The organism is uncultured Stenotrophomonas sp. (assembly GCF_945952405.1).
GTDB lineage: Bacteria > Pseudomonadota > Gammaproteobacteria > Xanthomonadales > Xanthomonadaceae > Stenotrophomonas.
The window spans coordinates 1-54,498 of record NZ_CAMFIA010000011.1 but is presented as its reverse complement, the minus strand read 5'-3'; the positions used below and the strand labels follow the sequence as shown (position 1 = coordinate 54,498).

Genomic DNA, 54,498 nt, shown 5'->3' with positions numbered 1-54,498 from the left:
CTGCTGATCTACCTGATCCCGAACCTGGTGACCGCCTTCACCCTGGTGACGACGCTGGCGACGGTGCTGTTCATCTTCGTCTGGTCGCTGATCCTGGTGGCCTACATGGTCTACCGCCGTCGTTACCCGGAGCGCCACGCTGCCTCGATCTTCAAGATGCCCGGCGGCGTGGCCATGTGCTGGGCCTGCCTGCTGTTCTTCGCGGCCGTGCTGGTGCTGTTGAGCCTGCAGGGCGACACCCGCCAGGCCCTGGTCGCCAGCCCGGTGTGGTTCGTGCTGCTGGGCGTGGGGTACTGGGTGCGGCGGAGGGCTGCGAAGTAACCCAGCGTTTCCGTTCCATCGATTGATCCACTGTCTCCGGGCGTTTCATCCACGCATGGCGTGGATCTACTGCCCGCTGCCGGGAACTGTCGAAGGCGGGGTGGGTCCGGTTGTGGGGGCGTGAGCCGCATGGATGCGGCGACCGAGCAGGTGCAGGGCGCAGCCCTGCCGACCCCCATTCACCCGGCATTAGCAGCCGTCGCCGGATGATCCGCCCGCCATGTCCCGACGCCCCGCCCTGCTCGCGCTGTTGCTGCTGTCCAGCCTGTGGCCCGGGCTGGCTGCTGCGCGCACGGTCTACCGCTGCGTGCAGGGCAATACCGTCAGTCTGGCTACCGCGCCGGAGCCGGGGTCGCGTTGCAGTGCCCGGGAGATCGACGACAACGCCATCCAGACCCCGAATCTGTGGGGCAACATGGGCGTGTTCAGCGGCGTGCTGTATGAGCGCGAGCAGGATGGCGCACTGGTCTATTCCACCCGCAACCTGCCCGGCTCGCGGGTGTTCCTGAAGTTCACCGTGGCCACGCCGCCGGGAGAACCTGCGCATGAAGGCCTGGGCAAGGTCGGCAAGCCGCAGCTCGCGCAGCATGCCCGGCAGTTCAAGGCCGCCGCCAAGGCCACCGGCGTGGATGACGCCTGGTTGCGTGCGATCGCCCACGCGGAAAGCAACTTCGATGCGCTGGCGGTCTCGACCAAGGGCGCGCAGGGCGTGATGCAGCTGATGCCGGATACCGCGCAGGAATACGGCGTGAGCGATCCGTTCTCCGCGCAGCAGTCGATCGAGGGCGGCGCCCGCTACATGCGCGCGCTGCTGCGCCGCTACAACGGCGACCGGCCGCTGGCAGCGGCAGCCTACAACGCCGGCATCGGCGCGGTGACCCGCTACAAGGGCGTACCGCCCTATGCCGAAACCCTCGCCTATGTGGACAAGGTGATGGCGTTGTACGCGCGCTACCGCGAAGCGATGGGCATCCGTACCGAGGTGCCGGCGCGCTAGACCGACGCTGCCGGACGCGCGGCCGCAGGTCCTGGTGCGGGGCCGTGCGCATGCGCGTTCGCGCTGCAGGCAGCCGGGCATGCGCTCGGCTCTACAGGGCGCGAAGCGGTGTGCGCCTGCTCAGCGCGAGGTCGAGCTGCCGAACAGTTCATAGCGCTCGATGCGGCCGAAGCGGGCGATCTCGGCCTGCACATCGGCGCGCTGCTTGAGCGCACGCCAGGCGGCATCGATCTTCACGTCGCCCGGCAGCGACGGATAGGTCCGCATGTCCTGCAGGCTGGCCAGCGCGTCGGCGCGATCGAGGGGTGAGCGCAGCTGTTCGATCAGCACCGCAGCGGCGCCATCCAGGTTGCCTTCGTCCAGCAGCATCTCGCGATGGAACAGGCGGGCGTCGTCGCGCTCGGCCAGGATGGCCTGGCGCGCGACGTCCATCGCCTTGCTGTCGCCCCGCTCGCGGGCGGCGGCGAACTGCACCAGCGCCTGTGCGGCCTTGCCGTAGCCCGCCAGGCCCTGGATGCCATTCACCGCCTGCGCGGCATCCTGCATGCGACCCAGTGAACTGAACACGAAGCCGAGATTCAGCTGGTGCTCGATGCCATCCGGACCGAGCGCACCGATGCGGGCGGCCTGCTGTGCGGCTGTCAGCGCATCGTCGGTGCGGCCGAGCCGGCGCAATGCGGTGATCCGGCTGTTGAGCAGCCATGCGACCCACTCGGCTTCCTGCGCCGAAGGAGATTCGCCCTCTGCGGCCGCACGCGCCATGCCATCGGTCAACGCCAGCACTTCCTCGTTGCGGTCGAGCATCAACAGCGTGCTGCTGAACTGCGCCATGCGTGCATCCAGCTTGCGATCCAGCAGGCCGGATACCCGCAGTTCGTCCAGCAGCTTCTGCGCCGCCTGGACCGGGTCGAAGCGGGCGGCGGTACGGTCGACATAGGGATCGAAGCGCTTGTCGCTGCGCAGCCGGATGATCTCGGCCGGACTGTCGATGCGGGCCAGCGTGGCCGCCACGTCGCCGCCGCGACCGTTGTCGACCTGCAGCGTGGCCAGTACCAGCCACATCGCCGTCGGTTCCAGGCCTGCGCTCTTCCAGCCGTTGTCGAACAGTGCCTGCAGCAGTTCCATGCGGCGCTGCGGCTGGTCGCGCAGGCGATACTGCAGGTAGCCGATGGTCTGGTGTTCGAGCGGCAGCGGTGCCGATGCATGCTTCAGCGCCTGCACCAGAAGCCGGGTCGCCGGTGCGGGTTGGTTCTCGGACAGTTCCAGCGACACCAGGGTCAGCAGAATCTGCGCATCTTCCGGCAACGCCTCCTGCGCGCGCTGCAGGTAGCGACGCGCCAGCTCCGGCTTCTTCTGCACCAGTGCGGTCCAGCCGGCCACCTGGGCGGCGCGGCCGCGATGCTCGGCATCGAAGTCATCCAGCAGCGGATCTTCCATCAGCCGCTCCATGCTGATCAGCGCCCCCAGCGTGTTGCCGCTGCGGGACTGCTCGATCGCTTCGTCCCATCGCGTGGCATAGGCCGTGTGCACCGCATCGGCGGTGACCGACGGTTTCTGTGGTGCCACGGTGATCGAAGCGGAGGCGGGGGTGCTGGCCAGTGCGGCAACCAGCAGGGCGGCGAGGGGAAGAATGCGGGGCATGGAGGATCTCCATCCGTGGGAACCGCATTGAACCCGCTGCAGCCAGCGAGAACAAGCGCGACGCATGGAACGGTGGCATCCGGCAGTACGATTGGCCGTGGCGGATCACCGCTGCAGCGTCTATTGTCGGTGCTTCTTCAGGCAGCAGGCAGGGGCAGTACAGCGCGATGGCACGGTGGCAATGGATGGCGGCAGGGGTGGCAGTGGCAACCGCAGCGGCGTTGGCCGCGACATGGTGGGAAGCGCCGCTGCCGATGCGGGCTGAACCGGCGGGTCCGGTTCCGACACCGTTGGCCTGGACCGCGCAGATCGAGCCGCTGGCCGGCGATGGCCATCCCGGTGATCGCGATGGCACCTCCGCGCAGGCCCGTTTCGCCGATCCGTACGCGGTGCTGCGCGGCGCCGATGGCAGCCTCTACTTCACCGATGCGGGTGACAACAACCGTATCCGCCGCCGCCTGCCTGATGGCCGCATTGAAACAGTGGCCGGGCAAGGCGAGGGGCGCGTGGATGGTCCGGCGCTGCAGGCCAGCTTCAACACGCCGTCGGGCATTGCCGCCGATGCGCAGGGCAACCTGTATGTGGCCGACACTGGCAACCATGCGATCCGCCGCATCGGCACCGATGGCCAGGTCAGCACGCTGGCCGGTGGCGAACAGGGCTATGCAGACGGTCCGGCCGCGCAGGCGCGGTTCGATGCACCGATGGGCATCGCAGTGGACGCGCAGGGCCAGGTCTTCGTGGCTGATACCTTCAATGATCGGATCCGGGTAATCGGCGCCGATGGCAGCGTGCGCACCCTGGCCGGCAGCGAGCGCCCGGGCCTGGCCGATGGCGTGGGCACCGCGGCGCGCTTCGATACGCCTGTGGCACTGGCCTTTGATGCACAGGGCGCGCTGCTGGTCGCCGATCTGTTCAACAACGCCGTGCGCCGCGTCACTGCCGATGGCACGGTCAGCACCGTGATCGCTACCGGTGGTGTGATCAACGGGCCGCTTTCACTGGCGACCACGCACGATGGCGTGCTGTACGTCGGTGATCTGGATGGCCGCATCGTGCAGGTGACCACGCAGGGGCACCAGATCGCGTTGATCGGCAACGGGCGCCTGCCGCGGCTGGCTCGCCCCAGCGGCCTGACGGTGGACGCCGACGGCAGCCTGCTGGTGGCTGACGCCGCCAGCTACCGCCTGCACCGGCTGCGCCCGCTGCCGGTCGGTGAGCTGCCGGCGCCGGCGCTGGTGGGGCCGGCCGCCGACGCCACGCTGCCGCAGACCGATGGCCGCTGGCCGCTGGCGCCGCAGGAGGGCTGGCATGAAGTGGTCGGCACGTTGGGCGAGGTGCGTGGCAACTTCAGTGGCGAAAGCCGCCACCACCTGCACGGTGGCTTCGACGTGCGCGGTGACGTCGGCCAGACCGTGCTGGCGATTGCCGATGGCAAGGTCAGCAGCCCGGTGGCGGCCTGGAGCCTGGGTGAGCAGGCTGAAGGCCTGGCCGTGGACCGCCTCAAGTACATCCACATGCGGGTCGGCCGCACGCCGCGCGATGCGCCCTTCGATGCGCGCTGGCAGGCGCTGTACGACGAGCAGGGCAAGCTGGAACGGATGCGCGTGCGCCGTGGCATGCGCATCCATGCCGGCGAGCGCCTGGGCAGCATCAACAACCAGGCACACGTGCACCTGGCGGTCGGCACCGGCGGCTTCGAGACCAACGCGGTCGCGCTCGGATTCCGCAACTACGCGGACCATTTCGCGCCGCGCATCACCGATGTCGCGCTGCTGGATGACAGCGACCAGCCGATGGCCGCGGGCAGCGATGGCGTGGTGATGGTGGCGCGCCAGGGCCGTGGCGTGCAGATCGTGGTCGAGGCCTGGGACCAGGTCGACAACAACCTGCCACGCCGCCGCCTCGGCATGTACCAGGTGGGGTACCAGATCCTGGATGCCGCTGGGCAAGCGCTGCAGGGGTACGAGCAGCCGCGCTGGAACATCGTGTTCAACCGCATGCCGCCGCAGAAGGAGGCGGTGCGGGTGGCCTATGCACCGGACAGTGGCATCACCGTGCATGGCAGTGCGGTGACCCGCTTCCGCTACCTGGCCACCAACACCGTGCGCGACGGGCTGATGGACATCGGGCGCTGGCAGCCGGCGGCGCTGCCGCCCGGCGAATACATCGTGCGCGCCAGCGTGCGCGACTACAGCGGCAACGAAGGCATCGGCCCGCGCGAGATCAGGGTTCGGCTGCTGCCATAGCGGCAGCCGGGGCGCCGCAGCGTTCGCGTTCGGCGTCCATGTCCTCCAGCGGCCGCACCTCGATGCTGCCGAAGCGTGCCCACGGGAACTGGCGGGCGATGCGCATGGCCTCGTCGCGGTCAGCGGCGACGATCAGGTTGAAGCCGGCCAGCAGTTCGCGGGTTTCGGCGAACGGCCCATCCAGTACCCGGCTGTGGCCGTCGCGCACGCGCAGGGTCTGCGCGGTGTCCACCGGCTGCAGCTTCTGCGCAACCAGCAGGGTGCCTTCGGCCTGCAGCTTGTCGGCGTGCGCCAGGCAGTCGCGCATCAGCGCGTTGAATTCCTCGGTGGGCAGTGCCTGCAGCAGGGCAGGCTCGATATAGATCAGAAGCAGGTACTGCTGCATGGCGGGGTCCTGGCGGGGGCGGGTGCCCATGATGGCGCAGGTTTGCGCGCGCGCATGCTGCAACGCGGGAGGTGCGCCTGCGGCGGGGGGCGGCGAACGGCGGCGCCCCTCCGTGGTGGAGCTACAGCGTGATTCCTGGGCTTGGCCGGGTGGGTAGGCGGGTCGGGGGTGTCCGCGGCATGGAGGGCGCAGCCAAGCCCCCAAGGATGGGTTCACGGCGTCCCCGCCAATCCCACGCGCCCGGCCCACCCCCAGGAAGCCAGCTTTCAGCGACCCACCCCACCCCACCACGGAGGGGCGCCGCCGTTCGCCGCCGCCAGCCGAAGGCGCGCTTTCCACGTAGGAAAAAAATTTCGAGGACGTGTCGATTCCCAGCCCCCTGGTTCGTTGTACCCAATGAAGGGCACGCACCACGCGTCCCCACGGGAGACCGCAATGAAAGTGATGGTGATCGTGAAGGCCAACGCCGACTCCGAAGCCGGGCGCCTGCCCAGCCAGCAGGAGCTGGCCGAAATGGGCGCCTTCAACGAACAGCTGGTGGCAGCCGGCATCATGCTGGCCGGTGAAGGCCTGCACGCCACCCAGCGCGGCCGCCGCATCCACTTCGGCAATGCGGCGCCGCGGGTCGAGGCCGGTCCGTTCGGCCCCCCCCATGATCAGATCGCCGGTTTCTGGCTGTGGGAGGTGCGCTCGCTGGAGGAGGCCGTTGAATGGGCGAGCCGCGCGCCGTTCGGCAGTGGCGGCACGCTGGAACTGCGCCCGCTGATCTCCGCTGAAGACTTCGGTGAAGCCTTCACCCCCGAATTACAGCAGCAGGAACAGCGTCTGCGTGCACAGCTGGAAGAGTGAGCTGCCTATCCCCGCGCCGGGCCCGGCCCGGTGCTTCCACCCTGCATCACCCAACGGAGCACTGCCATGAGACTGATTCCCTTCCTCGGCTTCAGCGGCCAGGCCCACGACGCGATGGCGTTCTACGCCAAAGCGCTCGGTGGCCAGGTCACCTCGGAGATGAAGTACCGCGACATGCCACCTTCCGATGGTTCGCCGGGCTGCAATGAGATGCCGCCGGAAACGCTGGATCATGTCGCGCACAGCCAGCTGGAGATCGGCACTGCCATCCTGATGGCGGCCGACGGCCCCGGCGGCGGCGAGGGTGGCTCGACCACCATCAACGTCGATGTCGACAGCATCGAGGAGGCCGAACGCGTGTTCGCCGCGCTGGCCGAAGGCGGCCAGGTGCAGATGCCGATTGCCGAAACGTTCTGGGCGCACCGCTGGGGCATGCTGATCGACCGCTACGGCAAGCCGTGGATGGTCAACTGCATGAAGCAGCCCTGATCCGCTTTCCTTCCATCCACAAGGAGTTCCACCGATGAGTGCACCGCAACCGCAGATGATCTTCGTCAACCTGCCCGTGCAGGACCTGGACCGGTCGAAGGCGTTCTTCGCCGCGCTGGGCTACAGCTTCAATCCGACCTTCACCAACGACGATGCTGCCTGCATGGTCATCAGCGAGAGCATCTACGTGATGCTGCTGACCCAGCCATTCTTCAAGCAGTTCACCAACAAGGCGATCGCCGATGCGCAGCATCAGACCGAGGTGATCACCTGCCTGTCGGCGGACAGCCGCAAGGCGGTGGACGTGATGGTGGACAAGGCGCTGGCCGCCGGTGCCAGCGAGCCGCAGCCGGCGCGCGACTACGGCTTCATGTACCAGCGCGGCTTCCAGGACCTGGACGGCCATCTGTGGGAGATCGCACACATGGACGGCGAGCCGGGCTGACGGTCGATGGCCACCAGTGGCGCTTGTGCGGGCCGGGCCTGCGTGCTGTGATCGGCGCATGCACGAGCCCGCCCTGACGCAGCGACTTGAAACCCTCTGGCGGATGGAATCGCCGGTGTTGATCGCGCGCCTGGCGCGGCTGCTCGGTGGCGATGTCGGCCGTGCCGAGGAGCTGGCCCAGGACACCTGGCTGGACGCGCTGGAGCGTTGGCCGGAGCAGGGCGTGCCGGACAATCCCGGAGCCTGGCTGATGACCACTGCGCGCAACCGTGCCATCGATGTGCTGCGCCAGCACCAGCGGGTGGCGCAGCAGCACGCGCAATGGGGCGAGGAGCTGCATCCGGCCCCATTGCCGGCGCCGGATGACAGCCAGGCGCTGGAAGATGACCTCGGCGATGACCTGCTGCGGTTGATGTTCGTGGCCTGCCATCCGGTGCTCCCGGCCGATGCACGGGTGGCACTGACCCTGCGCCTGCTCGGAGGCCTGACCACCACCGAGATCGCGCGCGCGTTCCTGCAGCCGGAGCCGACCATCGCCCAGCGCATCGTGCGCGCCAAGCGCACCCTTGCGCAGAAGCAGGTGCCCTATGAGGTGCCGCGCGCGGAGGCGATGCCAGAGCGCTTGGGCTCGGTTCTGGAAGCGATCTACCTGGTATTCAACGAGGGCTACGCGGCCAGCGCCGGTGACGACTGGATGCGTCCGGCGCTGTGCGAGGAAGCGTTGCGGCTGGCGCGGATCCTGGCGCACCGGCTGCCGGTGGCACCGGTGTTGGGCCTGCTGGCGCTGATGGAGCTGCAGGCGTCGCGCGCGGCGGCGCGGACCGATGCACAGGGCGCGCCGGTGTTGCTGGACCAGCAGAACCGTGCGCGCTGGGACTGGTTGCAGATCGACCGCGGGCAGCAGGTGCTGGCGCGTGCGCTGGCGGCCGGTGGCGGCCATGATCCCTATGTACTGCAGGCGCGCATCGCGGCCTGCCATGCGGCGGCACGCCGCGCTGATGCCACTGACTGGCCGCGCATTGCTTCGTTGTATACCCAGCTGCTGCAGGTGCAGCCTTCGCCGGTGGTCGCCCTGAACCGGGTGGTGGCGATCCTGCGCAGCGAGGGTGCGTTCGCCGCGTGGGCGCAGTTGCAGCCGTTGCTGGATGATCCACGCCTGCGCGAGTACGCGCCGCTGCAGGTGGTGCGTGGCGAGGTACTACAGTCGCTGGGCCGCGACCTCGACGCACGTCACGCTTTTGCAGAAGCCGCCAGACTCAGCCAGAACCAGGCGGAGCGCGGTCTGCTGCGGCAGCGGGCCGGCCTGCCGCCCGTGGAGTGACTGCGACCAACGCCGCACTTGTCGGCGGGCGCGAGAGCCGCTATGTTTCGCGCCCAGCGGACGCATGAGTGTCCGCGTTCCGTGCGTATTGACCGAGGAGCGGTTGGATGTATTCAAGGACGAAGAGCGCATCGCGCGCTTTTGCGCGCCTGCTTGCCTGTGCCCTGTGCCTGGCCGCGTGGCCGATCGCCGCGCAGGCTGCGGACAAATCGCAGCAGGCCTACTGGGCCGGATTTGCCTATACCGCTGATGCCGCAGCCGTGCAGGCGACCACGCCGCATGCGCACGCCGTGCTGCAGAAACGCGGACTGATCCCGCTCAACCAGACCCTGGCGCAGGCGCTCAAGCGGCGCCCGCCGGCCAACCTGCAGCTGATCGACCAGCCAGTGGCCATGCTCGACGGCACCACCAGTGCCACCGTGCTGGCTGCGGCGCTGGACCGCGAGCTGGTGTCGGTCGAACCGATCGGCAACCAGTACAAGGTGCTGGTGGAAGTGGCACTGCAGGCGCTGTTCTTCGATTTCCGCGAACGCCAGGTGATCGCCTCCTACCCGCTGACCCTGCAGCGCATCGATGTGCAGGACTATCGACCGGACAACGACGATATCGACGCGATCGTCGCCGATCTGCTGTACGGCAACGCGGCGACGAGCCTGTCGCAGGTGCTGGCCGGCAGCCTCACCCAGGCACGCCTGCCGGATGCGGCGGTGCGCCGCCTGCAGGTGGGCGGCGTGACCCTGTCCGATGCCGCGCGCGGCAAGCTGCCGGACCCGAAGTGGGAAGCACCGCTGCGCGCGACCCTGGCCCATGAGCTGTCGAAGACGCTGTCGTCCAACACCGGTGTCGGCCTGCTGCCGCCGGCGTCGGGTCAGGCGATCGGTGGTGCGATGGCGGCCCGCTTTGCCGACGGCAAGGTCTACCAGCTGAAGATCCCCGAGCCGGACTACGTCATCAGCGTGCAGGTCGATGCGCTGAAGAACGGCGTCATCGAGGAAACCGCGGCGATGAAGACGATGCTGTTCGGCGCGTTCTTCACCGCCAAGGTGACCGAGCCGTTCTCCGGCAAGGTCTATTTCGAACAACCGCTGCGCAAGGGCGCCACCAAGGTGGTGCCGGTCACGCAGTGGCAGGTCGACCAGTGGTCGGCCAGCTACGAAACCCTGCTGGCCGGCTTCGATGCCTTCGCCGGCGCCGCCGCCAAGCGTGCCGATTCGCGCGCGTGGCTGGACGAGCAGAAGCCGGGCGGCCGCCCGTTGCAGCAGCAGACCCAAGCCCTCCAGGAGTTGATCAAGTCATGTCGTTGATGCGTACCATCCTGCTGTTCCTCATCGCGCTGGCGGTGGCCTCGCCGGCCGTCGCGCAGACCGCCAGCTCACGCGGCACCGGTTCGGCCAGCTATGGCCTGCGCCTGAGCGCCGATACCCGTGCCCAGGCCCTGAACAAGGCCAAGGTCAATGCACTGGAGGCGTACATCGCCGAGACCGGTGCGGCCAAGCTGCGCCTGTTCGAAGCCCGTCGCGCCGAGTTCATCGGCGAGATCGACCGCTACGTGCTCAGTGCCGTGCAGCTGTCGGACACCGAAGACAAGAAGGCCAAGACCTACAGCGTCACCGTTCGTGCAGAGATCAACACCACCCTGCTGCAGACCAAGCTGGACGCGGGTTCGGCCGTAGCTGGTGCCACCGCCGCGCAGCGTTCGCTGCTGACCTTCCTGTTCATGGCGCGCTCGCAGGACACCGTGCAGTCGTTCCAGGACAAGGAATACCGCCGCACCGATGTCAGCTCCAGCTACAACGAGAACACCCGCGAAGGCGACAGCTTCCGCGGCAACTCGGTCAGCACCAACGGCAGCATCAACCAGAATGCGTCGATGTCGGTGACCAGCGGCGGCAGCACCACCCAGCGCAGCGACAACATCAGCTGGAAGGTGGCCAATGCGGCCGAGGTCAACACCGCGATGACCGGCGCCTTCAGCGCCGCCGGCTATGAAGTGGTTGAAGCCGAGTACGTGGAAGGCGAGTCGCGTGGCCTGCTGAGCATCGAGCGCATCCGCAAGGATTTCAGCACCGGCAACGACCTGGCTCCGGCCACCCTGCGTGATACCGCCAATGGCATCCGTGCGGCGAACATCCCGTACATCGCCGTCGGCACCCTCGACGTCGGCATGCGCGACCGCGATCCGGCCAGCGGCAACACCCGCGTGTTCGTCACCGTCACCGGCAAGGTGCTGGACGTGACCGGGCGCTTCCCGCGCACCGTATCGTCGGTGGGTCCGGTGCAGTTCTCCGGCACCGGCCCGAATGAAACCGTGGCCCGCACCAATGCCCTGCAGCTGGCGGCCGAGAAGGCCGCGCAGCAGATGATCAATGAGTTGAACGTCAAGGCTGTGCGCTGATCTTCCACCCGATGGGTGCCGAGCCTGCTCGGCATCCGCTTGAGCCACCCGATTTCCCACGCGCCGCATCGCGGCCGTCTCTCCCAAAGGACCTCCCATGATCCGCAATACCGCTCTTGTCGTGGCCATCGCCGCCGCCACCCTGTCGATGCCAGCCCACGCTGGCCTGGGCAAGCTGAAGGACCTGGCCGGTGCCGCCACCGGTACCTCCAGCAGCAGCGCCTCCAGCGCTGCCGCTCCGGACGAAGCCGCGCAGGAAGCGCTGGTGCGTCGTTTCGTTGCCTCGCAGTCGCATTCGCTGCAGGCCCAGACCTCGTTCGCCCGTGCCTTCGGCCTGGCTGAGCAGGTGCAGCTGCTGGAAGCCGAGCGCCAGGCGCTGTCGTCCGGTTCGGTCAGCGTTGATGCCATGAAGAAGTCGGTGTCGGTCAGCGAAGCCGCCCAGGCCGCGATCAACGAACGCCAGGCCGCGCAGCCGGAACTGAGCGCTGAATCCAAGCAGCACTACGCCGAAGGCCTGGTCTCGCTGCTGTCCTCGGCTGCCGAAGCGCAGAAGCTGGGTGGCGAAGCCGGCAACTTCACCGCCGGCATGAAGAACCTGGGTGCGACCCAGCTGGCGACCGTGGGCCGCAAGCTGGCCGCCGGTGCATGGGTGGCCAAGGAATCGCCGGGCTTCATCAAGGGCCTGTACGGCTCCTCCAAGCAGGCGCTGACCTTCGCCAAGCAGAGCAAGGTGAAGGTGCCGTCGAACGCCGATTCGATGCTGGGCCAGCTGGACAAGATGGGCTGATCCGAGGCGAATCTCCATGCGTACGACAACCCGTTTGATCGGCCTGGGCCTGGCCGCCGCGCTGCTCGCAGCCTGCGGCAAGCAGGACACCCCGGCCGCCGCGCCCGCACCCGCCAAGGACAAGGCAACCAGTGCACTGGCCAGCAATGCGCCAGTGGAAGCAGCGCCGCTGCGTGGCACGCCGGATTTCGGTGGCACCACCCAGGTCGCGCGTGAAGCCGACGGCATCGGCAGCACCCCGGAACTGGCGGTGCTGGCCGCGCTGCAGTCGGCCGTGGCGCAGGTCAACGGCGTACGCGTAGCCAGCCAGATGCAGGGCCTGCGCGCAGGCCTGCATGTGGATGTGGATGGCGAACACGTCGGCGATATCCGCGCCGACGCGTTCACCCAGCAGATGATCGCCGGCTCGCAGGGCGCAGTGCTGGGCTATGAAATCCTGTCGCAGGACGAGGTGCGGCAGCTCGATGAGGAAACCATCGCGCGCGTCCGCGCCAGTGATGAAGGCTGGAGCTTCAAGGGCTCGGCGTCGGCCACCGGTTCCGGCGAAGCCTCGGCCAAGAGCGGTTCAGCCTCCGCCAGCGTCAAGCAAAGCTACGACGAGAAGGTCAACGTCGATGCCAAGCGTGGCGCCAGCTCGTTTGATTCCGACGTCACCCATCGCAGCATGCGCAGTTACTGGAAGGTGCGCGTGCGTGCGCAGATCGCCCAGTACCGGGCACCGGATGAGCAGGGCAAGCCGAAGATCGTGGTCGCGCTGCCGCGTACCAAGGCCGGCAGCTATGCCGTCGGTGATGGCCGGGTGGACGCCGATGAGGTGGCCGATGCGATCCGTGCGCGCCTGTCCGACACGCTGACCCAGACCCAGCGCTTCATCGTGCTGGACCGCGAGTTCGGCGACGAGCTGCAGGCCGAGATCGACCACATCAACAGCGGCAACGTGCGCCTGCAGGACACCGCGCGCGTGGGCCAGCAGCTGGCGACCGACCTGATCCTGATCCCGACCATCGAGCGCTTCGAGTACCCGCGCAGCGTGCGCAACCTGCGCATGTCCGATCGCCAGGTGACCTCGTACTCCGGTGGCGGCCGCATTACCCTGCGCCTGATCAACGCCACCACCGGCCAGGTGGTGATGTCCGACAGTTTCGACCACCAGCTGGCCTCGACCGGCCCCAGCACCCTGCCGCGCGTGGTCAATGGTCGCAACATGGCCGCGGCGATGATGGAATCGCTGTCCGGCCAGATCGGTACCACCATTGTCACCACGCTGTTCCCGGTGTCGGTGGTCTCGGTGGACGGCGACCAGGTGGTGCTGAGCCAGGGCGGTGACACTGTGCAGGCCGGCCAGCGCTGGCAGGCCGTGCGCCTGGGTGAGGAACTGAAGGACCCGCAGACCGGCCGTTCGCTGGGCCGCAGCGAACACCCGTGCTGCACCATCCGCATCGACCGCGTGGCCGCACAGACCTCGTACGGCACCATCGAAGACGGCGTCGACGCGATGCGGGGCGGCTTCCGTCCGGGCCAGATCGAGCTGCGCCAGAAGCTCGGCAGCAAGCCGGCTGCCGCCGCTGCGGGCGCAACGGCCTCGGCCGCGCCGGCCGCCACCGCGCGCCCGGCGGCCAAGCCGAAGCCCAAGCCCGCCGCTGCCCCGGCCGAAGACCCGAACTGGTAACACGGCCAGGCAACACACCGATGGGGTCAGAGCCCTTTCCCGCAAGGAAAGGGTTCTGACCCCGTCTACTTCCAGCAGACCCGCTTCTGCTGCTTCGGTCATTGCCGTTATTTCGGGGAGTGCAGGGCGCAGCCCGGCCGAACCTCTTACCGCTTACACTCCGGAAGGATTTCCCTGCTGGAGAGAGCAATGAAACGAGTAGTACTGGGCGTGCTGGCCCTGTCGGTGTCGAGCGCACTGATGGCGGCCACCCCGAAATTCGACGGCGCGCGGATCTCCGCCGACGTCAAGGAACTGGCCTCCGACGCCTACGAAGGCCGTTCGCCGGCCACCGCTGGCGAAGCGAAGACCATCGCCTACCTGAGCAAGCAGTTCGCCGATGCCGGGCTGCAACCGGGTGGCGACCTCAAGGACGGCAAGCGCCTGTGGACCCAGGCCGTGCCGCTGCGCAAGGGCGACATCGTCGGCGCACCGCAGCTGGCGCTGCACCAGGGTGGCAAGACCGTTCCGCTGGAACAGGGCAAGCAGATCGCCGTGCGTGCCGCCATGAACGGCGCCAGCAACGTTGATATCAGCAAGGCGCCGCTGGTGTTCCTCGGCTACGGAGTGAAGGCACCGGAGCGCAACTGGGACGACTTCAAGGGCGTTGACCTGAAGGGCAAGATCGCCGTCGTGCTGATCAACGATCCGGACTTCGAGACCGGCCAGGGGGATTTCGACGGCAAGGGCATGACCTATTACGGCCGTTGGACCTACAAGTACGAGGAAGGCGCACGCCAGGGGGCGCTGGGCGTGCTGATCGTGCACGAGACCGCGCCGGCATCGTATGGCTGGGCCACCGTGGCGGGCTCCAACACCAACACCATGTTCGACGTGGTGCGCGACAACCCGGCCGAGAGCCATCCGCTGCTGGAAGGCTGGATCCAGCGCGACCTGGCGGTGGAGCTGTTCCGTTCGGCCGGGCAGGACTTCGAAGCGCTGAAGAAGAAGGCGCAGCAGCGTGACTTCACGCCGGTGCCGTTGACCGGTGCCAGCCTGGACGCGAAGTATGCGGTGAAGACCGAAGTGATCACCTCGCACAACGTGGCCGCGCGCCTGGAAGGCAGCAACCATCCCGACGAGACGATCATCTACAGCGCGCACTGGGACCACATCGGTGTGGGCGAGCCGGATGCACGTGGCGATCGCATCTTCAACGGCGCGCTGGACAATGCCAGCGGCACCGCCTCGTTGATCGAACTGGCCCGTGGCTTCGCCAAGGCCAAGCGCCCGCAGCGCTCGGTGCTGTTCCTGGCGGTCACCGCCGAGGAGAAGGGCCTGCTGGGTTCGGAGTACTACGCCACCCATCCGCTGTATCCGCTGGAAAAGACCGTGGCGGTGATCAACATGGACGGCATGGCGCCGTTCGGTCCGTCGCGCGACTTCGGCATCTACGGCGCCGCGCGCTTCGAGCTGCTGGACCAGCTGAAGGACGTGGCCAAGGGCTGGGACATCCGCTACACCCCGGACCCGAAGCCGGAAGCCGGCCTGTTCTTCCGCTCCGACCATTTCCCGTTCGCCAAGCGTGGCGTACCGGCGCTGTCGTGGTCGGCTGGGCAGGACTGGGTGGACGGCGGTGTTGCTGCCGGCAAGAAGGCCTCCGAGGACTACACCGCCAAGCGCTACCACCAGCAGGGCGACGAATGGCAGCCGGACTGGGTGTTCGCCGGTGCCGCCCGCGATCTGGAGGTGCTGTACACGTTGGGCAACCAGCTGGCCAACTCGCGCAGCTGGCCGAACTGGAGCAAGGACGAGTCGTTCCGCGCCGTGCGTGACAGCAGCGCGGACCAGCGCAAGTAAGGCGCATGGAGCCCGCCGTAAACGCCCCCTGAGTCAGGGGGCAGTGGCGGTGTGGAGGCGGGTGAGAGGGGCCCACGGCTTGCGCAGGCGAGCCGTGGGAGCGCCAGCGCGAATGCGCAGGCGGCTTGCCCGGCACGACCAGAGGGCCTTCCATCCCCACTTTCACCGCCTTCGTCGCAGCCCGCTTGTTTGCCCGCCGCGCCGCCCTATGCTCGGCTCACCCCCTTCCTCCAAGGCGCCGCCGTGTTCGCCAGCCTCTCTCTCCTGATTCGCCACCTGCTGGCCTGGGCCGCAGCGCTGGTTGTCGCTGGCATGGTCTGGAGCGGCATCTTCAGTGGCATGAACGATGGTCCAGGCTGGATCTTCGGCCTGCTGGCGATGTTCCTGATGATCTCCGCGCTGGGCAGCGCGGTTACCCATGTACGCCGGGTCTGGCTGGTGGCGGGCCGGCTGGACGCGACCACGCTGTCCGGCCGCCAGCGCCGCCAGGTGGAACTGCCGATGGATGCCGGCCACGCCTTCTCGGTGGTGGAAGCGGCGATCGCCGAACTGCCGCGTGTCGAAGACGTGGAAAGCTCGGCCGGCAGCCTGCAGGTGCGAGCCTACGTGCGCCGCGTGGACCCCTGGAACGGGCGCCAGCCGTCGCGCTGGAACCTGCCGGCGCGGCTGGCGATCAAGCGCAACAGCGTGCTGGCCACGGTCACGCCGGGGCAGGGCACCAGCACCGTCACCCTGCTGTTCGAGCCGGACGCCGGCTGGTGGGCCGACCTGCTGGCGCTGGACGAGGGCAGCAACTACGAGAACGCCGAAGCGGTCACCCGCGCGATCAGCCGCCGTGTCGCCGATCAGCGCCGCGACGAGCAGGCCGCAGCCGAGCAGACCCAGGTGGAAAAGGAACTGTCGGTGGCGCGCTTGAACCTGCTGCATGCGCAGGTGGAGCCGCACTTCCTCTACAACACGCTGGCCAACGCACAGGTGCTGACCCGTACCGACCCGGCCCGCGCCGAGCAGATGCTCGGCCACCTGATCCAGTACCTGCGCAGCTCGCTGCCGCAGGTGGATGAGTCGGTGTCGACGCTGGGCGTGGAACTGGAGCGCACCCGCGCCTACCTGGAGATCCTGCGCATCCGCATGGGTGCGCGGTTGGCGGTGGAAGTGCAGGTGCCGAACGAACTGCACGGCGTGCACCTGCCGGCGATGGCACTGCAGACACTGGTCGAGAATGCGATCAAGCACGGTCTGGAACCGAAGCCGGGCGGCGGCACGATCTGGATCCTGGCACGCGGTTTCGATGACCACGTGACCGTGACCGTGGCCGACGATGGCCTCGGCTTCGGCCACGGCACCAGCGGTACCGGCATCGGCCTGAAGAACCTGCGCGAACGCCTGCGCCTGACCTGCGGTGAGCAGGCCGGCGTGGCGATCGTCGCCAATTTTCCCAGCGGCGTGGCCGCAACCATGACCCTGCCGCAGTCGCACAAGGAGCGCAGCCATGCCGCTTGAAGCCCTGATCGCCGAAGACGAAGAACTGCTGCGGCAGTCACTGGTGGAGCAGCTGGGCCGGTTGTGGCCGGAACTAAAGCTGGTCGCCGAGTGCGAGGATGGTGCCAGTGCCCTCGAGCAGCTGGCCGAGAAGCAGCCGGACATCGCCTTCCTCGATATCCGCATGCCTGGCATCAGTGGCATCGAGGTCGCGCGTTCGTTGTCCGAGCTGAGCCCGCGTACGCAGGTGGTGTTCGTTACCGCCTATGACCAGTACGCCATCGATGCGTTCGAGCAGGGGGCGATGGACTACCTGCTGAAGCCGGTCAGCGATGAACGCCTGCTGGCGACCCGCGAACGCATCCTGTCGCGGCTGCCATCGACGCGGCAGGACGATGCCGTGCTGGAACGCCTGCTGCAGCGGCTGGGGCCCTCCCAGGCGGCGGCCGATCGGCCGCCTCTGGCCTGGATCACCGCCAGCAACGGCCGCGAGACACAGCTGATCATGCTGGAAGACGTCGCCTACTTCCGCGCCGACAACAAGTACACCACCGTGGTCACCGCCGCCGGCGAAAGCCTGTTGCGCACCCCGTTGCGCGAACTGCTGGAGGTGCTCGATCCACAGCACTTCCGCCAGATCCATCGCTCGACCATCGTCAACATGAAGGCGGTATCGGCGGTGAGCCGCGACGATACCGGGCGCGGCGTGCTGCGCCTGCGCCAGCGCACGGAAACACTGGTGGTCAGCCAGCCGTTCATGAGTTTGTTCCGCGGCATGTGAGCTGCGCGCAATCCGCAAAGAACAATGCCACCGTGATCGCGCACGGTGGCATTGTGGGTCCCCCCGCTTCCCTGAAGGGTCAGTAGGCAGGCTGCAGCGTCAGGTCGTGGTGATGCTCGTTCTCGCCGACATGGTTGAGCCGGCCCACCAGTTCCGAGTGCTGCTTCATGCGCCCGATCTCGGTCATGATGCGGATGTCCTCGTGGCGCAGTTCGCGCTTGGCGGTGACCGCCTGCTTGTAGTCCAGCACTTCCGGGTAGTGCTCGGCCAGGTCCAGCGCCTCGGCCACGTGCTCGACACTGTCAGCCTTGGAGCTGATGCGGGCGCGACTGTTGAACGCCTTCATCCAGCGCTCGAAACCGGCGGTACGGTCGAACATGTTGGCCATGAACCAGATCACGAACAGGATCGAGATCCACGAGCCGAACACCACGACCACGCGGGTGAAGGTGATGTGGTAATCGTCGCGCCACAGGTAGTTGGTGATCAGGCCGAGAATCAGCAGCGAGGCCGCCTGCCAGCCGACGATCGAGGCGATCAGCCATTGGCACTTGGCCTGGGCCAGCACAGCCACTTCATCGCGGATCTGCTGCTCGCTGAGGCCGCGCCAGTGCGCAACCTGTTTTTCGAACGGGCTGCTGTAGAGCTCGTTGTCGCGAAGCAGTAGTCCCAAACCCTTGAACAAAGCAATCATGGCTGGCTCCTTGTGGAACGTGCGTCGATCAGCATTGGACGGTGTGGCGGGTTCAGTTCTAGCACTTCCAGCGAGCCGTGCAATGGGCGCAATGCCTAGCGGCGTAAGGGTTTTGTCTGAATGGGTGAATCTTTGTGCGGCGCAGCATCGTAGTCGCAGCCTGCGACAGGATGTCGCAGGGTGAAACGTGCTGCGGCCGCACATGAAACCGCGGCTGAGCGCGGAGACTCGCCGTCGGCGCCGTGATCGCCCAGAATCGGGGCCGACCGCGCAACACGCGGCCGTTCTTCCGCCTTTCCTGGACCTGTGATGCCGGCCTTGCTTCAGCGACTGTCCCGCCCTGTCACCGCGCCGATCCGGCGCTGGGTGCTGGAGGCTTTCCCACGCGGCCAAAGCGGCATCGATTATGACCACCCGCTGGGCGATCCGGGCTGGTTCGGCGCGGACAGCGTCACCTGGCGCCTGCATGCCGAATTCCCCTCGATGCTGGCCGGCGGGCTGTGTGCGCTGATGCTGCAGACCCTGCACCCGCGCGCGCTGGCCGGCGTCTATGACCACTCCAATTTCCGCCAGGACCTGGTGGGGCGCCTGCGCCGTACCACCGCCTTCGTTGCCGGTACCAGCTATGCGCCGGCGGGCGAGGTCGAGGCGCTGGTGGCCAAGGTGCGTCGCATCCACGCCCAGGTCCGCGGCGAGACCGCGCAGGGTGAGGCCTATGCCGCCGATGATCCGCAGTTGCTGACCTGGGTGCACGTGACCGAGGCCTTCGGTTTCCTGCAGGGGTTCCGCCGCTACGGGCGCGCGGTGCCGCACCACATCGCCGATCGCTACTACGACGAATACCGTTGCGTGGCCGAGGCGCTGGGTGCGGTGGACGTACCGCGCAGCGAAGCGGAAGTGGCGGCGTACTTCTGTGCACGGCAGCCGGAGCTGCGCGTGGACGAACGTTCGCGCGAGGTGCTGCAGGTGTTGTCGGGCGTGCGCCTGCCGGTGCCGGTACCGGGCCTGTCACGCGAAGTGTTCCTGGGCGCCGGCGCGGCGTTGCTGCCGGACTGGGCGGAAGGGATGCTGGAACGCAGTGGCCGCCAGCGCGCGCAGGCCGCGGCCTCGGCGAAGGTGATGCAGGGCATGGCGCCGCTGTTCCGCCGTGCGCTGCCGGACGGACTGGCCAGCCGGGCCTGTGCACGCATGGGCGTGCCGGTGGCGGTGCTGCGCGAGTGGCCTGCGGTTGCCTGGTAGGTGCCAACCGTGATTGGCACGCGTTGCGCGATGAAGCTTCATCCACGCGTGGCGTGGACCTGCTGAGGGGACGATCTTGGTTCATCCACGCGCGGCGTGGATCTACTGGGTGGAGGCCGATCTTGGGTGGCAGTAGATCCACGCCATGCGTGGAGGCGTTTCACCGTGCCGGCTTCAATCCCCGCAACAACATCTCCAGTGCCGCCGTCGCCTGCTGCAGGCGTGCGTCGCCGTCCTCAGCGTCGGCAATCCAGAACGCGGCTTCGGCCAGGCTGCCGTAGATCAGCGATGCCAATGCCTGCGCGTCCACCGGCGCCACCACGCCCTGTGCGATCAACCGTTCGATCAGCCGCTGCATCGATTGCACGCAATGCCGCTGTGATTCCGGTGAGGCGCCGCCCAGTACCGCCCGTGCATCGCGCAGCACGATGCGCTGGATCTCCGGTTCCAGCGCCATCTGCAGGTAGGCGCGGCAGCGCTGCACGAAGCCGTCCCAGCCATCGTCGGCCGCATCACTGATCGCCTGCAGGCGCTGGTCGGTCTCGGCATCGATCTGGGCGACCACGGCGGCCAGCAGGCCCCGCTTGTCACCGAAGTGGTGGTACAGCGCACCGCGGGTCAGCCCGGCCTGGGCGGTCAGGTCGTCCATCGAGGTGACGGCATAGCCGTGCTCGCTGAATACGCGGCGGGCGGTGGCCAGCAGGCTGGCGCGGGTTTCTTCCATCTCGGCGCGGGTGCGGCGGACCATCCGGAGCTCCTTACATACGAAGTGCATGATTATTTACATACGAAGCGTATGAATGTAGCCTCTTATTCATACGCTCTGTATGTATTGTCGTGGCGCCGTGGGCGCCAGGCAAGTCGCCGCCCTGGAGATCCTGATGGCCACCCCCTACCGCGACCTGTTCGCTGCCCCCGGCACCGCCGGCCTCGCCCTGGCCGGGCTGCTGGCACGCCTGCCCCTGCCAATGACCGGCATCGGCATCATCACCCTGCTGTCGCAGCTGCGCGGCAGCTACGCGCTGGCCGGTGCGGTGTCGGCCACGTTCGTGCTGACCTACGCACTGCTGTCGCCGCAGGTGTCACGCTGGGTCGATCGCCATGGGCAGGGCAGGGTGCTGCCGTGGGCCACCGCCGCCAGTGCCTGCGGCCTGCTGTTGCTGCTGGTCTGCACCGTGCTGCCGGCTCCGGACTGGACGCTGTTCGCTGCGGCGATGCTGGCCGGCGGCATGCCCAGCGTGTCGGCGATGGTGCGGGCACGCTGGACCGCGATCCATCGCGGGCGTCCACAGCTGCAGACCGCGTACTCGCTGGAGACCGTGTTCGACGAGGTCACCTTCATCGCAGGGCCGCCGCTGTCGGTCGGCTTGTCGGTGGCGGTGTGGCCGCAGGCCGGCGTGCTGGCGGCCGCCCTGCTGCTGGTGGCAGGCATGGCCGCCCTGCTGTTGCAGCGTCGCACCGAGCCGCCGCTGCACGCCCGCGAAGGTGCCGCGCCCTCGCATTCCCTGTTGCGGCAACCGGAGGTGCTGCTGCTGGCCGTGCTGATGCTGGCGATGGGGGTGATCGTCGGTACGGTCGACATCACCAGCGTGGCGTTTGCCGAACAGCGCGGGCAGCCACTGGCGGCCAGTGGGGTACTGTCGGCCTACGCACTGGGCAGCTGTGTTGCCGGATTGCTGTTCGGTGCGTTGAAGCTGCAGTGGCCGATGCCGCGCCTGCTGCTGCTGGGGGCAGCGGCCACGGCGCTGACCCCGCTGCCGCTGTTGTGGGTCGGCAGCCTGCCGGCACTGGCCCTGGCGGTGCTGGTGGCCGGGCTGTTCTTCGCGCCGACCATGATCCTGGCGATGTCGCTGGTCGAGCAGCGCGTGCCCGGATCACGCCTGACCGAGGGCATGACCTGGCTGCTGGCCGGGTTGAACATCGGCGTGGCACTGGGCGCGGCGCTGTCCGGGCACCGCGTCGATGCGGCGGGGGTGCGCGCCGGCTTCGTCATCGCATTGGCGGCCGGCGTCGCCGTGCTGCTGGTCGCCCTGCTCGCGCAACGCGCGCTTCGCCCTTCTGTTTCCCTTTCCCCTGTTGAAGGAGTCCATCGGTGAGTACGGTTTCACCTGCATCCGCTGCGCGCGCCGCCCGCCACCCATGGTGGGCGGTTTCCGCCATCGGCCTTGCCACGTTCTCGGTGGTCACCACCGAAATGCTGCCGGTCGGCCTGCTGACGCCGATTGCCGAGGACCTTGGCGCGTCCACCGGCACGGCCGGCCTGATGATCTCGTTGCCCGCGCTGCTCGCCGCGCTGTTCGCGCCGCTGGTGGTGATCGCTGCCGGTGGCATCGATCGGCGCCGCATCCTGTGCGCACTGCTGTGCCTGCTGCTGCTGGCCAACCTGGCCTCGGCGCTGGCACCCGGCATCGGCGCGCTGCTCGCCGCGCGCGTGCTGGTGGGGTTCTGCATGGGCGGGATCTGGGCCATTGCCGGCGGCCTGGCCGCGCGCCTGGTGCCGGTGCATCGCATCGGGCTGGCGACCTCGATCATCTTCGGTGGCGTGGCGGCCGCCTCGGTGCTGGGCGTGCCGCTGGGTGCACTGCTCGGCGAGGCGCTGGGCTGGCGCTGGGCGTTCGCTGCGATGGCGCTGTTCAGCGCGGCCGTGATGCTGCTGCATCTGGGAGTGGTGCCCGCATTGCCGGTTACCGGCTCGGTGCGGCCGGCGCAGTTCGTGCGGCAGCTCGGCGACCGCGGTCTGCAGCGTGGCCTGTGGCTGACCCTGCTGCTGGTCGCCGCGCACTTCATCGCCTTCACCTACGTGCGGCCGTTGCTGACGTCGGTATCGGGCGTGGCCCCGGCGTGGATCGGCGCGCTGCTGTTCGCCTATGGCCTGGCCGGCATCGCCGGCAACTTCATTGCCGGGCCGCTGGCTGCGCGCCATCCACGCGGGATGCTGCTGGCGATCGGCACCGGCCTGCTGCTGACGCCGCTGTTGTTGCTGTGGCTGGGCAGCACGCCGGCAGGCGGCATTGCCGTACTGCTGCTGTGGGGCCTGGCCTATGGCGGTGTGTCGGTCGGCCTGATGACCTGGATGATGAAGGCGGTGCCGCATGCCGTGGAGATCGCCACCGCGCTGTATGTCGGCGTGTTCAACATCGGCATCGCGCTGGGCGCCTGGGGCGGTGGCCGCCTGCTTGACGGTGTGGGCATGCAGGCCAATCTGTGGGCGGCAGCGGTGTTGGCTGCGGGCGCTCTGCTGGTGGTTGCCACCACCCGCAGGTAGATCCATGCCATGTGTGGATTCCCACCCCCGTGCCGACAGGGTTGGCACCCACCAGAGTGAGGCGTGTGCCGACCAGGGGCGGTCGCTGGCGGGAAATGAAACGGGCGCCTTGCGGCGCCCGTTTCGATCACATCACCACACCTTGACCCGCTTGTCCGGGGCCAGGTACAGCTTCTGGCCTTCCTTCACTTCGAACGCCGGGTACCAGGCATCGATGTTGCGCACGGTCAGTGCGCGGAACTGGCCCGGTGCATGCACATCGGTCAGCAGCGAGTTGCGCAGCGCCTGCTCGCGGCTCTTGCTGCGCCACGCCTGGGCGAAGCCGAGGAAGAAGCGCTGGTCCGGGCTGAAGCCTTCCAGGGTCTGGCCCGGCTTGCCCTGCAGCGACAGCTGGTAGGCATCGTAGGCGGTGCCCAGGCCGGCCACGTCGGCGATGTTCTCGCCCAGGGTCAGCTTGCCGTTCACGTGCACGCCGGGGAACGGCTCGTAGCTGCTGAACTGCGCGGCCAGTGCATCGCCGGCGGCGTTGAACTGCTTCAGGTCTTCGGCGGTCCACCAGTTGTGCAGCTTGCCGGTCTCGTCGAACAGCGCGCCGGCATTGTCGAAGCCGTGGCTGATCTCGTGGCCGATCACCGCGCCGATCGCACCGTAGTTCACTGCATCGTCTGCAGCGCCGTCGAAGAACGGCGGCTGCAGGATCGCGGCCGGGAACACCAGGCGGTTTTCCAGCGGCACGTTCATCGCATTGATGGTCTGCGGCAGCATCGCCCACTCGCTGTGGTCGACCGGCTTGCCCAGCTTGGCGACAGCGCGCTGGTACTCGAACAACTCGGCGCGCTGTGCATTGCCCAGCGCGTCATCGCGGCGGATTTCCAGACCGGTGTAGTCGCGCCACTTTTCCGGATAGCCCATGCCCACGGTCAGCCCGGCCACCTTGGCCTTGGCATGCGCCTTGGTCTGCGGCGACATCCACGACAGCGCATCGATGCGCTTGGCAAAGGCAGCGATGATGTTCTTCGCCATCTCGTCCGCGCGCTCCTTGGTCCTGGCGTCGAAGTGTTTCTCGACGTAGCGCTTGCCGATGGCTTCGCCGACCGCGTGGTTGGCGTCATCCACGGCGCGCTTCCAGCGGTCGCTCTGCTGCGGCGTGCCGCTCAGCGCCGTGCCGTGGAAGGCGAAGCGGGCATCGGCGAACTTCTTCGGCAGGTAGGCGGCGGCACGGTCCAGCGCGTGGAAGGCCAGGTAGTCCTTCCACACATCCAGCGGCTCGGTGGCAACCAGCTTGGACAGGCCGGCCACGGCCTTGGGCTGCCACACGATGAAGTCCTGCTGGTTGCCCAGCGAGGCCGCATCGAGGAAGGCGTTCCAGTCCATGCCCGGCGCCTTCGCATTGAAGTCGGCCTGGGTCCAGGGGTTGGCACCCCTGGTCACGTCGTTGGTTTCTTCCTGGGTGGCGTGGGCCTGGGCGATCTTCGTTTCCAGCGCGAGGATGCGCTGCGCCTTGCCGGCCGGGTCGGCGACGCCGGCCAGCTGCAGCATCTGCGCGATGTAGGCCTGGTACTGCTTGCGCAGCTCGGCCATGCGGCCGTCGCCCAGGTAGAAGTCACGGTCGGGCATGCCCAACCCGCCCTGCACCAGGTAGGGCGCGGTGCGGTCCGGCTGCAGCATGTCCACCGACACCCACAGGCCGAACAGGCGATCGGTGTAGAAGTTGGTGGCGTTGAGCAGGTCGACGTCGGCGCGCATCTCGCCGCCGAGGGTGCGCGCCAGCGCGGCCTTGTCGCTGATCGCATCGATGGCCTTCAGCTGCGGCTGCACCGGCGCGATGCCGTGCTGCTCGATGCCGGCTTCATCCATGTAGGCGGCGTAGTAGTCGCCGATCAGCTTGTCGTCACCGCTGGCCTGGGCGTTGCCGGCAGCACCTTCGAGGATGGCGCGGGTGTCGGCCAGGGTCTTCTCGGCAATGACATTGAAGCTGCCGAAGCGCGAACGGTCGGCCGGAATCTCGGTGTTCTTGACCCAGGTGCCGTTGGCGAAACCGAAGAAGTCGTCACCGGCGGCGATGCTGCGGTCCATGCCGTTGGCATCGAAGCCGAAGCTGCCCAGCATCGGCTTGGCCGCAGCGGGGGCGGCCTCGGCGGGCGCGGCGGTACCGGTGGCCGGATCGGCCGGGCGGTCGCAGGCGGCCAGGGACAGGCTGGCAACGATGGCCAGTGCCAGGGTGGGACGGCGCAGCTTGGACATGGACTTCTCTTGCAGCGGAAAACGCCAAGTCTAATCCGCTGCGGCCCGGCTGGCCGCCCGCGGGGGGCGCCTGGCCTGTGCAGGATCTGGCTGAACGCGGCCCGCCGATCTTCACGCCGTCACCGGCGTGGTGCATGCTGGGCCCTGGAGCGCTGCGCGGACACGGGGAGGTGGCCATGCAGGACGGGGTCAGGCGTCAAGAATGGCGTCCGCCGGCCGTTGAGGTCGGGGACGTGGAGGATTCGTTCGCGCATGAAGCCAGCCGACTGCACAAGGAAGATCGACCGATGCCCGCGCTGAAACGGGCGTTGGCGCGGCCGCTGCATGCCATCACCTGGGGCGGCGTGCTGCTGGGAATATTGCTGGTGGCCGGCCTGGCGACCATGCTGGCCAACGACCATCACCGCCGGCTGGAGGCCGCGCAGCGGCAGAGCAGGGCACTGGCGGTAGGCAGCGAGCGCCTGCTGGCACTGGAGCTGCGCAACCTGGAGCGGGCGATGTCCGGCATCGCCGCCGACGCCGCCGAGCTGTTCCGCAGCGTGCCTGCACAGGCACCGGCGCTGCTGGATGCCTCGATCAGCGGTGTGCTGCGCCGCCATGCCGAGCTGCACAGCATCGTCGTGCTCGACAGCTATGGCCGCCCGCTGACCGCCGGCAAGGGCGACCTGCAGCTGCCGTTGTGGACCGACCCGCAGCGCCGTGGCCAGGGCAGCGCGCTGTACATCGGTCCGCCGCAGCGGGCCAGCGACGGTGGCTGGGTGGTACCCCTGGCGTTGCCGATGGCCGGCGACCGCTGGTTGCTGGCGCGGCTGCGCTGCGGCGAACTGCAGCGCATCGTCGGTGGCCTTGATGTCGGTCCCAACGGCCTGGTCTCGATCAGCGATGCCGAAGGCTACATGCTGGCCCGCGTGCCGGATCCGCATGGCACGGTCGGCCGTCGCTACGACCTGCCGCGCCGTGACCTGCTCGGCAAGCAGGCGGTGGTCGAGCTGGGCAGCCTGCCGGGCGTGGTTGATGGCGTGCCGCGCATCATCACCATCAGCACGCTGGAACGCAGCCCGTTGGCGGTGCAGGTGGGCCTGGCCGACGAGGACGTGCTGGCGCCGTGGTGGCCCTACCTGCAGGCATCGGTGGCGATCGTGCTGGCCTATGTGGGCGTCCTGCTCGGGCTGCTGTACGCGGTGCGCCGCAGTACCCGGCGCCAGCAGGCGATGGCCGAGGAACTGAAGGCCGGCCATGCCGAGCTGCGGCTGGCCCACCAGGTTGGCCGCATCTGTACCTGGTATGTGGACGAGGATGCCGCGCTGCTGCGCTGGTCGCCGCTGGCGCGCGAGATCTTCGGCGTGCAGACCGACGCATTGCCGGTGGCCGACTTCTTCGCGCGCGTGCACCGCGATGATGCGGCACGGCTGCAGCAGGCCTTCGACCAGGCCTTTGCCGGTGGCGCGGTGCTCGACGAGATATTCCGCCTGGTGCTGCCCGGTGGCCAGGTGCGCTGGGTGGGTGCGCGCGGGCAGCGGGTGGAGATGGCCGACAGCGAACGGCGCATGATCGGCGCCTTGAGCGACCTGACCGAGCGCTACCAGGCCCGCGAGCAGATGAGCGAAGTGGAGCGCCGCTTCCGCCTGCTGTTCGATCGCAACCCGGCGCCGTTCTGGGTGTTCGACCCGGACACGCTGCGCTTCATCGAGGTCAACGACGCCGCGGTACGCCAGTACGGCTACAGCCGCGAGGAATTCCTGGCGATGAGCATTCTCGACATCCGTCCGCGCGAAGGCTGGGACGAGGTGAAGGGGGCGATTGCCAAGGCGCGTGTCGGTGAGCTGCAGGACGCCACCGTGCGCCTGCACCGGCGCAAGGACGGCAGCGTGTTCGAAGTACGCGCGCATCTTTCCAAACTCGATTTCGATGGCCAGCCGGCCTGCCTGGTGCTGGCCGAGGATGTCAGCGAGCGCCTGGCCTACGAGCGCGACCTGGCCTACCAGGCGCGGCACAACCCGGCCACCGGCCTGCTCAACGTACGTGCGCTGACCGAGCAGCTGGACGAGCAGGACGATGGCTACACCATTGCCTTCGTGCAGCTGCGGGGGCTGCAGCTGGTGGCCGATACGCTGGGCCGCGAGATCGGCGATGCGGTGCTGCAGTCGATGGCGACCCGGCTCGGCGGGCTGGGCGCGCGCTGCGGCACGCTGGCCTTCCAGCCGGCCGAGGACTTCGTGTTCGCCATCGGTGCCGAACACGATACCCAGCGCGTGCTGGATGACCTGCTGCAGATCGTATCGGCGCCGATGCGTGGCAAGGATTCACTGCATCAGTTCGAGCCGCGCATCGGCGTGGCCGTGCACGTGGCGGGTGATGGCCACACTGCCGAGCAGGTGATCGGCATGGCCGCGCAGGCGGCGCATGCCGCACGCGCCGAGGGCAACGTGGTGGTCTGGTTCGATGCGGCGGTGACCACGCGGTTGGCCGATCGCCTGCGCCTGGCCGGGCGCATCCATGCCGCCATCGACAACGAGTTCCAGCTGTATTTCCAGCCGATCCGGCATGCCAGCGACGGCAGTCCGGCGGCGCTGGAAGCCCTGCTGCGCTGGCCGCAGGCCGATGGCAGCTTCATTCCGCCGAACGAGTTCATCCAGCTGTGCGAGGACACCGGGCTGATCCTGGCGCTGGGCCGCTGGGTCATCCGCGCCGCGGCCAAGGCGCAGCGCCGCCTGGTCGAGGCCGGTTGGGGCGAGTTGCCGATTGCGGTGAACGTGTCGGCGGTGCAGTTCTTCAACAGCGACCTGGTGGCCGAGTTCACCCGCGCCCAGCAGGAGTTCGGCCTGGCCCGCGGCGCACTGCACGTGGAGCTGACCGAGAGCAGCCTGATGCGCAAGCCGGCACAGGCGATGCAGACCATGCAGCGCCTGCACGAACAGGGCATCAGCGTGTCGCTGGATGACTTCGGCACCGGTTACTCGAGCATGTCCTACCTGCAGCACCTGCCGCTGGACATCCTCAAGATCGACCGCAGCTTCGTCGCGGACGTGGAGACCAACCCGCGCAACGCCTCGATCTGTCGCGCGCTGCTGTCGCTGGGCCACAGCATGGGGCTGACCATCATTGCCGAGGGCGTGGAGACGCCGGGGCAGCTCGATTGGCTGGCCGCGCATGGCTGCGACCAGGTGCAGGGCTACCTGCTGGGACGGCCGGCGCCGCTGGAACGGATCATCGACGCGTTGGATGAGGTTGCCGCCTAAGTGGTAGTGCCGGCCGCTGGCCGGCATTCGCCCAGGACCGGGATGTGCCTGATTGCCGGCCAGCGGCCGGCACTACCGGCAGGCGCCGGGCTCGGCTACAGCCCGGCATCCACCAGGTGGTCGATGAAGCTGCGCACCTTCGGTGCCAGGTGGCTGCGGCTGGTGTAGACCGCGAAGATCCCGATCGGCGAGGCCTCCCAGTGCGGCAGGATGCGCACCAGGCGGCCATCGGCCAGGGCGTCCTGCAGCAGGAAATCCGGCTGCAGGATCACGCCCATGCCGGCGATCGCGGCTTCGCGCAGCACGTCGCCGTTGTTGGCGTGCAGCAGGCTGCTCACCGCGACCTTCACTTCACCTCCCGGCCCCTGCAGCGGCCAATGGTCGCCAGCGGCCCAGTAGCTGTAGCTCAGGCAGGCATGGTCCTGCAGTTCCTGCGGGGTCTGCGGCGTGCCATGCGTGGCCAGGTAGGACGGCGCTGCGCACAGGCTCACCCGCGATTCGCCCAGGCGGCGTGCGATCAGCGCGGGGCTGGGCTCGCGGGTGATGCGGATGGCCACGTCATAGCCCTCTTCGACCATGTCCACCAGGCGGTCGGACAGGGCCAGGTCCAGTTCCACCTGCGGGAAGCGCTCGCGGTAGCTGGCCAGCAGCGGGCCAAGGCGGGCGATGCCCCAGCTGACCGGGGCGTTGATGCGCAGCGTGCCGGAGGGCTCCAGCGCCTGTGCGCCGATGCTGGCCTCCAGCGCATCGAACTCGGCCAGCAGGCGTACGCACTGGGCGTAATAGGCAGCACCGGCACTGGTCGGGCTGACCCGGCGTGTGGTGCGGTGGAGCAGACGGGTGGAGAGGCGCTTCTCCAGGGCGGCGACCTGGCGGGTGACGCCAGCGGTGGACAGGTCCAGCGCCTGCGCGGCCGCACTGAAGCCGTTGCGCTCGACCACCGCCACGAACACGCGCATCGCCTCAAGAGTGTCCATTGTTGCGCCTTTTGAAATAAATACGGTCAATCGATCGTATTTATCAGCCTGTGAAGGCGCAATAACCTGTGCCCACTCCCTTCAAGGTGCCTCCCCATGCCCACCTCGACCACTCCTGTTTCGCCGCTGGCCCCGTATGGTGCCACCCTGCTGCGCCTGGCCCTGGGCGTGCTGTTCCTGGTCCATGCGCTGACCAAGCTGCTGGTGTTCACCCCGGCCGGTACCGCCGCCTTCTTCGAATCGCTGGGCCTGCCCGGCGTGCTCGGCTATCTCACCCTCGGCGTCGAGCTGGTGATCAGCGCCGCGCTGCTGCTCGGCATCTACGCCCGCTGGGTGGGCCTGGTCGGGGTGCCGCTGCTGCTGGGCACCATCGTCACCGTGCACGGTGCCAACGGCTTCGGTTTCGCCAACGCCGGTGGCGGCTGGGAATACCCGGCCTTCTGGGCGCTGGCGCTGGTGGTGCTGTTCCTGCTCGGCGATGGCAAGTGGACCCTGCGTTCGCGCTGATCGCCGGCTGATCCTGCAACTGGAGAATTCCATGTCCCGCCTGCCTTCGCTGTACATCTCGCATGGTTCACCGATGACCGCCCTGCATCCGGGCCAGGTCGGCGTGCGCCTGGCCGAACTGGCGCGCGACCTGCCCACGCCACGCGCCATCGTGATGGCATCGGCGCACTGGCTGGGCCGGCAACCTCTGGTCGGTGCGCACCCGCAGCCGCCGACCATCCATGACTTTGGTGGCTTCCCGCGCGCGTTGTTCGAGCTGCAGTACCCGGCGCCGGGGGATCCGGCGCTGGCCGAAGAGGTGGCCGGCCGCATTGCCGCCGCCGGCCTGCCGGTGGCGCTCGACCCGCAGCGTGGCCTCGACCATGGTGCGTGGGTGCCGCTGCGGCTGCTGCGCCCGCAGGCCGACATTCCGGTGGTACCGGTGTCGATCCAGCCGCTGCTCGGCCCCGAGCACCAGTTCGCGCTGGGCCGTGCGCTGGCGCCGCTGCGCGAGCAGGGCGTGCTGCTGGTCGGTTCGGGCAGCATCACCCACAACCTGCACGACTGGGGCGACTACCAGGACGGCAAGGAAGCGCCGTACGTGCGGCCCTTCATTGAATGGGTGGAGCAGCGCCTGGCCGCCGATGACCGCCAGGCCCTGTTCGACTACCGCCGGCAGGCGCCGTTCGCCGAGCGTGCGCACCCGACCGACGAGCACCTGCTGCCGCTGTTCTTCGCGATGGGCGCGGCCGGCGAGGGCGGCTTCGGTGCGCGCCGCATCGATGCCGGTATCGATGCCGGCTTCCTTGCGATGGACCTGTACCGCTTCGACGGGGCATGAGCCGGGGCTGACGCGCGGCCATTGCCGGCGTCGCGGGCGTGGCCGCGTGTGGTAGTTTTTTCCGGGTTTCCGGCGCTGGCTCTCGAGTCTCCCCGCGCGCCGCTTCCTGGAAGAAGCATGCATACCATTGAAGTCGTCCTGGCGATGCTGGTGGCCGTTGTCGCCAGCGGCTACCTGGTTCGCGTCCTGCCGTTCTCGTTGCCGCTGCCGCTGGTGCAGATCGGGCTGGGCGCGGTGATCGCCGGTGTGTTCAACCGCGGCCACGCGCTGGAGCCGGAAGTGTTCTTCCTGCTGTTCCTGCCGCCGCTGCTGTTCCTCGATGGCTGGCGCATCCCCAAGCAGGGCCTGTTCCGCGACAAGGGCGCGATCCTCGAGCTGGCGTTCGGCCTGGTGGTGTTCACCGTGGTGGGGGCCGGCTTCCTGATCCACTGGCTGATTCCGGTGATGCCGCTGGCGGTGTGCTTCGCGCTGGCCGCGATCGTGTCGCCGACCGACCCGGTGGCCGTCGGTGCGATCGCCTCCAAGGCGCCGATCCCGAAGCGCCTGATGCACATCCTGGAAGGCGAGTCGCTGCTCAACGATGCCTCGGGCCTGGTCTGCTTCCGCTTTGCGGTGGCAGCGGTGATGACCGGCACCTTCTCGCTGGCCACCGCCTCGCTGACCTTCGTATGGGTGGCGGTAGCCGGCCTGGCGGTGGGCGTGGCGGTCACCCTGGGCGTCTCGACCTTCCAGCGCTGGCTGTGGCGCCGGTTCGGCGAGGAGCCGGGTGCGGCGATGCTGGTCAACCTGTTGATCCCGTTCGCGGCTTACCTGCTGGCCGAAGAAATCCATGCCTCGGGCATCCTCGCCGCGGTCGCCGCCGGCATCGCGATGAGCTACGTCGAGTTGACCGGTCGCGTCTCCGGCAGCATGCGCGTGCAGCGCGCCGGGGTCTGGAACATGCTGCAGTTCAGCTTCAACGGCATCATGTTCGTGCTGCTGGGCGAGCAGCTGCCGGGCATCGTCGAACGTGCCACCACCACCATGAACGAGAGCGGCCACCAGTCGGCCTGGTGGCTGCTGGTGTACGTGGTGGTGATCAACCTGGCACTGGTCGTGCTGCGCCTGCTGTGGGTATGGCTGTCGCTGCGCTGGAACCTGCTGCGCGCGCGCCGCAGGGGCCTGGAGCGTGGCGAGGCGCCGAACTGGCGCATCGTGGTGGCGACCTCGGTGGCCGGCGTGCGCGGTGCGATCACCCTGGCCGGTGTGTTGACCCTGCCGCTGTTCCTGCCCGATGGCAGTGCGTTCCCGGCGCGTGACCTGGTGATCTTCCTGGCCGCTTCGGTGATCCTGTTCTCGCTGCTCGGCGCCAGCATCGCGCTGCCGCAGTTGCTGAAGGGCCTGCAGCTGCCGGCCGATTCGGGCGAGCGCAAGGAAGAGGACCTGGCACGCCGGCTGTCGTCCAAGGCCGCGCTGGCCGGGGTCGAGCGCATGCGCCAGCAGCTGGTGATGAACCAGAACACCGAGAACGTGCAGCTGTACAACGATGCCGCCTCGCGGGTGAGCCTGCTGTACCAGCGTCACCTGGAGAAGGACAACGACGGGCCCGACGTGGACCCGGAGAAGGTGCGGCGCATGGAACTGGGCTATCGCCAGCTGCGCAGTGCCGGCCTCAATGCCGAGCGTGAGGAACTGTTCCGGCTGACCCGGCGCGGGGTGATCTCCGATGAGATCTCGCGGCGCCTGATCCGCAACCTGGACCTGCTGGAATCGCGCAAACGCGAGTGACGCTGCGGTCGGGCGCCGTCGATCGGGGCCAGATCCCTTTCCGCAGGAAAGCGATCTGACCCCAGCATCCGGGAGCCGCGCTTATTCCGGCTTCTGCTCCAGGAAATACACTTCGACCTTGCCCTTGACCTTGATGGTCATCGGGTTGCCGCGACGGTCGCGGGCCTTGCCGGCCTGCACGCGGATCCAGCCTTCGCTGACCGAGTATTCCTCGACATTGTCGCGCTCGACGTCGTTGAAACGCACGCCGACGCCGCGCTCCAGCGCCTGCGCATCATGGAAGGGACTGGCCGGGTTGATCGCCAGGTGGTCGGGAGGGGTATCGCTCATCGCTTCATTCACAGTGACGGCCACCAAGGCCGGCTTCAGCGGCACAGGATAAACCGTAGAATGCCGGCCTGCCCCAGAGGAAGTTCCGCCATGCCCGACAACAGCGACTATTTCGACTTCGAGGAAGACATCCACGACTTCGACGAGGAGGGCTTCGAGGCACGGGTCTGGAACCTGCTGGTGCTGATCAACCCGGGCGACGAGGAACTGGCCCTGCAGCAGTTCAACCGCTGGCGCGAGCTGCTGGCCGAGGCCGGTGAGCCGCTGGAGGCCGATGCCGACTGGCTGCCGTCGCTGTTCACGGCCATCGCCTGGCAGTCGGGCTTCGAGGTCGAGCGCGACGACCTGGAGACGCTGGTTTCCGCGGTGAACGAGCTGTCGGCGCGCTTCAACCTGCAGCTGGACTGGGGTGGCGACCTCGACGATGAGGACTTCACCGAAGACCTGGACGGCGTGCAGCTGATGTCCACCGCCTTCGATCGCCTGCGCGAGCACAACTACACGCTGTGGAGCGTGGATGCGGGCAGCGACGGCTTCACCGGCTGGATGGCGTTGACCCGCGATGACGACGCGATGCTGGCGCTGTGCTCGCTGCTGAACGTGGAAGTGCGGCTGGGCAGCGACCCGTTCTGAGCGGGCCTGTAGAGCCGAGCCCACGCTCGGCTGATTCCGTTGCCGTGTAGAGCCGAGCCTACGCTCGGCTGCATTCCGCGTAGAGCAGGTCCTGCAGGAGGCAAACGGCAGCCGGGCCTATGGCCGGTACTGCGCGCGGGCGTTGGCGATCACCGCTTTGACCAGCACGCGGTCGGCGTGCCGGGAAATCGCCCGTGCACCGAGCGCGATCGCCTGCGCGCGCAGCTCGGTGGTGACATCGTAGTGGGCGCCGCTGGCCTTGTTCTGGAAGGCTCGCGGTGGAATGCCGAGCTGCGCCGCCATCGCGTGCAGCTCGGCCAGGGTGTCGGCCATCAGGTGCGCCCAGCGCTGTCCGCGCCAGGCATGCACCGCGTCATCGACGTAGACCGTCACCGCCGGGGCCGGTTCAGGCCTGCGGCTTGCTGTCGCTGTCAGCGGCCGGGGCAGCCTCGGTAGCGGCTTCTTCGGCAACCTCGCCCTCGGCAGCTTCGCCTTCTTCGCCTTCTTCGGCTTCGACGCCTTCGAATTCGGCGACCAGCTTGGCCAGGTACTCGTCGGCGGTCTGGCCGGACTCGGCAGCCAGGGTGTCCAGCAGCTTCTGCAGCAGCTCGGAGTATTCCAGGTTGACCTTGCGGCCTTCCTTCTCCTGCACGTTGGCCAGGTGCTTGAGCATGGCCAGCATCGGCACCGGGTTCTCGGCGTTGCCCATGGTCTGGCCGCCGATGGCCAGCAGCCACTCACGGCCCTGCAGGCCGATGGCCGCGACCACCTGGCCGTCTTCGTTGGTCAGCACGGCGTGGTTCTGCACCTGCTGCTGGGCGTTCAGGCGGAGGAACGGGCGCTTGCCCTGCTGCTTCTTGCGCTTGTCGCGCTTGGCCTTGGAGGACTGGGACATGGGGTGGGGTCACCTGGAAAAGGAAAGACCGCCATTGTACCGGTAGCGCCAATGAGGGCGCCTGATGGGGTCGCCTGATGGGGTCAGATCCCTTTCCTGTGGAAAGGGATCCGACCCCACTAGAGAGCCCACCCGGCCGGGTGTTCAGCGCGCCACCGCCGGGGCGGTGGCTTCGGCCGGTGCCTGGCCCTGTGCGGCCTGCACGTCCGGGTCGGCAGTCGGGGCCGACAGCCCCACCTGCGGGCCGGCACCGGCCAGCGCGGCCTCCTCGGCGGCCTTGGTCATCACCACGATGCTGATGCGGCGGTTGATCGGGTTCTGCGGATCGCCCTTGTCGAACAGCACCGACGAGGACAGGCCGACCACGCGGGTGATCTTGCTGTCATCCAGGCCGCCATCGACCAGGGCACGCCGCGCGGCATTGGCACGGTCCGCGCTCAGCTCCCAGTTACCGTAGCCACGGGCGGCCGAGTAGGCGGTGATGTCGGTGTGGCCGGTCAGGCTGATCCGGTTCGGCACATGGTTCAGGTATTCGGCCAGCTCGTGCAGGATCTGCTGCGTGTACGGCTTCAGCGTGGCGCTGCCGAGATCGAACATCGGCCGGTTCTGCTTGTCCACGATCTGGATGCGCAGGCCTTCCGGGGTCAGGTCCAGCAGCAGCTGGTCCTTGAACGGCTCCAGCGCCTGGCTCCTGCTGATCGCTTCCTGCAGTTCCTTCATCAGCGCTTCCAGCTGCTGCTTGTCGCGCTGCTGCTGGTCCACCGGCTGCGGCACGGCTTCCTTCTGGTTCTGGAAGGGATCGTTGCTGTTGCCGCGCGAGACATCGGTGGCGCCGCCGAGCTTGATCATCGAGGTGCTGGCACCGCCCGGACCGGCCATGCCGGGCGCCGGCGTGGCGTTCTGCCCGCTCAGCGGGCTGGGGTTGCGGAAGTACTCGGAAATGGCCGCGCGGTCGTTCTTGTTGGTGGTGGCCATCAGCCACAGCACCAGGAAGAAGGCCATCATCGCGGTCACGAAGTCGGCATAGGCCACCTTCCACGAGCCGCCGTGGTGGGCGGCGTGGCCGGCCTTCTTGACCCGGCGGACGATGACGGTGGGCTTGTTCTCGGCCATGGCTTACTTGACCGTCTTCAGGTGCTGCTCGAAATCGGAGAAGGCCGGGCGCACGTTCGACGGCAGCGTCTTGCGGGCGAACTCCAGCGCGATCTTCGGGTTGTAGCCGCGCAGGCAGGCGAGCAGGGCGGTCTTCACCGATTCGTAGATGCGGCTGTCCTGCTCGGCGCGGGCTTCCATCGCGGCCGCCATCGGGCCGACGAAGCCGTAACCGAGCAGGATGCCGAGGAAGGTGCCGACCAGCGCGCCGGCCACGTGGCCGCCAACCTCGACGATGTCGCCGCCGATCGAGCCCATGGTGATGACGATGCCCAGCACCGCCGCGACGATGCCGAAACCGGGAAGTCCGTCGGCGACCTTGGTCAGCACCTGCGACGGCGCCATGGCCTCGGCGTGGTGCTTTTCCAGCTCCAGTTCCAGCAGCGGTTCCAGCTCGTGCGGCTCGATGTTGCTGCCGATCATCAGGCGCAGGCAGTCGGTGATGAAGTCGATCAGGTGGTGGTCGGCCTGCACCTTGGGATAGTTGCTGAACAGCGCGCTCTCGGCCGGCCGCTCGACATGGTCTTCCAGCGCCATGAAGCCTTCGCGGCGGGCCTTGTTGAGCAGTTCGTAGAGCAGGCTGAGCACATCGATGTAGTCCTGCTGCTTGTAGCGCGGGCCCTTGAACACGCCGACCATGGCCTGCAGGGTCTGCTTGACCGTCTTGGCCGGAGTGCCGACCAGGAAGGCGCCGAGCGCGGCGCCGCCGATGATGACCAGCTCATAGGGCTGCCAGAGGGCACCCAGGCGGCCGTGGGCACCGAGGTAGCCCCCGATCACGCTGATGATGACGACCAGGAATCCAACGATGATGAGCATGGCGCGACGCAAGGAGAGGGGATATCTCCTTGTCGGCCCGTCGAGCGCATTTCTGAAGAGGGAATTCTGTGAAATCGGTCAGCGGGGCTTTCAGCCCGCTACACCGGCTTCCGCGCCGCCGCGCTGCAGGGGATCGGGCCACGGCTCGCCATTGCCGGTGAACGAAAGTGAGACGGAGTTCAGGCAGTGGCGCTCGTAGGTCGGCGGCGGACCGTCCGGGAACACGTGGCCCAGGTGGCTGCCGCAGCGCGCACAGGTGATCTCGGTGCGGACCATGCCGTGGCTGGTATCGCGGATCTCGCGCACGTGCGCCGGGTCGAACGGAGCGAAGAAGCTGGGCCAGCCGGTACCGGAATCGAACTTGGTGCTGGAGCGGAACAGCGGCAGCGCGCACAGCCGGCAGCAGTAGACGCCCTCGCGCTTGTTGTCGAGGAACACGCCGCAGAACGGCGCCTCGGTACCGTGCTGCAGCAGCACGCGGCGTTCCTCGCTGCTGAGCCCGGCGACCAGCGCCTCGGTCTGGGTGGCGGTGGGGGGCGTCAGGTCGAAGGCAGTCATGCCGGCTCTCCGTGGGGTCGATGGCCTGGGGATGCCGGCAAACGTGGGGGTGCTGGCGCCCCCTTGCAAGTGTGATGGCCGTTCATGGGCGGCACACAGGCGCGGGCGCAAGGTGAATGCGATCCACGCCGGAGCGTGCCATGAAACCGACCTTGTCCCTGCTGTTGATGGCCCTGTTGCCCGCGCTGGCGCTGGCCCAGGTGCCTACTGCCGACCCGACCGCGACCCGCAGCGCGACCACCGTGGCGCCGCCGCCGGTGGCACCACCCCCGCAGGCGGCGCGTCCGCAGCCGCAGGTGCTGCCGTCGCCGCAGCCGGCGCAGCCGATCAAGTCCACCGGCCCGGCCCGGATCGCACCGGCCGCGGTGCCGAAACCGGCCGACAAGGTCTATGACCGCAACGGGCGCATCGTTCCCGGCGTGCGCCCGGCCGGTCCCAACCGCGTGTTCGACTCGCGCACCGGCCGCTACTACGACAGCGTGCCCAGTGGCGATGGCCAGCAGATCAAGCGCTGAGGCCGGGATGGGCGCGGCGCCCCAGCTGAACGCCGGAAAACGATGGCTGCCCGCTCACTGCTTTTTCGCCTGCGATTAACCGATCCGGGACCACCGTGGCCCTGCGCCGGCATTCCGCCGCCGCATGTCCTTCGTCCACTGGATCGCGATCATGAAAAACCAGCAGAACCGTCATCCCGGCAAGGAACCGCAGGGCCGCAACCCGCAACAGCAGCAGCAACAGCAACAGCAGCAGCAGATGGATCCGCAGCAGCCGCACAAGGGCGGCAAGCAGCAGGATCAGCGCTCGCAGAAACACCCGCAGCAGCGCTGAGGTGGCGGCCCCGGGGTCAGAGCCCGCTGCGCGGGGTCTGACCCCGATCCAGCGCACTGGGGTCGGATCCCGAACTGCGGGCTCTGACCCCGTTTGGTCCCGGCTTCAATCCGGAATCGGCAGGCTCAGCGTTTCCTTCACCTCTTCCATCACGATGTAGCTCTTCGACTCACGTACATGCGGCAGCGTCAGCAGGGTGCTGCCAAGCAGCTTGCGATAGGACGCCATCTCGCTGATGCGTGCCTTCAGCAGATAGTCGAAGTCGCCCGACACCAGATGGCACTCCAGCACGTTGGGCAGTTTCAGCGCCGCGCGCCGGAATTCCTCGAAGATGTCGCCGGACTTGTAGGCCAGGCTGATCTCCACGAACACCAGCAGGCTGGCCTTTACCGCCGCCGGGTCCAGGTGGGCGTGGTAGCCGGTGATCACCGCCTCGCGCTCCAGCCGCCGCACGCGTTCGGTGCACGGCGTGGTGGACAGGCCGACCCGCTCGCCCAGTTCGGTGAAGGAGATGCGGCCCTCGGCCTGCAGGATGCGCAGGATCTTGCGGTCGATCTTGTCCAGTTCGCGGGTTCGGGTGGCCATGGCCGTCAACCTTGGGGAATGAATTGCAGGAGAACATCCTGCCGGTTGATTTCAAAACAGGCAAATCAACTGGTATCGGCTGTCTATACTTCCCCAATTATGGTCCCGGCACGCTCCAGTGCAGGGAATGATCGGGTTGGAGAAGTCCCATGCGAGTCCTAGTTCTCGGCAGCGGCGTGATCGGCACCACCAGTGCCTGGTACCTGCGACAGGCCGGGTTTGAAGTCACGGTCATCGACCGCCAGCCCGGCCCGGCGCTGGAGACCAGCTTTGCCAACGCCGGCCAGCTGTCGTTCGGCTACACCTCGCCGTGGGCGGCCCCGGGCGTGCCGAAGAAGGCGATCGGCTGGCTGTTCGAGAAGCATGCGCCGCTGGCGATCCGCCCGGGCATGGACCTGGCCCAGTACCGCTGGCTGTGGCAGATGCTGCGCAACTGCACCCACGAGCGCTACGCGATCAACAAGGCGCGCATGGTGCGCATGTCCGAGTACAGCCGCGACTGCCTGAACGAGCTGCGCGCGCAGGTCGGCATCGAGTTCGAAGGCCGCGACCTGGGTACCACCCAGCTGTTCCGCACCCAGCAGCAGCTGGATGCCTCGGCGCAGGACATCGAGATCCTGGCCCAGTACGGCGTGCCGTACGAGGTGCTCGACCGTGCCGGCATCATCCAGGCCGAGCCCGCGCTGGCGCACGTTGATGGCCTGGTCGGCGCGCTGCGCCTGCCGCGCGACCAGACCGGCGATTGCCAGCTGTTCACCCGCCGCCTGGCGCAGATGTGCGTGGACGCCGGCGTCGAATTCCGTTTCGACCAGGACATCACCGGCCTGGAGTTCGACGGCGACCGCATCAGCGGCGTACGCATCGACGGCAAGCTGGAAACCGCCGACCGCTTCGTGGTCGCGCTGGGCAGCTACTCGCCGGCGCTGGTGGCGCCGCTGGGCATGCGCCTTCCGGTGTACCCGCTGAAGGGCTACTCGCTGACCCTGCCGATCACCGATCCGGCGATGGCACCGACCTCGACCATCCTCGACGAGAGCTACAAGGTAGCGGTCACCCGTTTCGACGACCGCATCCGCGTCGGCGGCATGGCCGAAGTGGCCGGCTTCGACCTGTCGTTGTCGCAGCGCCGCCGCGAAACCCTGGAACTGGTGGTCAGCGACCTGTACCCGAAGGGCGGTGACCTGTCGCGCGCGCAGTTCTGGACCGGCCTGCGCCCGGCCACGCCGGACGGTACGCCGGTGATTGGCGCCACGCCGTTCCGCAACCTGTACCTCAATACCGGCCACGGCACCCTGGGCTGGACCATGGCCTGTGGTTCGGGCCGCTACCTGGCCGACCTGATGAGCGCGCGCCAGCCGCAGATCAGCACCGAAGGCCTGGATATTTTCCGCTATGGCCAGTACGGTCACGCGCCGCAACATGAGAACCGCACATGCGTCCTGCCCGCGCGCTGATCGATCTGGGCGCCCTGCGCAGCAACTACCGGCTCGCCCGTGAACTGGGCGGTGGCAAGGCCCTGGCCATCATCAAGGCCGATGCCTACGGCCACGGCGCGGTGCGCTGCGCGCAGGCGTTGGAAGACGAGGCCGACGGCTTCGGCGTGGCCACCATCGAAGAAGCGCTGGAGCTGCGCCAGGCGGGCATCCGTGCGCCGATCCTGCTGCTGGAAGGTATCTTCGAGCCCAGCGACATGGCGCTGGTGGCCGAGCACGATTTCTGGTTCGCGGTGGGTTCGCCGTGGCAGCTGGAGGCGCTCGCCAGCTTCGACAGCCCGCGCCCGCTGACGGTGTGGCTGAAGCTGGACAGTGGCATGCACCGGCTCGGCCTGGACGTGGAGGGATTCCGCGCTGCGCATGCGCGCCTGTCGGCCCTGCCGCAGGTCGAACGCATCGTGCTGATGACCCATCTGGCGCGCGCCGACGAGCTGGACAGCGAACGCACCCACGAACAGGCCGCGACCTTCGCGCGTGCCATCGATGGGCTGGAAGGCGAGACCAGCGTGTGCAATTCACCGGCCCTGCTGGGCTGGCCGGACGTACGCAGCGACTGGGTGCGTCCCGGCCTGATGCTGTACGGCGCCAACCCGCTGCCTGAGAACTCGCAGATCACCGCGCGCCTGCGCCCGGTGATGACGATGCAGTCCAGGGTGATCGCCGAGCGCTGGATCGAGGCCGGTGAACCGGTCGGCTACGGCGCCCGCTTCGTGTCCAAGGCGCGCACCCGGGTGGGCGTGGTGGCGCTGGGTTACGCCGATGGCTATCCGCAGTTCGCGCCGAACGGCACCCCGGTGCTGATCGACGGCCAACCCGGTGTGCTGATCGGGCGTGTGTCGATGGACATGCTGACCGTGGACCTGACCGCGCATCCGCAGGCCGGCATCGGCAGCGTGGTGGAGCTGTGGGGCCATGCACCGACCCTTGCCGAACTGGCGCCGCGTTGCGGTGTGAGTGCGTACCAGCTGCCGTGCGCGGTCAAGCGCGTGGCCAGGGTCTATCAGGACTGACCGAACACCGCCGGCCTTGGTCGGCGCTGTGAATGGGTGTCGACCAGGGTCGACACCTACCGTTGGTGGGCTGGCCGTACGTGGCTCTGGTAGCTGCCGACCTGGGTCGGCACCTGGCCCGGGTTCAGCGAGCGGCGGTCGCCTGGCTGGTCAGCTGGCGCTTGACCCAGTCATTGATCAGGCGCTTCTCGTAGCGCAGCGGATCGCTGTCGGTCAGCAGGCCACTGCCCTGCAGATAGCCCGAGTCGCTGAGGCGCGCATCGCCCTCGCTGACAATGCGGCCACTGGCGTCCTTCAGCGTGTACTGCAGGCTGATGCGCGGCGGATAGATGTCACGCAGGACCCGGATGTCACGCCCGCGCGGGCCGTGCCACGGCTCGTAGTCGCCGGCACGCTTGATGTCGACCAGGGTCACATCCAGGGTCTGCCCGGGCTGCAGCGGCTTGGCGGCGGTGGTCTGCAGGTAGCGTGCGATCTGCTGCACCCAATCACCGCGCTCAGCCTCGAAACGGTTGCCACTCTGGCGGATCTCGGTGAACTTGGCCGGATCATCCCATTTCACGCTCACCGGGCCATCGGCCGGCAGCGCACGGGGGGCCTGCGGATCGGTCACGGTGCGCGGCGCGGCCGTGGCGGTGCCGGCCGCGAGGACGGCGGCCAGCAGCAGGGTGCCAGCACGTGAGACTTTCATGACGGTCTCCTGCGTCCCTCGGTGGGGACGATGTTGATCTCGGTTCGAGTGTGATCCCGGCCGCGGGGGACCGCAACGGCCGAATGCGACATGCGCGAACGTGGTTGCCGCCAATTCATCGTCGTCAACCATGACTGACGGCGCTTGACGCTGTGAATACGCTCTCTGGAAGATGCTGTGCCTCCAATCCGGCCCGTTCCAGACGCCCTTGTCCACACTGCCGCCCCTAGTGGAGCGCCCACCGATGATGGTGCCGGCGCCCGAACCCGACCTGCATCATGGCGTGCTTGAGCGCATCAACGCCGGTTTCTGCGTGATCCAGGTGCTGTTCGAAGGCGATCGCGCGGTGGACTATCGTTTCATCGAGGTCAACGACGCGTTCGAGCGTCATACCGGGCTGAAGGACGCGCGGGGCCAGCACATGAGCCTGCTGCAGCCGCACCACGAGGAAGACTGGTTCCGCATCTACGGCGAGGTCGCACGCAGCGGCCGCCCGGCGCAGTTCGAGATGGAAGCACGCGCGCTGGGCCGCTCGTTCGCGGTCGACGCGGTACGCGTGGGGCGGCCGGGTGAAGACAAGGTCGGCATCCTGTTCTTCGACATCACCGCGCGCAAGCAGATGGAAGTGGAGCTGGGCGAGAGCGAAGCCCGTTTCAGCGCGCTCGCCGATGGCCTGCCGATGCCGGTGTGGGTGCTCGATGAGCGCGGCCATGCCCGCTTCGTCAACAGCGCCTTCAGCGAGTTCTTCGGCGGCGACGAGACCCGCGTGCCGGAAGATGTCTGGCGCGGGCTGGTGCATCCGGACGATGCCTCGGTGTTCGAGTACGAACTGCAGGAGGCGTTGAAGGCGCAGCGCTCGATGCATGCGCTGGTGCGGGCACGGCGTGCCGATGGGCAGTGGCGCTGGCTGGAGATGAACGCACGCCCGCGCTTCTCGCGCATGGGCCGCTTCATCGGCCTGGCCGGCAGCAGCCCGGACGTGACCGAACGCCGCGAGATCGAACTGGCCCGCGAGGAACTGCTGCAGTCCGAGCGCGCGGCGCGCAGTGCCGCCGAGAACATGGCGCGGCTGAAGGACGAATTCCTCGCCACGCTGTCGCATGAGCTGCGCACCCCGCTGACCACCATCCTCGGTTGGAGCGAACTGCTGCTGCAGCGGGTGGACAACACCAGCCCGCTGTACAAGGGGCTGAACGTGATCGCCAACAGCGCCGGTGCGCAGAAGCGGCTGATCTCGGACATGCTCGACCTCAGCAGCATGCTGCTGGGCAAAGTGCAGCTGGAAGTGGAAGTACTGGACCTGCGCGGATTGCTGGGCGAGGCCATCGGCGCGCAGGAACTGGTCGCCGAAGGCAAGGCGCTGGACGTGCACCTGCAGCTGCCGGAGCAGCCCAGCCTGGTGCTGGGCGATGCGACCCGGCTGCAGCAGGTGTTCTGGAACCTGCTCTCGAACGCGATCAAGTTCACCCCGGCCGAAGGCCGCATCGACCTGCAACTGCAGTCGGATGGCAACCACTGGGTGATCACCGTGCGCGACACCGGTGACGGCATTGCGCCTGAATTCCTCCATCATCTGTTCAGCCGCTTCCGCCAGGCCGACGGCACCACCACGCGCCGGCATGGCGGCCTTGGTCTGGGCCTGGCGATCGTGCAGCAGCTGGTCGAGCTGCATGGCGGCACGGTCACCGCAGCCAGTGAAGGGCACGGCCACGGTGCCACCTTCACCGTGCGCCTGCCCAAGCACATTCCCGATGCCGAGCGGCGGCCGCTGCGCGAAGTGATCAGCGGGCCGATCCTGGAACCGGTGGTGGTCGAGCCGTATCCGCTGCGCGGCATGCACGTACTGGCGGTGGAAGACCAGCCGGAAGTGCTGGAATACCTGCGGCGCATGCTGGAAGAGCAGGGCGCCAGCGTATCGGCGGCCAGTTCGGCCGGCGAGGCGCTGGCACTGCTGGCTGATACCGGTCATCTGCAGTACCACGTGATGCTCACCGACATCGGCATGCCCGGCATGGATGGCTATGGGCTGGTGCGCACGCTGCGCGAGGACATGGGCGTGGATGCCACGACCCTGCCCGCGGTGGCGGTGACTGCGCTGGCACGGGCCGATGACCGCCGCCGCGCGTTGGCATCGGGCTTCCAGGAGCATGTGGCCAAGCCGTACTCGGTGGCGCAGCTGGTGGCCGCCGTGCGCAAGGTACAGGTGCCACGCGCCGACAGCGCGCTGCACTGAGCATTCACGGCCGATCGGCGACCCTGCAGGCAGGAGGTCGCCGATGTCCCGCATAGCTCCCCGCATCCACACCGATCCGGCGCAGATTGCGCGCCTGGAAGCCCTGCTGCCGCAGCTGGAAGGCGAAACGCAGGTTGAACTGACCCTGCAGGATGGTCGTCGCCTGCTCGGCACCGTCGCGGTGAAGCCGACCGTGCAGCAGTACCGCAACGAGGCCGGCGATGAAGGCAGCAATGGCCAGCTGCGCCTGGATGACTACGACACGCCGGTGCAGCAGCACCATGTCTGGCTGGACGAGATCGCCAGCATCCGCCGGCTGCCGCCGAGGCTCTAGACAGCCCGGCGGCGCCATCTAAAGGTGTTGTAGAGCCGAGCCGGCGCTCGGCTGCGGGTGGCCCGGCTGTGCCGCCGCCCGAGCCTGGGCCCGGGCGCTACAGGGGGTGTCCCGCCTACGCCGCCGGCAATCTCACCGGTTGCTCAATGCTCGAACAGGGTCGGGGTTGCTTCGAACCGGCGCGCATAGGCGCGCTCCTCGGCAACCCGGGCCACCTCGTCATCGGCCAGGTCGGGCGCACCATAGACCGCGTAGGCCACGCTGCCATCGCTGCCGTGGCCGACCTGGTGCAGCCGGTAGCGCGAGTGGCCGCCGCCGGTGTCCTCGGGGTAATGCACGGGCGGATGGCTGCCTTCCAGGTCCATTTCACTGTTGTCGACCACGCCACCGACGAACAAGGCTCGCATGCAGGTTCTCCTGGGTTTCCGGGGGGAGCCTTTACCCTGAACGTTCCACTGTTGCTGTCGGATCAAGGCCCCGTTCGGGTTTCGCAAAACGGCCGCCCGGGCCGGGCCGGCCAAGCCGGTACAATGGACGGCCCTCACGCTTGAAGTACCCGCGCCGATGGCCTCCAGCGACGACGCCCCCCTGCAGACCCTGTTCCTGCCGTTCTCCCAAGGCGCCCTGCGCTGGCCGGAGGGTCCCGTGGCCTTCCTGCGTGCCCGCGATGGCTGGCCGCTGCGCGAAGCGGCCGGCAACCGTGAGGTGCATTGCGAGCAGAGCTTCGCGCCGTTCGCGCAGCCGCTGCAGCAGGCCGCCGGCTGGACCGTAAGCGGGCAGCTGGACGACGTGGCCGGCAAGGGCCGCTACCCGCTGGTGCTGGTGCTGCCGCCGCGCCAGCGCGAAGAGGCCCGTGCGCTGTTCGCCCGCGCGCTGGCGCTGGTCGCCGAAGGCGGCCGTATCGTCGCCTGCCAGTCCAACAACGAGGGCGCACGCTCGGGCGAGGGCGACCTCAAGCAGCTGACCGGCCTTGGCGGCAGCCTGACCAAGAATCACTGCCGCGTGTACTGGACCGCCCCGATGCAGGGCCAGCAGGATGCCGATCTGGCCAAGCGCTGGTCGGCGCTGGATGCGGTGCGCCCGATTGTCGGCGGTCGCTTCCTCAGCCGCCCGGGCGTATTTGCCTGGGACCGCATCGACCCGGCCTCGGCGCTGCTGGCCGAACACCTGCCGGCCGACCTCGCCGGGCGTGCCGCCGACCTCGGTGCCGGCTATGGCTACCTGTCGCGCGAGCTGCTGGAGCGTTGCCCGAAGATCACCGCGCTGGACCTGTATGAAGCCGAGCAGCGTGCACTGGCGCTGGCCGAGCTGAACCTGGCGCCGCCGCCGCGCCCGTTGCCGCTGCGCTTCCTGTGGCGCGACGTCACTGCCGGCATCGAGCCGGGCTACGACGTCATCATCAGCAACCCGCCGTTCCACACGCCCTCGCGTGCCGACCGCCCCGACATCGGCCAGCGCTTCATCGCCGTGGCCGCGCAGGCGCTGCGCCCGGGCGGGCGCCTGTACGTGGTGGCCAATCGCCACCTGCCGTACGAGCACACCCTCAACGACAGTTTCGGCGCGGTGCGCGTGGTCGCCGAACGCGACGGCTTCAAGCTGGTCGAAGCGGTGAAGGGAAGGGGGAAGGGCCAATGAAACTGGTCAAGCACATCGCCAACCTGGGCTATGGCAGCCGCAAGCAGGTGCAGTGGATGTTCCGCGAGGGCCGCGTCACCGATGCCGACGGCGAGGTGCTGTACGCCGACGACCAGGTACCGCATGACGCCATCCGGGTTGATGGCGAGCCACTGGATCCGCCCGTCGGGCTGTCGATCGCGCTGCACAAGCCGGCCGGCTACACCTGCTCGACCAAGGACACCGGTCGCCTGATCTACGACCTGCTGCCGCCGCGCTTCCGCGATCGTGATCCGGTGCTGTCCACGGTCGGCCGTCTTGACCGTGAGACCAGCGGCCTGCTGCTGTTGACCGACGATGGTGGCCTGCTGCACCGGATCATCTCGCCGAAGTCGAAGCTGCCCAAGGTCTACGAAGTCGAACTGAGCGACGACCTGCGCGGTGACGAGGTGGCGCTGTTCGCCAGCGGCACGCTGATGCTGGAGTCGGAGAAGACCCCCCTGCTGCCGGCTGAACTCGAAGTGCTGGATGCGCGTCGTGCGCGCCTGGTGCTGCACGAAGGCCGTTACCATCAGGTACGCCGCATGTTTGCTGCCACCGGCAATCACGTTCAGGCCCTGCACCGCAGTCGCGTCGGCGGACTGGACCTGCAGGGGCTGGACGAAGGCCAATGGCGGCAGCTCACTTCCACCGACCTGGATACGCTGTTCGCTCCATGACCGCCATCGCTGCGCTGCCGTTCCTTCCCGACGCCGTCATCTTCGACATGGACGGCCTGATGATCGACAGCGAGCGGGTTTCGCTGGCCTGCTGGAGCGAGGCTGCCGACGCGTTCGGGCTGGGCCTGGACGAGGCGGTGTTCCTGCGCATGGTCGGCCTCGGTGACCGCGACACCCACGCGCTGCTGCGTGCGCAGGGCATCGAGGATGGCGTGATCGAGGCCGTGGCCGCGCGTTGCCATGAGCTGTATGAAGCGCGCACGCAGACCGGCCTGCCGCTGCGGCCGGGCATCCTGGCGTTGCTGGAACTGCTCAAGGCGCACGCGATCCCGCGTGCGGTGGCGACCACCACGCGGCAACCGCGTGCCAACCGCAAGCTGGCCGCCGCCGGCCTGCTGCCGTACTTCGATGCGGTGATCACCAGCGGTGATGTGGCGCGGCCGAAGCCGGCGCCGGACATCTACCTGCTCGCCGCGCAGCGGTTGGGCCAGGCGCCGGAGCGTTGCCTGGCGCTGGAGGATTCACCGGCCGGCACGCGCGCGGCGCTGGCCGCCGGCATGACCGTGATCCAGGTTCCGGACCTGGTGCATCCGGATGAGGAACTGCGCGCGCTCGGCCACCGCATCGTCGGCTCGCTGGTGGACGCGCACGCGCTGCTGCTGCCGCTGCTGCCGAAATAACCGGTAGATGCCGACCGTGGGTCGGCACATTCAAATGCCCTGGTAGATGCCAACCTGGGTTGGCATGCTCTTTGTGGTGGGTGCCGACCGTGGGTCGGCACGCCTTCCCCATCAAACCCGGCCGAACACCAGCGCAGCGTTGGTGCCGCCGAAGCCGAAGCTGTTGGACATCACCGTATCCAGCTTCTGCTCGCGGCTCTCGCGCAGGATCGGGAAGCTCTCCACCTTCGGGTCCAGCTCGGCGATGTTGGCTGAACCGGCAACGAAACCATCGCGCATCATCAGCAGGCAGTAGATCGCCTCGTGCACGCTGGCCGCCCCCAGCGAATGGCCGGACAACGCCTTGGTCGAGGACAGCGGCGGCACCGCGTCGCCGAACACTTCGCGGATCGCGTTGAGCTCGGTAACGTCGCCCAGCGGGGTCGAGGTACCGTGGGTGTTGAGGTAGTCCAGCGGACGGTCGATGCCTTCCAGCGCCATCTTCATGCAGCGCACCGCGCCTTCACCGGACGGAGCGACCATGTCGGCGCCATCGGAGGTCACGCCGTAGCCGATCAGCTCGGCATGGATGTGCGCGCCACGCGCGACGGCGTGGTCGTAATCCTCCAGCACCAGCATGCCGCCGCCGCCGGCGATGACGAAGCCATCGCGGTCCTTGTCGTACGGGCGCGAGGCACTGGCCGGGGTCTCGTTGAAGCTGGTCGACAGGGCGCCCATCGCATCGAACATCACGCTCATCGACCAGTGCAGGTCTTCGCCGCCACCGGCGAACATGATGTCCTGCGCGCCGTGGCGGATCATGTCCGCAGCCGCGCCGATGCAGTGCGCCGAGGTCGCGCAGGCGGCGGACAGCGAGTAGCTGACGCCCTTGATCTGGTAGGCGGTGGCCAGGCAGGCCGAGACCGTCGAGCACATCGTGCGCGGCACCATGTACGGGCCGACCTTGCGCACGCCGCGTTCGCGCAGCAGGTCGACCGCGCCGATCTGCCATTCGCTGGAGCCGCCACCGGAGCCGGCGATCAGGCCGGTACGCAGGTTGCTGACCTGCTCGGGGCTGAGCCCGGCATCGGCGATGGCATCGCGCATGGACAGGTAGGCGAAGGCCGCCGCATCGCTCATGAAGCGCTTCTGCTTGCGGTCGATCAGTGCGTCCAGGTCAAGGTCGACACGGCCGCCGACCTGGCTGCGCAGCCCGGCCTCGGCGTGGTCGGCCAGCAGGGTGATGCCGGAGCGCCCTTCGCGCAGCGCGGCCGAAACGGTATCCAGATCATTGCCGAGGCAGGACGTGATGCCCATGCCGGTGATGACAACGCGACGCATCAGAAGCTCCCGGTTTCAGTGAACAGGCCGACGCGCAGGTCGCGCGCGCTGTAGATTTCACGATCATCCACGTACATGCGGGCGTCCGACTGGGCCATCACCAGCTTGCGGTTGATCACCCGGCTGATGTCGATCTCGTAGCGGACCCGCTTGGCGTCCGGCAGTACCTGGCCGGTGAACTTTACCTCGCCGCAGCCCAGTGCGCGGCCCTTGCCGGGAGCGCCCAGCCAGGTCAGGAAGAAGCCGGTCAGCTGCCACATGGCATCCAGGCCGAGGCAGCCGGGCATCACCGGGTCGCCGATGAAGTGGCAGCCGAAGAACCACAGGTCCGGGCGGATATCCAGTTCGGCGCGTACCATGCCTTTGCCATGCGGTCCGCCGTCCTCGCGGATTTCGGTGATGCGGTCGAACATCAGCATCGGATCGTTGGGCAAACGGCCGGCGGCGGTGCCGAACAGTTCACCGCGTGCGCTGGCCAGCAGCTGTTCGCGGTTGAACGCGTGGAGACGGGTCATGAAGCACAATCCTGGAAGCGGGGAAACAGGGAAACAAGCGCTCGAGGATGCCCGTGGAAACTGCGCCGATCAAACATTTCAACCGTACGCAACCGTAGTGTTTTCAAGGGAATACGCGCATCCTGTTGATGTGCAAAGACCATACTTGGGCGTGTGGCCCGCCCCGCCTGCCCCCGCCCTTTCCGCCTGACATGACCCGACTGCGCAAGATCATCCACGTCGACATGGACGCGTTCTACGCGTCGGTGGAGCAGCGCGACGATCCGTCACTGCGTGGCAAGCCCGTGGTTGTGGCTTGGCGTGGCGCACGCTCGGTGGTGTGCGCAGCCTCGTACGAAGCACGCGTGTTCGGCGTGCGTTCGGCGATGCCGGCACTGCGTGCCGAACGCCTGTGTCCGGATGCGGTCTTCGTGCCGCCGGACTTCGCACGTTACAAAGCGGTGTCACGCCAGGTGCGCGAGATCTTCCTGCGGCATACCGACCTGGTCGAGCCGTTGTCGCTGGATGAGGCCTATCTGGACGTGACCGAGCCGAAGAGCGGCATCGAGCTGGCCACCGAGATCGCCCGCACCATCCGTGCGCAGATCCGCGAGGAAACAAACCTGACTGCTTCAGCCGGGATCGCGCCGAACAAGTTCCTGGCCAAGATCGCTTCGGACTGGCGCAAGCCCGACGGCCAGTTCGTGATTCCGCCACAGCGGGTGGAGGCGTTCCTGACGCCGCTGCCGGTGAGTCGGGTGCCCGGCGTGGGCAAGGTGATGGAAGGCAAGCTGGCCGCACGCGGCATCGTCACCTGCGGTGACCTGCGGCAATGGGCGCTGATCGATCTGGAAGAAGCATTCGGCAGCTTTGGCCGCAGCCTGTACAACCGCGCACGCGGCGTGGATGAGCGGCCGGTGGAGCCGGACCAGCAGGTACAGTCGATTTCCTCGGAGGACACCTTCGCCGAGGACCTGCTGCTGGAAGATCTGGCCGAAGCGATCGTGCAGCTGGCGGAGAAGACCTGGAACGCCACCCGCAAGACCGAACGGGTCGGCCATACCGTGGTGCTGAAGCTGAAGACCGCGCAGTTCCGCATCCTGACCCGCAGCTTCACCCCGGAACGCCCACCGGAATCGATGGAGGAACTGCGCGACATCGCCCTGGCGCTGCGCGCCCGCGTCGAGCTGCCGGCCGAAACCCGCTATCGCCTGGTCGGGGTTGGCCTGGGCGGCTTCCGCGAAAAGGAACCGGTGCTGCAGGGTGAGCTGTTCGAGCACACCCAGACCGATCGTTCCTGAACGTTCATCCACGCACGGCGTGGATCTACGTGTCGACCAAGGTCGACACCCACCAGGAGCAGGTCTTCCCACCGCGCCATCCCACGGAATCCCGCTGTTGTTGCTGTTGCTTCGGCGAGTGCAGGGCGCAGCCCTGCAAAAGAACAAGCCCTACCTCATGGCCACTGCATTTCGCCCTTGGCCACCTTCGCGCTCAGCTGCAGCGATTCCACGCCGGCCAGCTTCGGGTAGCGTGCCTGCATCGCTTTCACCAGTGCTGCACTGTCCCGCGCCTTGGCGGCCTCGGCATCGAAGGCGCGGATGTAATCGGCGGTGAAGCGCAATGCACTGGCATCCAGCACCGCACCCGGCGCGTAGTGGCCCGGCACCACCACCTTCGGCCGCAGTGCCTGCAGGCGTTGCAGCGTCTGCAGCCAGTCGGCATGCGATTTCGGCGTCTGCGTGTCGGCCATCCACACGTGCTCGCCGGCCACCACCGGGATGCCGCCGACGATCGCACGCAGGGACGGCACCCACAGCACGCTGCGATCCGGGGTCGGGCCATCCAGGCCGATCAGCGGCAGGCGCTCGCCGTCCAGCTGCAGGGCATCGCCCTCCAGCACCTGCGGCACCACGATGCGTGCGGGAACGTCAGCGCCCATCTTCGGCCCCCAGTAGGCCAGCTTGCCGGCCTGGGTCTGCTGGATATGGGCGACGGTCTGCGCGGTGGCGACGATACGCGCCTGCGGGAACGCATCCTGCAGGGTGGCCAGGCCGAAGTAGTAGTCCGGATCACCGTGGCTGATGTAGATCGTGGTCAGCTGCTTGCCGCTGGCACGGACCAGCTCGACCAGCTTCCGGGCATCGCTGGCGCCGAACTGCGCATTGACCAGGATCGCCTCCCGGCGGCCTTCGATCAGTACCGAGGACACCGAGAACATGGCCTGCGGGCCGGGATGGAAAGTCTTCAGATGCAGCTGGGAGCGGGGCGCCGTGGCAGATGACGGCGTGCTGGCCGGTGCCGCCAGCAGGGGGGCACTGGCGAAGCCGGCGGCGAGTGCGAGGGGGAGCAGCAGGGCAGCGGTACGCATGGCAATTCCTTGGGTAGGGCCGAGCCAGGCTCGGCTGCATTCTGGCGCAGAGCCGAGCGCGGGCTCGGCTCTACAGGGCGCATGCGCCGATCAGTACGCGGCGGTGATGATCTGCTTCGGGTATGCGTGCGCCTCCAGCTCGGCGACGAACGCGGCGCCGTAGTCGGCATAGCTGATGCGGCTGTGGCCGCTGGCATCGGCGAGGAAGGCCTTGGGCTGCACACGGTACTGGCCACGCTCTTCACCCGGGCCGATTTCGGCGGCCGGCGAGAAGAAGGTCCAGTCCAGGTCGTCCACGGCCTGCAGGCGGTTGAACGCTTCACGGTGGGCCAGTGCGTACGGCTTGTAGGCATCCGGGAAGTCCGGGGTGTCGACCAGCTGCACGCCCGGTGCCACTTCCAGGCTGCCGGCGCCACCGACCACCACCAGGCGCGGTACGCCGGCCTTGCGCGCGGCGGAGGCCAGCTGCGCGGCGACCTCGCCGACGCGGCCGATGTCATCGCCGGGGCGCGGGCCGTAGGCGCTGGCCAGGACGTCGTGGCCGGCGATGGCGGCGACCAGCGCGTCCTGGTCGTCCAACGAAGCGATCACCGGATGGGCGCCGGCCAGCTCGGCCGGGAGATCCTGTGCGCTGCGCACGATGACGGTGAGTTGATGGCCGCGGGCCAACGCATGGCGGGCGATCTGGCGGCCGATGTTGCCGGTGGAACCAACGAGGGCGATCTTCATGGCGGAACTCCGTGGGGCGGTGTGGGGTGGGAATGGGGTCACTCTAGGCCGCTGCAGTCGCTCGAAAAACAGCGTATAACGCGCTTGTTTGTTGCATGGATCGAGCATATGGACCGATTGACCGCCATGACCGTGTTCGTCGAGGTCGCCGAGCGCGGCAGCCTTACTGCCGCCGCCGAGGTGCTGGACATGTCGCGGGCGATGGTCAGCCGCTACCTGGCCGAGGTCGAGGGCTGGCTGGGCGCGCGCCTGCTGCACCGGACCACGCGCCGGGTCAGCCTGACCGGCCCCGGCGAGGCCGCGCTGGCGCGCTTCCGGCAGATGCTGGCCATCGGCGAGGAGCTGCAGGGCGAACTGGCCAGCGATGATCCCGAGCCGCATGGAACGTTGCGGGTGACCGCCAGTGTTTCGTTCGGGCAGAGCCATCTGGCGCGGGCCGTGGCGGGCTTCGTCGCGCGCCATCCCGCGGCGCGCATCGAACTGTTGCTGGTCGACCGCACGGTGAACCTGGTGGAGGAGCGGGTCGACCTGGCAGTTCGCATTGCCCGCCAGATCGACCCCAGCCTGATCGCCCGGCGACTGGCGACCTGCCGGTCGGTGCTGTGCGCGACGCCGTCCTACCTGCAGGCACGCGGTACGCCGACCGCACCGGAGCATCTGGCCGCGCACAACTGCCTGACCCACCACTACGTCGGCAAGAGCCTGTGGCAGCTGCACCGCGACGGGCGATCCCTGTCGGTGGCGGTGGGCGGCAACATCAGTGCCAACGAGGCCTCGCTGCTGCTGGAGGCGGTGCGTGCCGGCGCCGGTATCGCCATGCTGCCGACCTACCAGGTGGCACCGCTGCTGCGCAGTGGCGAACTGATCGAACTGCTGCCCGGGTTCAGCCTGGACGAACTCGGCATTCATGCCGTGTACGCATCCCGCCGCCAGCAGCCCGCTATCATGCGGCGATTCCTGGACTTCCTGGGCGAGTGCTTCGCCAGCCCGGCGTTCCAGGATCTGGATTGGCGCCCACCGGGCAAGGAGAACGCATGAACCATGGACAGGCCCTGATCGACCACAACCGCGCTGCCTGGGATCGCCAGGCAAGCGAAGTGCGCGAGTGGTCGCGCCCGGTTGAAAGCTCAACGATTGCCGCCGCGCGCGAAGGCCGCTGGCAGGTACACCTGACCCCACGCGCGCTGCCGCTGGACTGGCTGGGCGATGTACGCGGCCGTCGCATCCTGTGCCTGGCCTCGGCCGGTGGGCAGCAGGCGCCGGTACTGGCCGCCGCCGGTGCCGAGGTCACCGTGTTCGACCTGTCCGATGGGCAGCTCGAGCAGGATCGCAACGTGGCCGCGCGCGATGGCCTGCAGCTGCGCACCGTGCAGGGCGACATGCGCGACCTGCACGCATTCGCCAATGACAGCTTCGACGTGGTGTTCCACCCGATCTCCAACCTGTACGTGCCTGACGTGCGCCCGGTATGGACCGAATGCCGCCGCGTGCTGGCACGCGATGGCATGCTGATGGCCAGCTTCTACAACCCGGTGCTGTTCGTCGGTGCGCGCGATCCGCAGCTGGATGCGCAGGGGCTGATCCGGCCGCAATACGCCATTCCCTATTCGGACCTGGAAGACCTGCCGCCGGCCGAACGCGAGGCCAAGCTGGCGCGTGGTGATGCGCTCACGTTCGGCCACAGCCTGACCGAGCTGATCGGCGGCCAGCTTGATGCGGGCTTCGTCATCGATCGCTTCATGGAAGACTGGCAACCGCAGCCACGCTTCCTGATCGACCGCTACCTGCCCACGTTCCTGGCTACCCGCGCGCGCAGGATCGGCTGAGGCGGATCCGGGAAAAAGCCGCGGCGTACAATGGACGGCCCTACGTCGCACAGGTGCCGTCCCTTGTCGTATCCCTATCCGCTGGTCGTGTTCGACCTCGATGGCACGCTGGTCGACAGCGCCGCTGATATCGCCGAAGCGCTGAACCGTACCCTGCAGGACATCGGCATGGCGCGCGTTGCGGAGGCCACCGTGCTGGGCTGGATCGGCGACGGCGTCCGCCGGCTGGTCGAGCAGGCGGTGCATGCCGTCGGCCGCGAGGTCGACCTGGCCGAGGTGATGCCGGTGTTCATGGTGCACTACCGTGAATGCCTGCTGCGCAGCCCTCGGCTGTTCGACGGTGTGGCCGAGGCACTGGCGCAGTTGCGCGAGCGCAACGTGCCGCTGGCGATCTGCACCAACAAGCCCGAAGCACTGGTACCGCCGTTGCTGCAGCACCTCGGGATCGGCGATGCGTTCGCGCTGGTGCTGGGCGGCGATTCGCTGCCGCAGCGCAAGCCCAGTGGGGAACCGCTGCGGCACATCGCGGCGCACTTCGGGGTGCCGGCGCAGGCCTGCCTGATGGTGGGTGATTCGTTGACCGATTACCGCGCCGCCGAAGCGGCCGGCATGCCGATCGCACTGGTGCGCTACGGCTATCCGCGTGGACTGGACCTGGCCACCGCGCATGCCGTGGCGGTGATCGATGACCTGCGCGAACTGCCGGGGCTGCAGGGCTGACGCAACGGGTAGTGCCGGCCGCTGGCCGGCAACCCGGGATGCGTTGCCGATGAGGATGATGT

General features: G+C 68.1%; 54 protein-coding genes (1 of these 54 only partly in view). 35 read left to right on the top strand and 19 right to left on the bottom strand.

Annotated elements, in window-relative coordinates; translation table 11 throughout:
* On the top strand, positions 1–321 hold the end of the coding sequence (gene cycA, locus Q0P60_RS12730) for a D-serine/D-alanine/glycine transporter (RefSeq protein ID WP_294993769.1). It extends 1,053 nt beyond the left edge of the window; 321 of the gene's 1,374 nt are visible here — the last part of the coding sequence; its start codon lies off the left edge, out of view; its stop codon occupies positions 319–321.
* 220 nt (positions 322–541) lie between these two features.
* Positions 542–1,318, top strand: a complete 777-nt coding sequence (locus Q0P60_RS12725) for a lytic transglycosylase domain-containing protein (RefSeq protein WP_294993765.1) — start codon at positions 542–544, stop codon at positions 1,316–1,318.
* A gap of 120 nt (positions 1,319–1,438) precedes the next feature.
* On the opposite strand, the gene Q0P60_RS12720 is transcribed toward Q0P60_RS12725, so the two are convergent.
* Positions 1,439–2,959 carry a tetratricopeptide repeat protein gene (locus tag Q0P60_RS12720; RefSeq protein WP_294993762.1) on the bottom strand — a complete coding sequence of 507 codons (1,521 nt, stop codon included), beginning with the start codon at positions 2,957–2,959 and terminating at the stop codon, positions 1,439–1,441.
* 167 nt (positions 2,960–3,126) lie between these two features.
* Between Q0P60_RS12720 and Q0P60_RS12715 the strand changes: the two genes are divergently transcribed.
* Positions 3,127–5,208 (top strand): NHL repeat-containing protein, encoded by a 2,082-nt coding sequence (locus tag Q0P60_RS12715; RefSeq protein ID WP_294993759.1) that lies wholly within the window; start codon positions 3,127–3,129, stop codon positions 5,206–5,208.
* Here the strand turns inward: Q0P60_RS12715 and Q0P60_RS12710 are convergent.
* Positions 5,186–5,593 (bottom strand): YciI family protein, encoded by a 408-nt coding sequence (locus Q0P60_RS12710; protein ID WP_294994019.1) that lies wholly within the window; start codon positions 5,591–5,593, stop codon positions 5,186–5,188. The two genes, Q0P60_RS12715 and Q0P60_RS12710, sit on opposite strands and share 23 nt — an antisense overlap.
* A gap of 435 nt (positions 5,594–6,028) precedes the next feature.
* Here Q0P60_RS12710 and Q0P60_RS12705 point away from each other — a divergent pair, with 435 nt between their 5' ends.
* From Q0P60_RS12705 to Q0P60_RS12655, 11 genes are all read left to right on the top strand, one after another.
* Positions 6,029–6,442 (top strand): YciI family protein, encoded by a 414-nt coding sequence (locus tag Q0P60_RS12705; RefSeq protein WP_294993756.1) that lies wholly within the window; start codon positions 6,029–6,031, stop codon positions 6,440–6,442.
* A gap of 66 nt (positions 6,443–6,508) precedes the next feature.
* The gene (locus Q0P60_RS12700) at positions 6,509–6,931 is read left to right on the top strand and encodes a VOC family protein (protein WP_294993753.1); all 423 of its coding nucleotides are present in this window, start codon (positions 6,509–6,511) and stop codon (positions 6,929–6,931) included.
* A 34-nt stretch (positions 6,932–6,965) separates the two neighbouring features.
* Complete coding sequence (locus Q0P60_RS12695; RefSeq protein ID WP_294993750.1) at positions 6,966–7,376, top strand: VOC family protein; 411 nt, start codon at positions 6,966–6,968, stop codon at positions 7,374–7,376.
* A 58-nt stretch (positions 7,377–7,434) separates the two neighbouring features.
* Positions 7,435–8,697 (top strand): sigma-70 family RNA polymerase sigma factor, encoded by a 1,263-nt coding sequence (locus Q0P60_RS12690; RefSeq protein ID WP_294993749.1) that lies wholly within the window; start codon positions 7,435–7,437, stop codon positions 8,695–8,697.
* 107 nt (positions 8,698–8,804) lie between these two features.
* Positions 8,805–10,001 carry a hypothetical protein gene (locus Q0P60_RS12685; protein ID WP_294993746.1) on the top strand — a complete coding sequence of 399 codons (1,197 nt, stop codon included), beginning with the start codon at positions 8,805–8,807 and terminating at the stop codon, positions 9,999–10,001.
* Positions 9,992–11,092, top strand: a complete 1,101-nt coding sequence (locus Q0P60_RS12680) for a hypothetical protein (RefSeq protein ID WP_294993742.1) — start codon at positions 9,992–9,994, stop codon at positions 11,090–11,092. The genes Q0P60_RS12685 and Q0P60_RS12680 overlap by 10 nt, the downstream gene beginning before the upstream one ends.
* A 97-nt stretch (positions 11,093–11,189) precedes the next feature.
* Positions 11,190–11,879 (top strand): hypothetical protein, encoded by a 690-nt coding sequence (locus tag Q0P60_RS12675; protein ID WP_294993739.1) that lies wholly within the window; start codon positions 11,190–11,192, stop codon positions 11,877–11,879.
* A 16-nt stretch (positions 11,880–11,895) separates the two neighbouring features.
* Entirely contained in the window at positions 11,896–13,548 is a 1,653-nt protein-coding gene (locus tag Q0P60_RS12670; RefSeq protein WP_294993736.1) for a CsgG/HfaB family protein, read from the top strand.
* Between the two features lie 189 nt (positions 13,549–13,737).
* A complete protein-coding gene (locus Q0P60_RS12665; RefSeq protein WP_294993733.1) occupies positions 13,738–15,387 on the top strand; it encodes a M28 family metallopeptidase in 1,650 nt (549 codons plus the stop codon).
* A gap of 243 nt (positions 15,388–15,630) precedes the next feature.
* The gene (locus Q0P60_RS12660; RefSeq protein WP_294993730.1) at positions 15,631–16,890 is read left to right on the top strand and encodes a histidine kinase; all 1,260 of its coding nucleotides are present in this window, start codon (positions 15,631–15,633) and stop codon (positions 16,888–16,890) included.
* Positions 16,880–17,650 carry a LytTR family DNA-binding domain-containing protein gene (locus tag Q0P60_RS12655; protein WP_294993727.1) on the top strand — a complete coding sequence of 257 codons (771 nt, stop codon included), beginning with the start codon at positions 16,880–16,882 and terminating at the stop codon, positions 17,648–17,650. Before Q0P60_RS12660 ends, Q0P60_RS12655 begins: the two co-directional genes overlap by 11 nt.
* A gap of 79 nt (positions 17,651–17,729) precedes the next feature.
* Here Q0P60_RS12655 and Q0P60_RS12650 read toward each other — a convergent pair whose 3' ends face one another.
* On the bottom strand, positions 17,730–18,344 hold the full coding sequence (locus tag Q0P60_RS12650; RefSeq protein WP_294993724.1) for a hypothetical protein: 615 nt from the start codon (positions 18,342–18,344) through the stop codon (positions 17,730–17,732).
* 309 nt (positions 18,345–18,653) lie between these two features.
* Here Q0P60_RS12650 and Q0P60_RS12645 point away from each other — a divergent pair, with 309 nt between their 5' ends.
* Complete coding sequence (locus Q0P60_RS12645; protein ID WP_294993721.1) at positions 18,654–19,583, top strand: oxygenase MpaB family protein; 930 nt, start codon at positions 18,654–18,656, stop codon at positions 19,581–19,583.
* Positions 19,584–19,743: 160 nt separating this feature from the next.
* Here Q0P60_RS12645 and Q0P60_RS12640 read toward each other — a convergent pair whose 3' ends face one another.
* Positions 19,744–20,331, bottom strand: a complete 588-nt coding sequence (locus Q0P60_RS12640) for a TetR family transcriptional regulator (protein WP_294993718.1) — start codon at positions 20,329–20,331, stop codon at positions 19,744–19,746.
* A gap of 133 nt (positions 20,332–20,464) precedes the next feature.
* Between Q0P60_RS12640 and Q0P60_RS12635 the strand changes: the two genes are divergently transcribed.
* Both Q0P60_RS12635 and Q0P60_RS12630 read left to right on the top strand, forming a co-directional pair.
* Entirely contained in the window at positions 20,465–21,679 is a 1,215-nt protein-coding gene (locus tag Q0P60_RS12635) for an MFS transporter (protein WP_294993715.1), read from the top strand.
* Complete coding sequence (locus tag Q0P60_RS12630) at positions 21,676–22,848, top strand: MFS transporter (RefSeq protein ID WP_294993711.1); 1,173 nt, start codon at positions 21,676–21,678, stop codon at positions 22,846–22,848. The genes Q0P60_RS12635 and Q0P60_RS12630 overlap by 4 nt, the downstream gene beginning before the upstream one ends.
* A gap of 132 nt (positions 22,849–22,980) precedes the next feature.
* Here Q0P60_RS12630 and Q0P60_RS12625 read toward each other — a convergent pair whose 3' ends face one another.
* Positions 22,981–25,092, bottom strand: a complete 2,112-nt coding sequence (locus Q0P60_RS12625) for a M13 family metallopeptidase (RefSeq protein ID WP_294993708.1) — start codon at positions 25,090–25,092, stop codon at positions 22,981–22,983.
* A gap of 176 nt (positions 25,093–25,268) precedes the next feature.
* Here Q0P60_RS12625 and Q0P60_RS12620 point away from each other — a divergent pair, with 176 nt between their 5' ends.
* Positions 25,269–28,331, top strand: coding sequence for an EAL domain-containing protein (locus Q0P60_RS12620; protein WP_294993705.1), 3,063 nt, complete (start codon positions 25,269–25,271; stop codon positions 28,329–28,331).
* Positions 28,332–28,426: 95 nt separating this feature from the next.
* Here the strand turns inward: Q0P60_RS12620 and Q0P60_RS12615 are convergent, their stop codons facing one another.
* Positions 28,427–29,308, bottom strand: a complete 882-nt coding sequence (locus tag Q0P60_RS12615; RefSeq protein ID WP_294993701.1) for a LysR family transcriptional regulator — start codon at positions 29,306–29,308, stop codon at positions 28,427–28,429.
* A 96-nt stretch (positions 29,309–29,404) separates the two neighbouring features.
* Here Q0P60_RS12615 and Q0P60_RS12610 point away from each other — a divergent pair, with 96 nt between their 5' ends.
* The 3 genes from Q0P60_RS12610 to Q0P60_RS12600 all read left to right on the top strand — a co-directional run bounded on the left by Q0P60_RS12610 (position 29,405) and on the right by Q0P60_RS12600 (position 32,402).
* Positions 29,405–29,815, top strand: a complete 411-nt coding sequence (locus Q0P60_RS12610; protein ID WP_294993698.1) for a DoxX family protein — start codon at positions 29,405–29,407, stop codon at positions 29,813–29,815.
* A gap of 31 nt (positions 29,816–29,846) precedes the next feature.
* Positions 29,847–30,635 (top strand): class III extradiol ring-cleavage dioxygenase, encoded by a 789-nt coding sequence (locus tag Q0P60_RS12605; RefSeq protein ID WP_049464550.1) that lies wholly within the window; start codon positions 29,847–29,849, stop codon positions 30,633–30,635.
* A 117-nt stretch (positions 30,636–30,752) separates the two neighbouring features.
* Positions 30,753–32,402, top strand: coding sequence for a Na+/H+ antiporter (locus tag Q0P60_RS12600; protein WP_294993693.1), 1,650 nt, complete (start codon positions 30,753–30,755; stop codon positions 32,400–32,402).
* A gap of 81 nt (positions 32,403–32,483) precedes the next feature.
* On the opposite strand, the gene Q0P60_RS12595 is transcribed toward Q0P60_RS12600, so the two are convergent.
* Positions 32,484–32,732 carry a DUF3297 family protein gene (locus Q0P60_RS12595; protein WP_108751456.1) on the bottom strand — a complete coding sequence of 83 codons (249 nt, stop codon included), beginning with the start codon at positions 32,730–32,732 and terminating at the stop codon, positions 32,484–32,486.
* Between the two features lie 90 nt (positions 32,733–32,822).
* Between Q0P60_RS12595 and Q0P60_RS12590 the strand changes: the two genes are divergently transcribed.
* Positions 32,823–33,365, top strand: a complete 543-nt coding sequence (locus Q0P60_RS12590) for a hypothetical protein (protein ID WP_294993686.1) — start codon at positions 32,823–32,825, stop codon at positions 33,363–33,365.
* 117 nt (positions 33,366–33,482) lie between these two features.
* Here Q0P60_RS12590 and Q0P60_RS12585 read toward each other — a convergent pair whose 3' ends face one another.
* From Q0P60_RS12585 to msrB, 5 genes are all read right to left on the bottom strand, one after another.
* Positions 33,483–33,758, bottom strand: a complete 276-nt coding sequence (locus Q0P60_RS12585) for a DUF4031 domain-containing protein (protein WP_294993683.1) — start codon at positions 33,756–33,758, stop codon at positions 33,483–33,485.
* A 13-nt stretch (positions 33,759–33,771) separates the two neighbouring features.
* Complete coding sequence (locus Q0P60_RS12580) at positions 33,772–34,260, bottom strand: hypothetical protein (RefSeq protein ID WP_294993681.1); 489 nt, start codon at positions 34,258–34,260, stop codon at positions 33,772–33,774.
* A 144-nt stretch (positions 34,261–34,404) separates the two neighbouring features.
* Positions 34,405–35,373 carry a flagellar motor protein MotB gene (gene motB / locus Q0P60_RS12575; protein WP_294993678.1) on the bottom strand — a complete coding sequence of 323 codons (969 nt, stop codon included), beginning with the start codon at positions 35,371–35,373 and terminating at the stop codon, positions 34,405–34,407.
* Positions 35,374–35,376: 3 nt separating this feature from the next.
* Entirely contained in the window at positions 35,377–36,231 is an 855-nt protein-coding gene (motA, locus tag Q0P60_RS12570; RefSeq protein WP_019660914.1) for a flagellar motor stator protein MotA, read from the bottom strand.
* Positions 36,232–36,321: 90 nt separating this feature from the next.
* On the bottom strand, positions 36,322–36,789 hold the full coding sequence (gene msrB, locus Q0P60_RS12565) for a peptide-methionine (R)-S-oxide reductase MsrB (RefSeq protein WP_049432331.1): 468 nt from the start codon (positions 36,787–36,789) through the stop codon (positions 36,322–36,324).
* A 140-nt stretch (positions 36,790–36,929) separates the two neighbouring features.
* Here msrB and Q0P60_RS12560 point away from each other — a divergent pair, with 140 nt between their 5' ends.
* The gene (locus Q0P60_RS12560) at positions 36,930–37,304 is read left to right on the top strand and encodes a classical arabinogalactan protein 4 (protein WP_294993668.1); all 375 of its coding nucleotides are present in this window, start codon (positions 36,930–36,932) and stop codon (positions 37,302–37,304) included.
* Positions 37,305–37,428: 124 nt separating this feature from the next.
* On the top strand, positions 37,429–37,617 hold the full coding sequence (locus Q0P60_RS12555) for a lana protein (RefSeq protein WP_294993665.1): 189 nt from the start codon (positions 37,429–37,431) through the stop codon (positions 37,615–37,617).
* 105 nt (positions 37,618–37,722) lie between these two features.
* Here the strand turns inward: Q0P60_RS12555 and Q0P60_RS12550 are convergent, their stop codons facing one another.
* Complete coding sequence (locus Q0P60_RS12550; RefSeq protein ID WP_004140558.1) at positions 37,723–38,202, bottom strand: Lrp/AsnC ligand binding domain-containing protein; 480 nt, start codon at positions 38,200–38,202, stop codon at positions 37,723–37,725.
* A 149-nt stretch (positions 38,203–38,351) separates the two neighbouring features.
* Between Q0P60_RS12550 and Q0P60_RS12545 the strand changes: the two genes are divergently transcribed.
* Together Q0P60_RS12545 and alr are read left to right on the top strand one after the other, a co-directional pair.
* On the top strand, positions 38,352–39,656 hold the full coding sequence (locus Q0P60_RS12545; protein ID WP_294993658.1) for a D-amino acid dehydrogenase: 1,305 nt from the start codon (positions 38,352–38,354) through the stop codon (positions 39,654–39,656).
* On the top strand, positions 39,635–40,705 hold the full coding sequence (gene alr / locus Q0P60_RS12540) for an alanine racemase (RefSeq protein ID WP_294993655.1): 1,071 nt from the start codon (positions 39,635–39,637) through the stop codon (positions 40,703–40,705). The genes Q0P60_RS12545 and alr overlap by 22 nt, the downstream gene beginning before the upstream one ends.
* A 124-nt stretch (positions 40,706–40,829) precedes the next feature.
* On the opposite strand, the gene Q0P60_RS12535 is transcribed toward alr, so the two are convergent.
* Positions 40,830–41,396, bottom strand: a complete 567-nt coding sequence (locus Q0P60_RS12535) for a DUF3016 domain-containing protein (protein ID WP_294993653.1) — start codon at positions 41,394–41,396, stop codon at positions 40,830–40,832.
* Between the two features lie 244 nt (positions 41,397–41,640).
* On the opposite strand from Q0P60_RS12535, the gene Q0P60_RS12530 reads away from it, so the two are divergent.
* Together Q0P60_RS12530 and Q0P60_RS12525 are read left to right on the top strand one after the other, a co-directional pair.
* A complete protein-coding gene (locus tag Q0P60_RS12530) occupies positions 41,641–43,629 on the top strand; it encodes an ATP-binding protein (RefSeq protein WP_294993650.1) in 1,989 nt (662 codons plus the stop codon).
* Positions 43,630–43,672: 43 nt separating this feature from the next.
* The gene (locus Q0P60_RS12525) at positions 43,673–43,963 is read left to right on the top strand and encodes a DUF3247 family protein (RefSeq protein ID WP_294993647.1); all 291 of its coding nucleotides are present in this window, start codon (positions 43,673–43,675) and stop codon (positions 43,961–43,963) included.
* 143 nt (positions 43,964–44,106) lie between these two features.
* Here Q0P60_RS12525 and Q0P60_RS12520 read toward each other — a convergent pair whose 3' ends face one another.
* Positions 44,107–44,370 carry a hypothetical protein gene (locus Q0P60_RS12520; protein ID WP_294993645.1) on the bottom strand — a complete coding sequence of 88 codons (264 nt, stop codon included), beginning with the start codon at positions 44,368–44,370 and terminating at the stop codon, positions 44,107–44,109.
* A 157-nt stretch (positions 44,371–44,527) separates the two neighbouring features.
* Here Q0P60_RS12520 and Q0P60_RS12515 point away from each other — a divergent pair, with 157 nt between their 5' ends.
* From Q0P60_RS12515 to Q0P60_RS12505, 3 genes are read left to right on the top strand one after another with little or no spacing between them, the layout of a single operon-like run.
* Positions 44,528–45,598, top strand: coding sequence for a class I SAM-dependent methyltransferase (locus tag Q0P60_RS12515; RefSeq protein ID WP_294993642.1), 1,071 nt, complete (start codon positions 44,528–44,530; stop codon positions 45,596–45,598).
* A complete protein-coding gene (locus Q0P60_RS12510; protein WP_053448672.1) occupies positions 45,595–46,296 on the top strand; it encodes a pseudouridine synthase in 702 nt (233 codons plus the stop codon). Before Q0P60_RS12515 ends, Q0P60_RS12510 begins: the two co-directional genes overlap by 4 nt.
* On the top strand, positions 46,293–46,976 hold the full coding sequence (locus tag Q0P60_RS12505) for an HAD family phosphatase (RefSeq protein WP_294993638.1): 684 nt from the start codon (positions 46,293–46,295) through the stop codon (positions 46,974–46,976). Before Q0P60_RS12510 ends, Q0P60_RS12505 begins: the two co-directional genes overlap by 4 nt.
* A 111-nt stretch (positions 46,977–47,087) precedes the next feature.
* Here the strand turns inward: Q0P60_RS12505 and fabB are convergent, their stop codons facing one another.
* A complete protein-coding gene (gene fabB / locus Q0P60_RS12500; protein ID WP_294993634.1) occupies positions 47,088–48,296 on the bottom strand; it encodes a beta-ketoacyl-ACP synthase I in 1,209 nt (402 codons plus the stop codon).
* Complete coding sequence (fabA, locus tag Q0P60_RS12495; protein ID WP_294993631.1) at positions 48,296–48,811, bottom strand: 3-hydroxyacyl-[acyl-carrier-protein] dehydratase FabA; 516 nt, start codon at positions 48,809–48,811, stop codon at positions 48,296–48,298. Before fabA ends, fabB begins: the two co-directional genes overlap by 1 nt.
* Positions 48,812–49,002: 191 nt before the next feature.
* On the opposite strand from fabA, the gene dinB reads away from it, so the two are divergent.
* Entirely contained in the window at positions 49,003–50,091 is a 1,089-nt protein-coding gene (gene dinB, locus Q0P60_RS12490; protein ID WP_294993628.1) for a DNA polymerase IV, read from the top strand.
* 155 nt (positions 50,092–50,246) lie between these two features.
* Here dinB and Q0P60_RS12485 read toward each other — a convergent pair whose 3' ends face one another.
* The gene (locus Q0P60_RS12485) at positions 50,247–51,161 is read right to left on the bottom strand and encodes an MBL fold metallo-hydrolase (protein ID WP_294993626.1); all 915 of its coding nucleotides are present in this window, start codon (positions 51,159–51,161) and stop codon (positions 50,247–50,249) included.
* Between the two features lie 90 nt (positions 51,162–51,251).
* On the bottom strand, positions 51,252–51,890 hold the full coding sequence (locus Q0P60_RS12480; RefSeq protein WP_294993623.1) for an NAD(P)H-binding protein: 639 nt from the start codon (positions 51,888–51,890) through the stop codon (positions 51,252–51,254).
* 108 nt (positions 51,891–51,998) lie between these two features.
* Here Q0P60_RS12480 and Q0P60_RS12475 point away from each other — a divergent pair, with 108 nt between their 5' ends.
* From Q0P60_RS12475 to gph, 3 genes are all read left to right on the top strand, one after another.
* Complete coding sequence (locus Q0P60_RS12475) at positions 51,999–52,928, top strand: LysR family transcriptional regulator (protein WP_294993620.1); 930 nt, start codon at positions 51,999–52,001, stop codon at positions 52,926–52,928.
* Positions 52,925–53,716 (top strand): class I SAM-dependent methyltransferase, encoded by a 792-nt coding sequence (locus Q0P60_RS12470; RefSeq protein WP_294993617.1) that lies wholly within the window; start codon positions 52,925–52,927, stop codon positions 53,714–53,716. Before Q0P60_RS12475 ends, Q0P60_RS12470 begins: the two co-directional genes overlap by 4 nt.
* 63 nt (positions 53,717–53,779) lie before the next feature.
* Positions 53,780–54,436 carry a phosphoglycolate phosphatase gene (gene gph, locus Q0P60_RS12465; RefSeq protein WP_294993614.1) on the top strand — a complete coding sequence of 219 codons (657 nt, stop codon included), beginning with the start codon at positions 53,780–53,782 and terminating at the stop codon, positions 54,434–54,436.
* Positions 54,437–54,498 lie beyond the last annotated feature (62 nt).

What these genes read in the sequence shown, in the direction of transcription:
- Q0P60_RS12655 (WP_294993727.1), top strand. Translation starts at nt 16,880, where the DNA reads ATGCCGCTTGAAGCCCTGATCGCCGAAGACGAAGAACTGCTGCGGCAG.
- Q0P60_RS12610 (WP_294993698.1), top strand. Translation starts at nt 29,405, where the DNA reads ATGCCCACCTCGACCACTCCTGTTTCGCCGCTGGCCCCGTATGGTGCC.
- Q0P60_RS12725 (WP_294993765.1), top strand. Translation starts at nt 542, where the DNA reads ATGTCCCGACGCCCCGCCCTGCTCGCGCTGTTGCTGCTGTCCAGCCTG.
- Q0P60_RS12715 (WP_294993759.1), top strand. Translation starts at nt 3,127, where the DNA reads ATGGCACGGTGGCAATGGATGGCGGCAGGGGTGGCAGTGGCAACCGCA.
- Q0P60_RS12550 (WP_004140558.1), bottom strand. Translation starts at nt 38,202, where the DNA reads ATGGCCACCCGAACCCGCGAACTGGACAAGATCGACCGCAAGATCCTG.
- Q0P60_RS12720 (WP_294993762.1), bottom strand. Translation starts at nt 2,959, where the DNA reads ATGCCCCGCATTCTTCCCCTCGCCGCCCTGCTGGTTGCCGCACTGGCC.
- Q0P60_RS12595 (WP_108751456.1), bottom strand. Translation starts at nt 32,732, where the DNA reads ATGAGCGATACCCCTCCCGACCACCTGGCGATCAACCCGGCCAGTCCC.
- Q0P60_RS12705 (WP_294993756.1), top strand. Translation starts at nt 6,029, where the DNA reads ATGAAAGTGATGGTGATCGTGAAGGCCAACGCCGACTCCGAAGCCGGG.
- Q0P60_RS12520 (WP_294993645.1), bottom strand. Translation starts at nt 44,370, where the DNA reads ATGCGAGCCTTGTTCGTCGGTGGCGTGGTCGACAACAGTGAAATGGAC.
- fabA (WP_294993631.1), bottom strand. Translation starts at nt 48,811, where the DNA reads ATGACCCGTCTCCACGCGTTCAACCGCGAACAGCTGCTGGCCAGCGCA.
- Q0P60_RS12605 (WP_049464550.1), top strand. Translation starts at nt 29,847, where the DNA reads ATGTCCCGCCTGCCTTCGCTGTACATCTCGCATGGTTCACCGATGACC.
- motB (WP_294993678.1), bottom strand. Translation starts at nt 35,373, where the DNA reads ATGGCCGAGAACAAGCCCACCGTCATCGTCCGCCGGGTCAAGAAGGCC.
- Q0P60_RS12485 (WP_294993626.1), bottom strand. Translation starts at nt 51,161, where the DNA reads ATGCGTACCGCTGCCCTGCTGCTCCCCCTCGCACTCGCCGCCGGCTTC.
- Q0P60_RS12680 (WP_294993742.1), top strand. Translation starts at nt 9,992, where the DNA reads ATGTCGTTGATGCGTACCATCCTGCTGTTCCTCATCGCGCTGGCGGTG.
- Q0P60_RS12545 (WP_294993658.1), top strand. Translation starts at nt 38,352, where the DNA reads ATGCGAGTCCTAGTTCTCGGCAGCGGCGTGATCGGCACCACCAGTGCC.
- Q0P60_RS12475 (WP_294993620.1), top strand. Translation starts at nt 51,999, where the DNA reads ATGGACCGATTGACCGCCATGACCGTGTTCGTCGAGGTCGCCGAGCGC.
- Q0P60_RS12525 (WP_294993647.1), top strand. Translation starts at nt 43,673, where the DNA reads ATGTCCCGCATAGCTCCCCGCATCCACACCGATCCGGCGCAGATTGCG.
- Q0P60_RS12635 (WP_294993715.1), top strand. Translation starts at nt 20,465, where the DNA reads ATGGCCACCCCCTACCGCGACCTGTTCGCTGCCCCCGGCACCGCCGGC.
- Q0P60_RS12560 (WP_294993668.1), top strand. Translation starts at nt 36,930, where the DNA reads ATGAAACCGACCTTGTCCCTGCTGTTGATGGCCCTGTTGCCCGCGCTG.
- alr (WP_294993655.1), top strand. Translation starts at nt 39,635, where the DNA reads ATGCGTCCTGCCCGCGCGCTGATCGATCTGGGCGCCCTGCGCAGCAAC.
- motA (WP_019660914.1), bottom strand. Translation starts at nt 36,231, where the DNA reads ATGCTCATCATCGTTGGATTCCTGGTCGTCATCATCAGCGTGATCGGG.
- Q0P60_RS12675 (WP_294993739.1), top strand. Translation starts at nt 11,190, where the DNA reads ATGATCCGCAATACCGCTCTTGTCGTGGCCATCGCCGCCGCCACCCTG.
- Q0P60_RS12645 (WP_294993721.1), top strand. Translation starts at nt 18,654, where the DNA reads ATGCCGGCCTTGCTTCAGCGACTGTCCCGCCCTGTCACCGCGCCGATC.
- Q0P60_RS12700 (WP_294993753.1), top strand. Translation starts at nt 6,509, where the DNA reads ATGAGACTGATTCCCTTCCTCGGCTTCAGCGGCCAGGCCCACGACGCG.
- Q0P60_RS12600 (WP_294993693.1), top strand. Translation starts at nt 30,753, where the DNA reads ATGCATACCATTGAAGTCGTCCTGGCGATGCTGGTGGCCGTTGTCGCC.
- Q0P60_RS12670 (WP_294993736.1), top strand. Translation starts at nt 11,896, where the DNA reads ATGCGTACGACAACCCGTTTGATCGGCCTGGGCCTGGCCGCCGCGCTG.
- Q0P60_RS12505 (WP_294993638.1), top strand. Translation starts at nt 46,293, where the DNA reads ATGACCGCCATCGCTGCGCTGCCGTTCCTTCCCGACGCCGTCATCTTC.
- Q0P60_RS12470 (WP_294993617.1), top strand. Translation starts at nt 52,925, where the DNA reads ATGAACCATGGACAGGCCCTGATCGACCACAACCGCGCTGCCTGGGAT.
- msrB (WP_049432331.1), bottom strand. Translation starts at nt 36,789, where the DNA reads ATGACTGCCTTCGACCTGACGCCCCCCACCGCCACCCAGACCGAGGCG.
- fabB (WP_294993634.1), bottom strand. Translation starts at nt 48,296, where the DNA reads ATGCGTCGCGTTGTCATCACCGGCATGGGCATCACGTCCTGCCTCGGC.
- Q0P60_RS12510 (WP_053448672.1), top strand. Translation starts at nt 45,595, where the DNA reads ATGAAACTGGTCAAGCACATCGCCAACCTGGGCTATGGCAGCCGCAAG.
- Q0P60_RS12685 (WP_294993746.1), top strand. Translation starts at nt 8,805, where the DNA reads ATGTATTCAAGGACGAAGAGCGCATCGCGCGCTTTTGCGCGCCTGCTT.
- Q0P60_RS12620 (WP_294993705.1), top strand. Translation starts at nt 25,269, where the DNA reads ATGCAGGACGGGGTCAGGCGTCAAGAATGGCGTCCGCCGGCCGTTGAG.
- dinB (WP_294993628.1), top strand. Translation starts at nt 49,003, where the DNA reads ATGACCCGACTGCGCAAGATCATCCACGTCGACATGGACGCGTTCTAC.
- Q0P60_RS12710 (WP_294994019.1), bottom strand. Translation starts at nt 5,593, where the DNA reads ATGCAGCAGTACCTGCTTCTGATCTATATCGAGCCTGCCCTGCTGCAG.
- Q0P60_RS12615 (WP_294993701.1), bottom strand. Translation starts at nt 29,308, where the DNA reads ATGGACACTCTTGAGGCGATGCGCGTGTTCGTGGCGGTGGTCGAGCGC.
- Q0P60_RS12590 (WP_294993686.1), top strand. Translation starts at nt 32,823, where the DNA reads ATGCCCGACAACAGCGACTATTTCGACTTCGAGGAAGACATCCACGAC.
- Q0P60_RS12555 (WP_294993665.1), top strand. Translation starts at nt 37,429, where the DNA reads ATGTCCTTCGTCCACTGGATCGCGATCATGAAAAACCAGCAGAACCGT.
- Q0P60_RS12480 (WP_294993623.1), bottom strand. Translation starts at nt 51,890, where the DNA reads ATGAAGATCGCCCTCGTTGGTTCCACCGGCAACATCGGCCGCCAGATC.
- Q0P60_RS12640 (WP_294993718.1), bottom strand. Translation starts at nt 20,331, where the DNA reads ATGGTCCGCCGCACCCGCGCCGAGATGGAAGAAACCCGCGCCAGCCTG.
- Q0P60_RS12535 (WP_294993653.1), bottom strand. Translation starts at nt 41,396, where the DNA reads ATGAAAGTCTCACGTGCTGGCACCCTGCTGCTGGCCGCCGTCCTCGCG.
- Q0P60_RS12665 (WP_294993733.1), top strand. Translation starts at nt 13,738, where the DNA reads ATGAAACGAGTAGTACTGGGCGTGCTGGCCCTGTCGGTGTCGAGCGCA.
- Q0P60_RS12695 (WP_294993750.1), top strand. Translation starts at nt 6,966, where the DNA reads ATGAGTGCACCGCAACCGCAGATGATCTTCGTCAACCTGCCCGTGCAG.
- Q0P60_RS12690 (WP_294993749.1), top strand. Translation starts at nt 7,435, where the DNA reads ATGCACGAGCCCGCCCTGACGCAGCGACTTGAAACCCTCTGGCGGATG.
- Q0P60_RS12625 (WP_294993708.1), bottom strand. Translation starts at nt 25,092, where the DNA reads ATGTCCAAGCTGCGCCGTCCCACCCTGGCACTGGCCATCGTTGCCAGC.
- Q0P60_RS12580 (WP_294993681.1), bottom strand. Translation starts at nt 34,260, where the DNA reads ATGTCCCAGTCCTCCAAGGCCAAGCGCGACAAGCGCAAGAAGCAGCAG.
- Q0P60_RS12650 (WP_294993724.1), bottom strand. Translation starts at nt 18,344, where the DNA reads ATGATTGCTTTGTTCAAGGGTTTGGGACTACTGCTTCGCGACAACGAG.
- Q0P60_RS12530 (WP_294993650.1), top strand. Translation starts at nt 41,641, where the DNA reads ATGATGGTGCCGGCGCCCGAACCCGACCTGCATCATGGCGTGCTTGAG.
- Q0P60_RS12515 (WP_294993642.1), top strand. Translation starts at nt 44,528, where the DNA reads ATGGCCTCCAGCGACGACGCCCCCCTGCAGACCCTGTTCCTGCCGTTC.